We start from the raw sequence: 57,177 nt of genomic DNA, 5'->3' as shown, positions 1-57,177 counted from the left end.
CACGCTGAGCAGATTGCGTTCGCCGGAAATCACGACGTCGTCGCTACTGTCATTCATGGCATCGCTGCCGGCTTCTACCGCCGCTTGCATCAGGCGCGTCATATCATCTTGTAAAGCTTTCAACTCGCCTTGCAAACGGACTCTCACTTCGTCAAAACTCAGGCCGCCATAATTCTGGTTGATGTAATTGGCTGCGCGCACTAGTTGCGTAGGCGAATAATCGACGTCGGTCAGCAGCAGGCGGTTTTGCACATCGCCGGTCGGGCCGACGATAACCAGCAATATGCGTTTTTCAGACAAGCGTAAAAAGTCGATTTGCTGGAATACCGACTCACGCCGCGGCGTTAATACGATGCCTGCGAACTCGGACAGTGAAGACAGGATTTGCGCTGCATTCGAAATAATTTTTTGCGAAGAACCGGTTTGCAGCGTGGTCTGTAATTTGGATTCCAGTCCGCTTTCATCGATCGTTTGCACCGTCAGCAAGGTATCGACAAACACGCGATAGCCGCGTGGTGTTGGGACTCTTCCAGCGGAAGTGTGCGGGCTGGCGACGAACCCCATTTCTTCCAGGTCGGCCATGATGTTGCGTATCGTCGCAGGCGACAGATCAAGGCCGGAAATTTTTGAAAGCTCGCGCGAACCGACAGGTTGGCCGTCCGCTATATAGCGTTCGACCAGAGCTTTCAGTAATGTTTGTGCGCGATTATCGAGTTGCATGATGTTGCTATTGTAATGAGTGGCAATGCGGAACTGCAAGACTTGCAGCCTACACGATGTGCATGCTGTGTCGCTATTTATCTACTCAGGCAATTTGCTGTTGAAAGCCGGTTTGTCAGATTTTCATTCAGTTGATTATGCGCGCTTAAGCCACATATCGAGCTCGTACAGATTGGCGCAACTTGCCGCCGGCACAATATGCTCCGGCAATACCCGCTGAAAACGATTCATCCACACTGCTTGCAAGCCTGCATTTTGCGCACCTTGAATATCCAACAAGGGATCGTCGCCCACATACACCGCTTCATGCGGCGCAATGGCGAGCGCCTCGCACGCAGCAAGAAAGATTTCCGGATGGGGTTTGGCGCTACCGAATTGATGCGCCGCTATTGATGTTTTGAAATGTTCTGAGATCCCGATTGCAGCCAGATCGGCAAAACCGTTTGAAATCGAACCGATCACGTAGCGCTCGCTCAAACTCGCCAGCCCTGGTACCACATCGTCGAATAGCGCAACGTCATTGCGCGCTTCAGAAAATACTTCCATCGCTTGATCGACCAATGCCTTGTTTTCGCTGGTGAGGTGGCAGGCGTGCGTCAATGCAGCGTGGCGCAAGGCCCACACATTGAATTTGTATTCAGGTTTGGTCGGCAATAACTCCATGCGCAGTGCGCGCAATTCCTCGTTGCTGAAGCGCTGCACGACGCCAGGAATATGCTGAGTCAACCAGTCGTACAACACAGCTTCGGCTTTGACCAAGGTTGGCACCAGCGGCCATAAGGTGTCGTCCAGATCGAATAAAACAGCTTTGACAGGGGAAGACTTCATGCGATGACGGATCCGATTCTGTAAATGATTTTGCCAAACTATTAAAAAATTATTCCTGCCTATGCGGCATCGCATAGTGCAAGACAAAGAGGAATTATGGTCTAATCTGCAGCATGTTGCCCACCTCACATCCCTATACTGCCGAGTCTTTTCAAACTGTTGCGATTTTCGCCAAGCAGAAGCCTAGCGAAACAGCGCATTCAGCAGACGACATCGCCCACTCACTGACGCAGATTGCCGACTTTCTAAAAGAAACCGGCCGCCGCATTGTCTTCGGTACTCAAACCTCAGATCGTTTCCATCTTGATCGTTACGAATCCATGGATTTGGTCGAGCTTGGCGAAGTGGCCGACGTCGCGATCGTTGTTGGTGGTGATGGCACCATGCTCGGCATTGCGCGTCAGTTGGCACCGTATAACGTGCCGCTGATCGGTATCAATCAGGGCCGTCTGGGTTTCATTACCGATATCGCCCTCGACGACATGATGCCTTTGCTGCAAGAAATGTTGGGCGGCAAGGTCGCATCTGAAAAACGCAGTTTGCTACAAGGAACCTTGGAACGCGATGGCTCAGTGATGCATCACACACTGGCGTTCAACGATGTCGTGCTGTCGCGCGGCTCGGGTTCCGGCATGGTCGAATTGTGTGTGCATGTCGATGGTCACTATATGTATAACCAGCGTTCCGACGGTTTGATCGTCGCTACGCCGACTGGTTCGACCGCATATTCTTTGTCGGCTGGCGGTCCTTTATTGCACCCGAGCTTGTCCGGCATAGTGCTGGTACCGATTGCGCCGCATGCCTTGTCAAATCGTCCTATCGTGGTATCCGAATCCAGCGAAATCGTGATCGAAGTTGTCGGTGGTCGCGACAGCAACGTCAACTTTGATATGCAATCGGTCGCGCGCCTGCAGGTAGGCGATCGCATCATTGTGAAAAGCTCAGAACATACGATCACCTTCCTGCATCCTGAAGGCTGGAGCTATTACGATACGCTGCGCGAAAAGTTGCACTGGAATGAATATCCGTCGGTGCAGGGAAAATTGAAATAATTGGTGTGATTGGCGAGCTTCTGTTGCAGTCGTAGCTTGCAAATTTTTTAATCGAACTGATACGCTCATTCAAATCTAATGTGTCGCTTGCTGTGGCGGATTTTGTAGCTACTACAGCAAGCTTGAATTACTCGGGAAGAATCACTCCACATGTTGCGCACGCTTTCTATCCGCGATTTCGTGATCGTCGAAGCGATCGAACTTGAGTTCTCATCCGGCTTCTCGGTATTTACCGGCGAAACGGGTGCGGGTAAGTCGATCCTGATCGATGCATTGGCATTGGCTCTGGGCGGTCGCGGCGACGCAAGCGTAGTACGCGAAGGTGCGGCAAAAGCTGACATCACTGCAGAGTTTTCTGCCAGTGCTGAGCTCGATGCGTGGCTAGCCGAAAACGAATTCACTAATGAAGAAGGCGGCGCCTTATTGCGTCGTGTCATCGACAATGTCGGTCGCTCCAAAGCATTCATCAACGGCATCGCCGCCACCGCAACTCAACTGCGTGAGCTGGGCGAAAAACTGGTCGACATTCACGGGCAACATGCACATCAATCTTTGCTCAAGCAAGATGCACAACGCGTATTGCTGGATAACCAGGCTGGTTTGCAGGATGAAGTCAAAGCGGTCGCGACCGCGTATAAAACCTGGCGCGCACTCGCCAAGCAACGCGAAGAATTCGAAACCAATGCCAAGAATGTTTTGCTGGAACGCGAACGTCTGGAGTGGCAAGTTGGCGAACTTGAAAAACTCGCAGTCAAGCCCGGCGAGTGGTCCGACATCAGCAATGAACACAGCCGTTTGTCCCATGCAGCCAGCCTGATTGAAGGTGCGCAAGATGCATTGACGCTGATATCCGAATCCGATTCGGGACCAATGTTGTCGCAATTGTCGTCGTTGAATATCCGCATCGGCAAACTTGTTGATCTGGATGCTGGTTTACAACCGGTGCTGGATGCGCTGGAGCCAGCGCGCATTCAAATGCAGGAAGCAGTTTATGCATTGAATGATTATTTAAGCCGTGTCGAACTCGATCCCGCACGTTTGCGTGAAGTGGAAACGCGTTTGGAAAATATTCATTCTGCCTCGCGCAAATTCCACGTCGCTGCCGACGACTTGCCGCAAGAGTTGGAAACTTTGTCCGCACAATTAAAACAATTGGCCGACGCCAGCGATCTCGATGCCTTGCGCGCGCAAGAAGAGAAATTGAAGTCTGCGTACATGACGGCGGCGCAAAAATTATCCAAGGCCCGCACCAAAGCGGCTAAAGCCTTGAGCGATGCGGTGACTGTCGCTATGCAAGAACTCAGCATGACAGGCGGCAAATTCGCTATCGCGCTGCAAGCATGCGAGCCAGCTTCCTATGGCGTCGAACAAATTGAATTCATGGTTGCTGCGCACGCCGGTACGACGCCACGACCGTTAGCCAAGGTTGCATCGGGTGGTGAATTGGCACGGATCGCGTTGGCGATTTCTGTCATCACATCGAGTGCAACGGCAACGCCGACTTTGATTTTCGATGAAGTCGATAGCGGTATCGGTGGAGGCGTGGCCGAAGTAGTAGGGCGCTTGTTGCGCAAGCTTGGGCAAGACAGACAAGTCTTGTGCGTCACGCATTTGCCGCAAGTCGCCAGTCAGGCCAATCAACATTTTCAAGTCAGCAAGCAAAGCAATCACGGCAAAACTTTATCGTCGATTGATGCGCTCGATGCCGCAGCCCGCGTGGAAGAAATTGCCCGCATGCTGGGCGGAATAGAAATCACCGCGACCACGCGCTCACATGCACGCGAACTCTTGGCAACTTGAGTAAGTCGGCTGTTTTGACCGCAGCGTTTTTGCACGCACTTTTACAGCATTCATCACATACCAATCGCCATGTCATTTAGAACCGAACCGCCTTACGCCCATGGCAGCGTGCCAAAAACAGCTGTCGTACTGATTAATCTCGGTACGCCGAATGCGCCGACTGCGTCGGCAGTGCGCCCATATTTAAGAGAATTTTTATCCGATCCACGTGTAGTGGAAATCCCGCGTGCGATCTGGTGGTTCATTCTGAATCTGATTATTCTGCCGTTTCGCTCCGGCAAATCGGCCAAGAAATATGCGTCAATTTGGACTAACGATGGCTCCCCTCTCAAAGTGCATACCGAGAAACAAGCCAAGCTGCTCAGAGGATATTTGGGCGCGCGCGGTCATGAAGTCAGGGTCGAGTACGCGATGCGTTACGGCAGCCCGTCTGTGCCCGATGTGTTGCGTCAGTTGAAGGCTGACGGTTGCGACCGTATTTTGATATTGCCTGCGTATCCGCAATATTCGGCAACGACGACCGCATCGATTTTCGACGCGGTATTCAAGCATTATGCGCAAGAGCGCAATGTGCCTGAGCTGCGCTTCATCAAGCATTATCACGATCACGAAGCATATATTCGCGCCTTGCAAAAGTCAGTGCTTGCTCACTGGGAAATGTCTGGGCGCCCGGATAAATTGATCATGAGCTTTCACGGCGTGCCTAAGCGCACCTTGCTGCTCGGCGATCCGTATCACTGCGAATGCCACAAGACGGCGCGCTTGCTGGCGAAAGAATTAGGTTTGACCGAGGATCAGTATTTGGTGACCTTCCAGTCGCGCTTCGGCAAAGCAGAATGGCTGCAACCGTACACTGCGCCTACCGTGAAAAAGCTCGCGCAGGAAGGCGTCAAACGGATAGATGTGATTTGCCCTGGCTTTACCAGCGATTGCCTGGAAACGCTGGAAGAAATCGCGATGGAAGTACGTCACGATTTTATGCAAGCCGGCGGGCAGGACTTCAACTACATTGCCTGCCTGAATGAAGACGACGCGTGGATCAAGGCGTTGGCTCAGATTGCGGAATTGCACATGATAGGTTGGCCGACCATTCTGTCGCCTAGCATGCGCGAAGAGCGTGATGCGCAGGCGCGGATTTCGCAGGAAGAAGCGAAACGGTTAGGTGCTTCAAATTAAGAATTGATGGTTTCAGTGCTGAAAATAACTAGTGGCGGGACCTGCGGATAATACTTACGCGCTCATTTTGAGTGAAAAAGCTGGGTCAAAGTGCTGGATTGGAAGGCTAAAATAGCTGCCTGACGAGAATTTCCCCGCCTATCGCATTTGGCAGCGCATCCTGCGTTTACAAGTTGGCATAGCAGATCACGGCAACCGCGATAGCGGTATACGCCACTATTGAGACGGATATAACGGGCAGTTTCACGATGAATTCCTTGGCGGCGATGACTTAACACAGTCATCTCAGGCCTACAGCCTAGTTCGCGCCGGGAAAAATACCATCCCATGAATAAGTGATTTTTGTAACAAGACTCTCGTAACGAGCTTGCAAGGGGGATATCATTCCCCCCTTTTGCGCATTCATATAAATTCCGCAGTAATACCCCTTGAAATAGTAAGGGATAGCCCCATTTGCTGTCTCGCATTGGCAATTTTTGTCATAACTCATTGATTGTTGGAGATTTTTTCATGCAAGACCAGGATAAATACGCAGAGCAAGCAGCGTCTATTGATCAGCCAGCAGCGACCGATTCTGTAGCGCCTGAACAGACTTTGGAAGAGCAGCTCGCCACTTCGCAGCAATTGGTGCAGGAATTGCAGGATTCGTTCTTGCGCGCCAAGGCTGAAGTTGAGAACTTCCGACGTCGTGCTCAGGAAGACGTTACCCGCGCGCACAAGTTTGCGATCGAGGGTTTTGCCGAAGCAATGGTTCCGGTAAAAGACAGTCTGGAAATGGCATTGCAAGTCGAAACGCCATCCATCGAATCCTTGAAAGAAGGCGTCGAGATGACCTTGAAGCAGTTGAGTGCAGCCTTCGAGAAAAACCGTCTGCTGGAGATCAAACCGCAGCAAGGCGACAAGCTGGACCCTATGAAGCATCAGGCGATTTCTATGGTGCCGGCCGATCAAGAGCCCAACACAGTCGTCAATACGCTGCAAAAAGGCTATTTGATTGCGGATCGCTTGTTGCGACCGGCCTTGGTGACCGTTGCGCAAGAAAAATAGCTTGAAAGCGCGCAGTCGCACCGCATATTAGAAACATCAAATTTAGTATTTAACCAATTTCGTAATACAGACATTTAAGGGAAAGACCATCATGGGCAAAATCATCGGTATCGATTTAGGCACGACCAATTCATGCGTATCAATCATGGAAGGCGGCAAGCCTAAAGTCATCGAAAACTCGGAAGGCGCACGTACTACGCCATCCGTGATCGCTTATCAGGAAGACGGCGAAATTCTGGTTGGCGCGCCGGCTAAACGCCAGGCTGTCACCAATCCAAAAAACACGCTGTACGCTGTCAAGCGTTTGATCGGCCGTAAATTCGACGAAAAAGAAGTGCAAAAAGATATCGGCATGATGCCGTATCAAATCGTCAAAGCTGACAACGGCGATGCATGGATTTCAGTGCGCGACAAAAAACTCGCCGCACAGCAAATTTCTGCAGAAATCCTGCGCAAAATGAAAAAAACCGCTGAAGATTACCTCGGCGAAGAAGTGACTGAAGCAGTCATTACCGTTCCTGCGTACTTCAACGATGCACAACGCCAGGCAACCAAAGATGCAGGCCGCATCGCTGGTCTGGACGTCAAACGCATCATCAATGAGCCAACAGCTGCTGCATTGGCGTTCGGCCTCGACAAAGGCGGCAAGGGCGACCGCAAGATTGCTGTGTACGATTTAGGCGGCGGTACTTTCGATATCTCGATCATTGAAATCGCTGACGTTGATGGCGAAATGCAATTTGAAGTGTTGTCGACTAACGGCGATACTTTCCTCGGTGGTGAAGATTTCGATCAACGCATCATCGATTACATCATCGACGAATTCAAAAAGATCAACGGTCTCGATTTGTCGAAAGACGCGATCGCTTTGCAACGTATCAAAGCTTCGGCAGAACGCGCGAAGATCGAACTGTCGTCGTCGCAACAAACTGAAATCAACGAACCATATATCGCGATGGCGAACGGCGCACCTGTGCATTTGAACTTGAAAATCACACGTGCAAAACTGGAATCGCTGGTCGAAGAACTGATCAACAAAACCATTGCACCGCTCAGCATCGCGATTAAAGATGCAGGCGTCAAAGTGACTGACATTGACGACATCATTCTGGTCGGTGGTATGACCCGTATGCCTAAGGTGCAAGAGAAAGTTAAAGAATTCTTCGGTAAAGAACCACGCAAAGACGTCAACCCTGATGAAGCGGTTGCAGTCGGCGCAGCAATTCAAGGTTCGGTCTTGTCCGGCGATCGTAAAGATCTGTTGTTGCTCGACGTTACACCACTGTCACTCGGTATCGAAACCCTGGGCGGCGTGATGACAAAGATGATTCAGAAGAACACCACGATCCCGACCAAGTTCAGCCAAGTGTTCTCGACTGCTGACGACAATCAACCTGCGGTAACCATCAAGGTTTTCCAAGGTGAGCGTGAAATGGCAGTTGGCAACAAGGGCTTGGGCGAATTCAATCTGGAAGGTATTCCACCATCGGCACGCGGCACGCCACAGATTGAAGTTACCTTCGATATCGACGCTAACGGCATCTTGCACGTAGGCGCGAAAGACAAGGCAACCGGCAAAGAAAACAAAATCACCATCAAGGCAAACTCAGGTTTGACCGAAGAAGAAATTCAAAAAATGGTGCAGGATGCCGAAGCCAATGCTGAAGAAGACAAACGCTTGAAAGAAGTCGCAGAAGCGCACAACCAAGGCGATGCACTGGTCCATTCGACCCGCAAATCCTTGGCTGAATACGGCGACAAGCTGGAAGCTGGCGAGAAAGAAAAAATCGAAGCAGCGATTGCTGAGTTGGAAACAGCGTTGAAAGGTAGCGACAAAGCTGCCATCGACGAAAAATCCGCAGCATTGTCGGCAGCGGCGCAAAAACTCGGTGAAAAAATGTACGCCGATATGCAAGCGCAACAAGCTGCCGGTGCGGCTGGCGAAGCTGGTGCCGCAGGTGGTCATGACGCGGGTCATGCAGAAGCCAAAGCGCAGCAAGATGATGTCGTCGACGCTGACTTCAAAGAAGTAAAAGATAAATAATTGATTGGTCGAGCGGCCTGGATGTGAATGGCAAAGCTGCTTGGTACTTCGATTAATTATTCGGGGTGCTTTGATTTGCTGATCGTCTGATGTCGTAAGACTCGCCGGGTCCAAGGTTGAAAAACCTCGGCTCGGCGTTTTGCATAAATAAGTACAGAAAGAAACAGGGTGCCTACAGATGGCGAAACGTGATTTTTACGAAATTCTTGGTTTGGCGAAGAATGCTTCCGATGAAGAAATCAAGAAAGCCTATCGCAAGCTGGCAATGAAACACCATCCGGATCGCAATCCGGATAGCAAAGGTGCAGAAGATAAGTTCAAGGAGGCGAAAGAAGCCTACGAGATGTTGTCTGACCCGCAGAAGCGCGATGCCTATGACCGTTACGGTCATGCCGGCGTAGACCCAAACATGGGTGGCGGCGGTGGAGGTGGTGGTGGTTTTGCTGATGCCTTCGGCGATATCTTCGGTGATATTTTCGGTCAAGCCGGCGCTGGCCGTGGTGGTCGCGGCGGCCCGCAGGTTTATCGCGGTGCAGATCTGCGTTACAACCTCGAAATCACGCTAGAACAAGCTGCCCACGGTTACGACACAACGATCCGCGTGCCGTCATGGGACAGCTGCGAAACGTGCGATGGCACTGGTGCTAAACCAGGTACCGCGCCTATCACCTGTACCACTTGCGCAGGTCATGGCCAAGTCCGTATGCAGCAGGGTTTCTTCAGCGTGTTGCAAACCTGCCCAAAATGTCACGGTAGCGGCAAGATCAATCCTTCGCCATGTACCGCATGTAGCGGCGCAGGCAAGATCAAGCGCAACAAAACGCTAGAAGTCAAAATCCCATCCGGTATCGACGACGGTATGCGGATTCGTTCTTCCGGCAATGGCGAGCCTGGCATGAATGGCGGCCCGCCTGGCGATCTGTATGTAGAAATTCGCATCAAGCAACACGCGATGTTCCAGCGTGAAGGCGACGACCTGCATTGCGAAATTCCAATCTCGTTCGCAAAAGCAGCGTTGGGCGGCGAAATTGAAGTGCCAACCTTGAGCGGCAAAGCATCGTTCACGATTCCTGAAGGTACGCAGTCGGGCAAGACTTTCCGTTTGCGCAGCAAAGGTATCAAAGGCGTGCGCTCAGGTTATGCCGGCGATTTGTTCTGTCACGTTGTGGTGGAAACGCCAGTCACACTGACCGAACGTCAAAAGGAATTGCTGCGCGAGTTTGAAGAGTTGACGATAGAAGGCGGTTCGAAACACAGTCCGCAAACCAAGTCATGGAAAGACAAGGTTAAGGAATTTTTCGAATAAGTTTTCACAGCTTTTTCATGTGTTTCAAAAATGCCGGCCGAGAAATCGCCCGGCATTTTTTTATTGATCCTTGCCCAACAAGCTTCTATGCTGAATCCATAACAATCAATGGAGACACTATGAAACCGTTTAAAGCGATAGGCGGCATGCTAGCCGTATGTTGTGCGCTGTTCTTCTCTCATACCGCTACTGCGGTCGAACTGGCTGGTGTAAAGCTGGAAGACAGCATCAAGCTAGGCAATGAAAACCTGAGGTTGAATGGTGCGGGCATACGTTACAAAGTGGTGTTCAAGGTGTACGTGATTGGGCTGTATCTGACGGACAAGAAAATATCAGCGGCCGAAGTGTTGGCAGCTACCGGCGCGCGACGCGTCACGCTGGTGATGTTGCGCGACGTCGGCAGTGAAGAATTTGGCAAAGCGTTTGCCAGTGGCATTGAGCAAAATACCGATGCCGCCGAGCGCGCTGCGTTGGCTGCATCGATGACGAAGTTCAATGCGATGTTTGCCTCGGTAGCGGAGCTCAAGCAGGGTGATGTGTTGAACGTGGATTGGATTCCCGGCAGCGGCATGGTGGTGCTTCTTAATGGCAAGAAAATCCTGGAGCCAATTGCCGATCCCGCGTTCTATAGCGCAGTCTTGCGTATCTGGTTGGGGGCCAAACCGATAGACGATAAACTCAAACGCCAATTGCTGGCCGAGCAATAAGCTGCATATTGGTGCGCTGAGTCTTTTGTATAGCGCCTGCTCAAGCAAAATCTTTCAGAAAATCGCCGTCTGATTTAGTCGGCGATTTTTTTCGCCCATGAAATTGGGATGAAGCGCATCCGGCCCATCTCTTGTCGATAATTCCAGATAAAATGGCGCCATCGCTGATACGCCGCTTGCGTGTCGTGCTCGAAGCCTGATTGAATGAAATGACAGAAAAAAAGAAAGAAGTACTCGAACTGGAACAGCTGTTCCAGAAAAATCGTGCATGGGCAGCGGACAAAGTAGCGGAAGATCCAGAGTTCTTCGCCAAACTTGCCTCGCAACAATCGCCTGAATATTTGTGGATAGGTTGTTCTGATAGTCGTGTGCCAGCGAACGAGATTGTTGATCTGGCGCCAGGTGAATTATTCGTTCACAGGAATATCGCCAACGTGGTTGCGCACTCGGACTTGAATTGTTTATCGGTGCTGCAGTTCGCAGTCGATATGCTGGGTGTCAAGCATGTGATTGTATGCGGTCACTATGGTTGCTCCGGCGTGCATGCCGCGATGACGCGCAAACGCGTAGGCTTGGCCGATAACTGGTTGCGTCATGTGCAGGACGTGCATCAAAAGTATGGGCGTTATCTCGGCGATACCTTGCCGACGCAAGCGCAACACGATCGTTTGTGCGAACTGAATGTGATCGAACAAGTCGCCAATGTATGCCGCACGACCATCGTGCAAGATGCGTGGGAACGTGGTCAGGATTTGACGATCCACGGTTGGGTTTATGGCTTGAAAGATGGTTTGCTGGGCGATCTGGGCGTGACGATCAATTGCTCTGATGTGGCCGATGAAAAATTGAAAAATAGTTTTGCGCGCTACGAGGCAGAGACCTAAGCGCATTCTGCTTTCTGACTTTATTTAAGATCATTATCCGGTGACAGAACCGGGCTGGAGACGCCATGAAATGGGAAGGTAATCGCGAAAGCGACAACGTTGAAGATAGACGTGGCGGTGGCGGCGGTTTTGGTGGGCGTTCGATAGGTATCGGCACCATCGTTATCGCATTGCTGGGTTCGTACTTCTTCGGCGTCAGTCCAGACACCATCATCAGTTTGTTAAGCGGTGGCGGTGCTCAAATCACGCAACAAGAACCCGCGCAACGACCACCAGCTGATGATCCGATGGCGCGTTTTGTCGCCACGGTATTGGCTGATACAGAAGATACTTGGGGCCCGATTTTCCGTGAACAGGGTGCGACGTATATCAAACCGAAGCTGGTGTTGTTCACCGGCCAAACACCAACCGCTTGCGGCACTGGTGATACGGCATCCGGCCCTTTCTATTGCCCCGGCGATCAAAAGATTTACATCGATCTCGCGTTTTATCAAACCATGCGCGATCGCTTTCGCGTCTCCAGTGATTTTGCGCAAGCTTATGTGATCGCACATGAAGTCGGCCATCACGTGCAGCACATTAGCGGCATCACTGAAAAAGTTGAACAAGTGCGCCGCAGCGGCTCGCAAAAACAAGCGAATGCAGTCTCGGTCAAGTTGGAATTACAGGCTGACTGTTTTGCCGGTGTGTGGGCGTATCACGCTAATCAGGCGCGCAGCATTCTGGAAGACGGCGATGTGGAAAGTGCCTTGAAGGCAGCCAGCGCAATTGGTGATGACACCTTGCAGAAACAATCGCAAGGTCACGTTGTGCCAGACTCATTTACGCATGGCACATCTGCACAACGCGTGCGATGGTTTCAGCGCGGGATTCAAGGCGGTGATTTGAATTCCTGCAATACCTTCGCTGCCAGACAGCTTTGATTCAGATTAATGATTAAGAAATTTGATTATGATTGCGTGCCTGATGAATTGAATAGCGGGTCACGTAGATTTAGCAGGAGAGAATAAATGGAACATACCGAATTGGCAGCACTGCGCGCCGAGATCGACAAGATCGATGCCCACATCGTTGAGCTGTTAGCACAACGCTTTGATATTACGAATCAGGTTGGTGTGTTGAAGGCGCAAAAGAAGTTGAGCGCGATAGATCCTGAACGCGAAGCACGTCAGGCGCAACGTTATACAGAGCTGGCGAATGAATTCGGCGTGAAGCCGCAAGTGGTGCAGAATCTGTTTCGCGGCATCATCGATGAAGTCGTTATCAATCACCGCGCGATTGCCGTACAAACAGCATTCCAATAAAAATGCGGCAACGAGTCTGAATCGTTGCCGCATCAAATCATACTCATCATCTCAACTGTAGTTGCAGTCTTGCGTATCAAGCACTGTAACTACCGCATCAGACTTCTATCGTTTCAGAAGCAATGTTCAGGCGCAGGGAAGGTGCCTTCTTTAACTTCGCGTATATAAGCGCGCACTGCACCTTCAATACTGGTTTGGCCTTCCATGAAATTCTTCACGAAACGGGCTTTCTTGCCAGGGAAAACGCCGATGAAATCGTGCATTACCAATACCTGACCTGAACAATCCGGACCTGCGCCTATGCCTATGGTCGGCATCGTCAATAGATCGGTTACTTCTTTGCCCAAACCGGCCGGTATCGCTTCCAGTATCAACAGAGTCGCACCGGCTGCCTGAAGCGCGAGTGCATCGTCCTTCAGTTGTTGCGCAGCTTCCGCTGTTTTACCTTGCACTTTGTAACCACCAAAGCGATGTACCGATTGTGGAGTCAGGCCGAGATGAGCGCAGACCGGGATTTCACGTTCAACCAAAAAACGCACCGTATCAACCACCCATGCGCCGCCTTCAATCTTGACCATTTGCGCACCGGCTTGTATCAGCTTCACCCCGTTGTTGAAGGCTTGCTCCCGTGTCGCATAGGTGCCGAAAGGCATGTCCGCCAATAACAGCGCAGTCTTGTTGCCGCGCGCGACGCTGGCGGTGTGATAGGCGACGTCATCTATCGTGACCGGCAAAGTCGAGTTATGTCCCTGGCACACCATGCCGAGCGAATCGCCGACCAGCAAGGTTTCCACGCCACACATGTCCATCAACGCTGCGAAGCTGGCATCGTAGGCTGTCAGCATCGTGATTTTTTCGCCGCGTTCGCGCAGTGCAAACAGGGCCGGCACGGTGATGGCCTTGCTGCGGCCGGCTGTTTCATTTTCTTGCAAATAGCTCGCCATACTTATTCTCCACGGCTAAAAAATTCACGCTTGCCGCGCATGCTTGCAATGCGCGTCAGCAAGAGTGCAAAGTCTTCGTCACTATCGATAGGATTCAAATTTTCAGTATTGATGATCAGCAAAGGCGCGGCATCGTAATCGTAGAAAAAGCGGCTATAGCTTTCGCACAAGCGATGCATATATGGCTCGGAAATGCCGGCTTCCATCGAGATGCCGCGCTTGCGGATGCGATCGATCAAGGTCTCTGGTTCGGCTTGCAGGTAAATCACGAGATCAGGCAAGGGTGCTTGCGGACGCAGGTGATCGTACAGTTGCTGATACAAGGCCAACTCGTCGTCGCCTAATGTCAGTCGCGCAAAAATTGGATCTTTATCCAGCAAAAAATCCGACACGATGCGCGCGTCGAATAAATCTGGCTGGGCAAGTGCGCGCAATTGATTCATGCGTTGGAACAGGAAAAACATTTGTGTCGGTAACGCATAGCGGCTGGCATCTCGATAGAATTTTTCCAGGAATGGATTTTCTTCTGGCGATTCCAATAGCGTTTGCGCGCCTAATTGCGCAGCCAGTTTGCTGGCGAGCGTCGTCTTGCCGGCACCAATTGCACCTTCGACGACAACGTATTTGTAATTTGCAAAATCCATAATGATCTATCTAGCTTTGGTTAGCTGCGCGTACGCAAGTGTGTTGAATTTTTCATGCACGGAAGATGAAGTAAACCGCGCCGACCAGACATAAGGCGGCCCATACATAATCAAGTTTGAACGCTTGGTCCATGAAGATGATCGCGAACGGCACGAATACTGCGAGTGTAATCGCTTCCTGGATAATTTTCAGTTGGGCCAAACGGGCTGCTCTGATCGTCAACATAGATTTAATCTTCAGGAGGCTTACTCAAGCAATTTTTTGTATGGCTTGTGACGCAACGCCGGGCACGAATAGATGTGCCGCTCCCTGCCCGGGAATCTGAATAAACGGGTCTATCTGTATTAGCGGAATCAGGACGAAGGCACGCGTGGTCATGCGCGGATGCGGCACTGTCAGTGTCGGCGTCGCAATGACTTGATCGCCGTAAAGCAACACGTCCAGATCCAGCGTACGTGGTGCATTCAGATAAGAGCGCTCACGTCCGCAATCTTGCTCCACTTGCAGCAAAGCCTGCAGTAATTCTTCGGCGGATAAGCTGGTGCTGACGCGAGCGACGGCATTGACGTAATCGTCGCCGTCGGCATCAATTGGTGCTGTGCGGAATAGGGATGATAGGCCGGTGACGCTGGTTGATGGCAGTTTGGCTAATGCAAGCAAAGCATTGCGGACGTTGTCCGCTGCGTCGCCCAGATTCGAACCTATGCCTATGTAGGCAACAATCTGCCTGCCTGTCATTCAGGTTTTCCGGCTGCTGCGGTGCTAGGTTTGCGACGGCGACGTGGGCGTTTTTTCGCTGGGCCTTCATTAGTCGTGACCGCTTTTTTTGTCAGCAATTCTTCGCGCTCAGCACCATCGCCAGCGATGAACGCAGTCCACCATTCGCCGATTTCGCTATCGATTTCACCGGATGCACAACGCAGCAACAGGAAATCGTAGCCAGCACGCAGGCGCAAATGTTCGAGTAATTTATACGGGGTTTTGCCTACGCGTCGGTCGAAGCGCGGTTGCATCGCCCAGATGTCGCGCATGTCGGATGCGATCTTGCGCTGCAATGCGAGCTTGTCGGTTTGCGTATTCAACACATCGTCGGCTGCCAGATGCAGCGCAGGAATTGGATATTCGCCAGCCGCTTGATAGGCATTCCATTTTTCGACAACTTGATGCCACAACAATGAAGCAAACAAGAAGCCTGGTGAAACTGGTTTGCCTTCTCGGACGCGTTCATCAGTACTGGCCAAAGCGAGGCGAACAAATTTTTCGCCCAGCGGTTGTTCCAGCACGACGTCGAGCAAAGGCAACAAGCCGTGATGCAAACCTTCTTTGCGCAATTGCTGCAAGCAGGCGAGTGCGTGACCGCTCATCAACAGCTTCAGCATTTCATCGAAGACGCGTGCGGCAGGAACGTTGTTGATCAACGGCGCCATCACAGCGATCGGTGCGCGTGTATCGGGTGCAATCGTGAAATTAAGTTTTGCTGCGAAACGCACGACGCGTAACAGGCGCACAGGATCTTCGCGATAGCGTTCTTCCGGTACACCGATGATGCGCAATGTTTTGTTGCGAATGTCCGCAATACCGCCGTGATAATCCAGCACGATCTGCGAGGCAGGATCGTAATACATTGCATTGATGCTGAAGTCGCGGCGCAACGCGTCTTCGTGCTGTTCGCCGAAGGTGTTATCGCGCAGCACGCGACCGTGTTCATCTTTCGGTGCGCCATCCGTTGCAGAGCCGCGGAAGGTTGTTACCTCTAGCAAATCCTGGCCGAACATCACGTGCACGATTTGAAAACGCTTGCCGATGATGAAGGCGCGGCGGAACAATCTTTTGACTTGTTCAGGCGTCGCATTGGTCGCGATATCGAAATCCTTGGGTTTGACGCCAAGCAGCAAATCGCGCACCGCACCGCCCACCAGGAAGGCCTTGAATCCTGCATCTTGCAGACTGCTAGTCACGCGGATCGCATTGGATGAAACCAGCTTCGGATCGATGCCGTGTTCTTTCGCAGTCAGGATGACAGGCTTCGTGTGATCGCCTGTTTTCTGTTTGGTGCCGAGAATGCGACGGATGAACTTTTTAATCATTGAATAGGTTGATGATCGGCCAGCCATGCGCTTGAGCGTGCGCAGTCAGCAAGGCGTTTGGGTTGGTGGCAATCGGGTCGGTGACGATGGATAGCAAGGGAATATCGTTTTGCGAATCGCTGTAAAAATAACTGCGTGTGAAATCATTCAAGCTCAAGCCGCGTGCCGCCAGCCAAGCTTTGGTATGTGTGATTTTACCCGCACCAGAGGTCGGTACGCCTAGCAATTTTCCAGTGACTGAGCCATCTTCGCTGAATTCCGGTTCGGCCGCGATCAGATGCTCTACGTCGAGGGCGCGTGCAATCGGCGCGGTGATGAAACGATTGGTGGCGGTGACGATGGCAACCAGGTCACCGGCGTCTTGATGTTTTTTCACCAAATTGCGTGCTGCCGGAAGAATCGCCGGTTCGATGACTTCGCGCATATACGCCAGATGCCATTCGTCAATTTGCTGGCGCGAGAACTGTGCCAGCGTACCGAGTGCAAATTCCAGATATTCGACAGAATCCAGTGTGCCGGCTTTGTATTGCTCGAAAAAAGCATTGTTGCGGGCATTGAAGGCGACGGGTTCAACGGCGCCGGTGCGAGTCAGAAATTCGCCCCATTCGTGATCGGAATCGATGGGCAGCAGAGTGTGGTCTAAATCAAAAAGGGCAAGGTTCATGCGTGGATATTTATAAGCTAAGTTCGAGCTAAATTCGGGCGGGTGAAAGGCGATTCAAAAGCGCAATCATTCGCCGGTTAGTTTGGGTTCTGTATTCTGCGTTCTTTAATTTATTTAGTCATTTCGCTGCAGCAGTTCGCGCAACAAAGGCAAAGTTATCGGGCGTTTAGTTTCCAGTGAATACTCATCCAGCGCATCCAGCATCGCCGATAAAGAGCGCATATCGCGGGCAAAATGATTGAGCAAGTAGGGTAACACGCCGGGCGACAGCGTCAGACCGCGCGCAGTGGCTGCATGCGTCAAGGCGTCAATTTTTTCTTCGTCGCTCAAACCGTGCACTTGATAGATCAAGCCCCAGCCGAAGCGGGTACGTAAATCTTCCCGAACTGCCAAAGTCGCTGGCGCAACGTTGCCGACTGCCAGCAGGCAACCCCCAAGTTCACGGACTTGATTGAAGAGCGCGAAGGCAGCGATTTGCGCGTCTGGTGTCAGCTTATGAACATCGTCGATTAGGTACAGCGTGGTGGAAGGCGGATAAACAAAAGCATCGGCTCTAGCGTCGCCAGCGATGTACAGCGTGTTGTCGGATGCGGCGAGTGCGCGCAGCAGGTGAGTTTTGCCTGCACCAGCATCGCCCCACAGATATACGAAGCGTTCATCCAGCCCGGCTGGATTTCTTTGTTCCAGGCGCTGCAGCAGCTCGAACAGCTCTGCATTGGCGCCAATAACAAACGACGCGAGGGTTTGCGGTTTTTCGGCAGGTAAATCGAGTAACAACTGCCTCATACGTGATTCATCATATTGTTCTTGTTAAAAAATACAGTTTGTTTTGCTGGTTTCTGCAATTCGGCCGCAATTCGCCTGTCCATCCCCGCTTATTTTGCCGGTTTGGCAAAGAAAGTCTCATCAAATGCGGGAGGAGTGGGGGCGATTTGATAAAATACCGTTTTGCCCGAACGCTTGCTCAAACGCTTTTTCGAATTATAGAGCCTGATGATCCTGTTTTTTATTCAGTTTCGAAAGTGTGGATTCTACTGCGATGACTTTTTTCATTGTTGTTCTGATCCCGCCGCTTACTGATATCGGATCAACAAGCTAGCCATCCGGCCACAACCGCCATTTTACTGCCTCTGCTGACTATCACATCATGAGTTCCACTTCCAATATTTCCCTTTCCTACCGCGACGCCGGCGTTGATATCGATGCAGGCGATGCTCTGGTCGAAGCGATCAAGCCTTTTGCCAAACGTACGATGCGCGAAGGCGTCATGGGCGGCCTCGGCGGTTTCGGCGCCATGTTTGAAATCAGCAAGAAGTACAAGGAACCGGTTCTGGTTTCCGGTACTGACGGCGTTGGCACCAAGTTGAAGCTGGCATTTGAATTGAATCGTCACGACACGGTCGGCATCGATCTGGTCGCGATGAGCGTCAACGATATTTTGGTACAGGGCGCAGAGCCATTGTTCTTCCTCGATTACTTCGCTTGCGGCAAGCTGGATGTGGCGATTGCCACCGACGTCATCAAAGGCGTGGCTCAAGGTTGCGAGCGTGCCGGTTGCGCATTGATCGGCGGCGAAACTGCTGAAATGCCAAGCATGTATCCAGCAGGTGAATACGATCTGGCAGGTTTTGCAGTCGGCGCAGTAGAAAAATCAAAAATCATCGACGGCACCAAAATTACTGCTGGCGACGTCGTGCTGGGTCTGGCCTCGTCAGGCGCGCACTCGAACGGTTATTCATTGGTACGCAAGATCATCTCGGTTGCCAAGCCTGACTTGAATGCTGATTTCCACGGTCGAAAACTGGCTGACGTGTTGATGGAACCTACCCGCATTTACGTCAAGCCTTTGCTGGCATTGATGGACGCGATGGAAGTCAAAGGCATGGTGCACATCACCGGCGGCGGTTTGGTGGAAAATATTCCGCGCGTACTGCAACCACATCTGACAGCCGTTTTGGAAAGCAGCGCATGGGACATGCCACCATTGTTTAAATGGTTGCAAGAACATGGCGGTGTGGCTGATGCGGAAATGCATCGCGTCTTCAACTGCGGCATCGGCATGACCGTCATCGTTGCAAAAGAAAATGCTGATGCTGCCATCGCGCAATTGAAAGCAGCTGGCGAAACAGTGATGCGCATTGGTGAAATCCGCGCACGCGAAGAAGGTCAGGCGCAAACAATCGTGCAATAAGTTACAAAGGTAAGCTGCAAAGCTTGCGACATTAAAAAGGGCGGTAGATGCATTTGCATCTACCGCCCTTTTTGTTTGTACGTCGTGTTTTTATCGGGCTTCTAATCAGTTGAATACGAAGCCAGCTTTAGTCTCTAAGTACAGCTCAATGCTGCTTGCTGTTCGCATCATCCTGCGCCAGCGTTTGCAAAGGGCCAGGTGGCGCGGCATCGATGCCGAACAGTGGCGGTGGCGCGATACGCACCGGTTGACTCTTGCTGGAAACGCTGGAGAGCACATTGCTAGGCGCGTCAGGAGCGGCATTCCAGACTGGATCAGTGATGCTTTCAAACACGGCTTTCAATTGCTTGGCCCATGTCGTGCGGATCATCTGGAAGTACTGATTGCCTTCATCGATCGTGACAAAGCGCGTGACGGCGAGCGTATCGTTTTCGTAGATCAGCAGATCGAGTGGCAGGCCGACCGAGATGTTCGAGCGCAAGGTCGAATCCATCGAAATCAATGCGCACTTGGCTGCTTCATCCAAACCTGTAAGTGGAGTGACGACGCGATCAATAATCGGTTTGCCGTATTTGGCTTCGCCGATCTGGAAATAGGTGTTCTCGTCGTGCGACTCAATGAAATTGCCGGCTGAGTACATCTGAAACAAACGGCAACGTTCGCCCTTGATCTGGCCGCCAAAAATCATGCTTACATTGAAGTCGATGCCAAATTGTTGCAGCGAATCGGCATCGCGTTCGCGCACGATACGGATGACTTCGCCGACGACTTGCGCGGCTTCGTACATCGTCGTCGCATTCCAGATGCTTTTACCGCCAGCGGTGACGTGTTCGGCAACGATTTGACGTACAGATTGAGAAATCGACAAATTGCCGGCGGTCATCAAGACCATCATGCGGTCGCCTGCCGTCTCGAAAACCGTCATTTTTCTAAAGGTGCCGATATGATCGACACCGGCATTCGTTCGCGAATCGGAGAGGAAAACCAATCCTGCATCCAGACGCATCGCAACACAATAAGTCATGACAGAGAGATAGAAAGCAAAACGCGGATTTTACAGCAATCACCACGCCCCTGTTGATCTAGGGGAACAAAACAACAGTGTGGTCGTTTACACAAAATATGTTTTTCGATGCTCGAATCTTGATAAAAAATGCTGAAAAGTCCTGTGCTTTTCACAGGACTTTTTCTATTGTGGCAATAAGGTTACGTTGACGCGTACATCCAGCGATTCTTCACCACCGCCGCGTCGTACGCCGCTGACAGGCGCGGCAGAATCGTAATCGCGCGCTACTGCTAGTCGACAGTGCGCATCGCTGGCAAAACCGGCATGCGTTACATCGATGCTGACCCAACCCTTGAAATCATCTTCATCGACCCAGACATCGACCCACGCGTGGCTTTCTGCATGGCCGGTGCTACCGGAATTGATATAGCCCGATACATACCGCGCCGGGATATTGCGGGTGTGGCAGCAAGCGATGAATAAATGCGCATGGTCCTGGCAAACGCCTTGTCCCAATAATAGTGCGTCATTAGCGGTAGTTGTTACGCCTGTCGCACCACTTTGGTACTCGACTGCACCGCAAATGGATTTGGCAAGGTGCAGCAAGTCCTTACTGCCATTGCCGCGCAGATTTTGCGCTGCGAAGGCGCGTATCGTGTCGCTGGGTTCAGTCAGCCGCGTGGTGACGGTATAGACGAGCGGCGAGAGAGTGCCGTTTTCGAGCAATCGTCCTAGAAAAAGCGGCATGACTTCGATTTCACCACTGACCACGATGCGTACTTCATCATGCGTGCCGGTGATGGTCAGCATATGACACAGATTGCCGTACGCATCGGCGAATGCATTGCGCTGGCCAGAGGTCTCGATATTCCATGTCACCATTTGCTGATGGGATTCGATACGTGGTGTCAGGCGCAGTTGCTGGATCGTATAGGCCAAAGGCGACGTATAGCGGTAAAGCGTTTCGTGACGAATGGCGAGTCGCATCTAAGCCCCCACTGGCACCAGGAAATCGCCACTGACGCGATTTCCCAGTTCAAATATGTTTTCAAGAAATTCGGTCAGGTAATCGTGCAAGCCTTCTTCCAGAATATCCTCGATACGAGCAAATTTCAGGTCGGCATGCAGCTTCCCGGCGAAGCGCAGGGTATCGCTGGAGACATCATTGCTGACATAGCGCAAATTGCGCAAAACTTCCGTCAGGCTGGCCAATAGCGAGCGCGGCATGTCGATATTTAACATCAGCAAATCGGCCACGCGCGCTGGCGTGATCGCATCGCGATAAACCTTACGATAGATTTCAAACGCGGAAACCGAGCGCAAGATCGCCGCCCAGTAATAAAAATCGCGTTGATTTTCATTGCCGAGTTTTTCACCCGATTGTGTAGCGGCACTGGCACCGTGAAACTTCACATCCAAAATCCGCGCCGTATTATCAGCGCGTTCGAGGAAGGTGCCGAGCCGGATAAAGTACAAGGCTTCGTCTGACAACATGGTGCCGAAGGTGACGCCACGTGACAGATGCGAGCGATGTTTGACCCATTCAAAAAACTGACTAGGATCTTGCTGGAATTCGCTTTCGCGTAGTTGATTCGGCAATTCCAGCCACGTGGTGTTGTGGGTTTCCCAAACTTCTGTGGTCAAGGTGCCCCGTACTGCACGCGCATTTTCACGTGCGGCGCGCAGATAGGATGAGATCGACGCTGGATGCGAGGTATCGCTCACCATGAAATGCAGCACGTCTTTAGGCGTCAGCTTGGCGTACTTTTCATCAAACGCTTCTTGCAGCTCGGATATGCCGAGCGTGGCGCGCCAGCTTTGCTCGGCAGCGCGAGCAGATTGCGGTAGCAGCGCCGTTTGAACATTGACGTCCAGCATGCGTGCGGTATTTTCGGCGCGTTCCGTGTAACGCGCCATCCAGAACAGGTGATCGGCTGTGCGGCTGAGCATCTTAGTTCTCCAATATCCAGGTGTCTTTGGTGCCGCCGCCTTGCGACGAATTCACCACCAGCGAGCCTTCTTTGAGCGCGACGCGCGTCAGGCCGCCCGGCACCATCGAGATGGTTTTGCCAGACAACACAAAAGGTCGCAAATCAATGTGGCGTGGAGCGATACCTGATTCGACAAAAGTAGGGCAGGCCGACAAAGCGAGCGTCGGTTGTGCAATGTAGCCATCCGGACGCGCGATGATGCGCTGGCGGAAGTCCTCGATCTCGGCCTTGCTCGATGCCGGGCCGACCAGCATGCCGTAACCGCCGGCACCGTGGACTTCCTTGACGACCAGTTGCTCCAGATTGGCGAGCACATAAGACAATTCATCTTTTTTGCGGCACTGGAAAGTCGGGACGTTATTCAGAATAGGTTCTTCCGACAGGTAGAAGCGAATCATGTCGGGGACAAATGGATAAATCGATTTGTCATCGGCGACGCCGGTGCCGATCGCATTGGCCAGCGTGACGCGGCCAGCGCGATATACAGACAGCAAGCCCGGTACGCCCAAAGTCGAGTCGGCACGGAAAGCCAGCGGATCCATATAGTCATCATCGATGCGGCGATAAATCACATCCACGCGTTTCGGGCCGCGCGTGGTGCGCATGTAGACGGCATTATCGTTGACGAACAGATCCTGGCCTTCGACCAATTCCACACCCATTTGCTGGGCCAGGAAAGCATGTTCAAAGTAAGCCGAGTTGTACATGCCCGGGCTCATCACGACTACGGTCGGATCGTTGACGCCGATAGGCGCGACCGAGCGCAAATTGTCGAGCAACATGTCCGGATAATGTTCGACAGGCGCAATTTGATGACGTGCAAACAGCTCCGGGAAGAGCCGCATCATCATTTTACGGTCTTCAAGCATGTAAGAAACGCCAGACGGTACACGTAAATTATCCTCGAGTACGTAAAACTCGCCTTGTCCGGCGCGCACGATATCGACGCCGGCGATGTGGGCGTAAATATCCGAGGCTACGGAAATTCCCTGCATTTCAGGACGATATTGCGCGTTACGGAATATCTGTTCCGGCGGAATGATGCCGGCTTTGACGATGTTCTGATCGTGATAAATGTCGTGGATGAACATGTTCAGCGTGCGTACACGTTGAACCAATCCAGCTTCCATGTGCGCCCATTCCTTCGCAGTAATCATGCGGGGAATGATGTCGAATGGAATCACGCGCTCAGTGCCGGCTTCGTTGCCGTAGACGGCAAAGGTAATGCCGACACGACGGAAAATCAGATCCGCTTCAGCGCGCTTGCGAGCAACCGTGGCCGCTGATTGAGTGGCTAGCCAGGCTTCGAATTCCTGGTAATGGTCGCGCACGTTTTTCGCGCCATCGGTGTACATTTCGTCGAAAAAATTGGGCATCGTCTGGCCTGTCCTTGCGGTCTGTAATCTTTGTCAGGGGAGATGCTGCCTTAACCCTATCAAGAAATATGCCAGCCCGCTAGTCCTAAGTGATCAAGGTAAGCGTAAATCCTTGATCAGCATTTCGGTTCTATGGTCGGGCGGCGGAGTTAACAGGCTGACGATCACGATTGCCAGCATGCCTGCCGGCACGCCAAACACACCGCCAGAAATCGGCGCGATGTGGAACCATTGCGAGGCGGGTGTGCCGCCGAGTGCAGGATGCGTATGTAGCATGTAGAACGCACACACGCCAAAGCCGATCAGCATGCCCGCGATTGCGCCTTCTTGATTAGCCCGCTTCCAGATTGCGCCCAGCGCTAGAGCGGGGAATAAAGCGGAGCCGGCCAGCGAAAAAGCAGCGCCAACCAGCGACAGAATATCGCCGGGTTTGAGCGAGGCGATGTAGGCAGCAATCAGCGCCACCATCAACAATAATAATTTTGAAACGGTCACTCGCTTTTGCGTGGTCGCGGTTGGATCAACCGTTTTGAAATAAACATCGTGCGACAAGGCGTTTGAAATAGTCAGCAGCAAACCATCGGCGGTCGATAGCGCCGCCGCCAAACCACCTGCTGCGATCAGACCGGAGATAACGTAGGGCAGGCCGGCGATTTCAGGCGTGGCCAGTACGACCATATCGACATCGATCATGATCTCTGCCAATTGCACAATGCCATCTCGATTCACGTCGTCGATGGATACCAGCGGATGTATCTTGTCGATGTTGGCCCAGTAGGAAACCCATTCCGGCAACTTTGTAAAATCGCTGCCGACCAGAGAAGTGTAAATGTCGTACTTGACCAGCACCGCCAATGCGGGAATCGTGATGTACAGGGCCATGATAAAAAAGATGGTCCAGAACACAGAGTTGCGCGCTTCCTTGACGGACGGCGTTGTGTAATAGCGCACCAGTACGTGCGGCAAGGCGGCGGTGCCAAGCATCAGACAAAATACCAAGGCCATGAAGTTATTGCGTTTGATATCCGACGCTGCTTCATCCTCGCCGGGGAAAGGTTCAGTGTGCGGCGTTGGCGGTTTTGCGCGCTCACGATTGGCGGCTCTGTCTTCTATCCATTTGCGCTCGGCTTCTTCGGCATCTTTCGGATAGGTTGCGAGTTCGCGTCCGGTTTTCTTGATTTCCAGCAGTGGCGCATTACCTAGCTTGAGCGCTTCCAGATTGTGTTGAATTTCAGCTCTGCCGTTTTCCCATGATTCCGGCAGCATATGCAGCTTGTCATCCAGATCATCTGCGTACAGATTGAAGATGGCACGGACTTCTTTTTCTTTCGGATCATCGATCAGAATTTTTTCACGGTCGCTCAGCTTGGCGATGGCTGAACCGTAAGCGATGGGCGGCACCGGGATGTTCGTATGTTTAATCGACAGCCACACGACCGGGATCATGTAGGCAATGATCAAGATGATGTATTGCGCAACTTGGGTCCATGTCACGGCGCGCATGCCGCCCAGGAAGGAACACACCAAGATGCTGGCCAGTCCGAGAAAAATACCCACTGAAAAATCGACGCCGGTAAAGCGCGACGTGATCAGGCCAACGCCATAAATCTGTGCAACGACATACGTGAAAGACACGATGATGGTGGCACCGACTGCGATGATGCGCACCACGTTGTCGCTGTACTTGCCGGTGTAACGCGCGCTGAGGTAATCAGGAATGGTGTACTGGCCAAACTTGCGCAAGTAAGGCGCGATCAACAATGCGAGCAAGACGAAGCCGCCGGTCCAGCCCATGATGTAGGCCAGTCCATCGAAGCCCCATAAATACAAACCACCAGCCAGGCTGATAAAACTTGCAGCAGAAATCCAGTCGGCAGCAGTTGCCATGCCGTTGAAAAATGCCGGCACGCGGCGACCCGCGACGTAGTACTCCACCATGTTCGAGGTACGACTGATGACGCCGATGATCGCGTACAAAACGATAGTCGAAAACATGAAAACATAGCCGATCCAGATGCGCGGAAAACCTTCGTGTTCGAGGATCGCTAAAGCAAACAGGAACAGCACAAAACCGATCGTGAATAACGCGTAGTAACGCATCAACCTGCGGAAGAAGGATTTATTATTCATGATCGTTATTTTTGTTTTGCTGGCGTAGTGATGCGTGATAACGCTGATCGAGTTGATGCATGCGCACCGCGTAAAACGCGATGATGGCGACATAGATCAAGGTGCTACCTTGAGCCGCCATGAAGAATGAAATCGGCCATCCGAGGAAGGTATAGTTCGACAAAGGTCGCGCAAAAAATATCGCTGCGAAAGTAACCACAAACCATATCAGCAGCAACCACAAAGTCATGCGGCGAGTGCGTTGCCAATATGTTTTGGCGGCGTCAGATTGTTTTATTTTTTTTGACATATCAAATGATGTAGTCAAGCGGGACGGTGTTCGGTTCCAGATGCAAGGTGACACGCACTAAACATCCTGGTGATTTCTGCCCACTGCAATGCGGGTTGTTCAGTATTTCGATCTCGGCTTCATGTTGCTGCACAATTTCGCGCACGATTGCCAAACCCAAACCGCTACCTTCGACATTGCTGCCGAGGATGCGATAAAAGCGTTCGAAGATATGTTCGCGCTCATGCGCAGCGATGCCGGGACCGTTGTCTTCAACTTCGAGAAACGCGAGTTTGTTTGTTTCATCAGCGCGTACGCGTACCGTTGCCTGGCCGCCTGCCGGTGTGTAATTCAGCGCGTTGTCGATCAGATTGTTCAATAACTCTTGCAACATGGTGGCATCGCCTTTAACCAACACCGTATAGTCGGGCTGTTCAAAACCGAGATCAATTTTTTTATTGAACGAGGTCTGTACCCAGTTCTGCAAGGTGTCGCGCGCCAGCTCAGATAATTCCAGCAATTGCATGGGTTTGGTCGCTGGCGTTTGATTTTCTGCGCGGGCTAGTGCGAGCAATTGATTGACCATGCGTGTCGCTGAACTGGAGCTCTTGGCCAGTTGTTCCAGCGACTTGTGAATTTCTGCCTGATCGGTTTGGCGCAAAGCGAGCTCGGATTGCATGCGCATGCCGGCCAGCGGTGTTTTCATTTGATGTGCGGCGTCAGCGATAAAGCGTTTTTGTATCTTGATACTTTGCGATAGGCGTTCCAGCATGTCATTCAGCGAACCAACCAGTGGCAGGATTTCTTCCGGCACATAACCAGAATCGATAGGACTTAAATCATCTGGCCTGCGTTCACGTATGCGTTGCTGCAATTCGGCTAGTGGACGCAAACCGCGTGTCAATGCAAACCAAACCAGGATCAGCGCTACCGGCAGGATGATGAATTCCGGCACGATCACGCCCTTGATGATTTGATTGACGAGCTGCGAACGCTTCTCCAGCGTTTCGCCAACTTGCACTAAGGCCAGACGCGGTTCTATGCTCAGTTGCGGCTCGACCTGCGTTTTGTGCAAATCGACATACATATAGGCGATACGTACTTCGGTATTGCGGACAAAGTCGTAACGGAATTTAGTCGCCCACGGTTGTGGTGGATCTGACTCTTCATTCGGCAAGGGCATTTCAGGATCGCCTTCGACCATGATGCCGCGCGAATCGAGGATTTGATAATAGATATTGTCGACGTCATCGGCATGCAGAATATCTGTGGCCGGACCGGTCAGGCGCGTGATGACTCGGCCGTTTACTTCCTTGACCTGTTGTGCGACAACGGTGACTTTATCTTCCAGCGCGCGATCGAATGGTTCATTTGCGATCGACTTGGCGACCAGGTAAGTGATGGCGATGCTGAGTGGCCATAGTAATAATAGCGGTACCAGCATCCAGTCGAGAATTTCGCCGAACAAGGAACGATGGGTGCGTTCTTCGGCATGCGCAGTTGCTGCCGCCTCTGCATCAATTGCATCCAACGTGATCACATCGACGGTGGGCGGGTGCTGTCGGTGTGTGTCAGGCATCGCGGCGTTAGCGTGATGGTGTGGTTGTGTTTGGTGCTACGGTATTGGCAGGTTCGGCAAACTTTTCGAGGCAGTAGCCGAGGCCACGGACGGTGGCGATGCGCAGGCCGCCGATTTCTATCTTTTTGCGCAAGCGATGGACATAGACTTCAATCGCGTTATTGCTGACTTCTTCGCTCCATTCGCACAGATGATCGACCAACTGTTCTTTGGATACCAGACGACCGCTGCGTTGCAGAAGTACTTCCAGTAAGCCGAGTTCGCGTGCTGATAAATCAAGCATCTGTTCATTGATGTAGGCGATACGACCAACTTGATCGTAGGACAGCGGACCATGTTTGATTACGGTTGGCCCACCACCGGCACCGCGTCGTGTTAGAGCGCGTACACGTGCTTCGAGCTCGGATAATGCAAATGGCTTTGCCATGAAATCATCGGCGCCCAGATCCAATCCCTTGACGCGTTGCTCTATCGAATCGCCGGCTGTCAAAATCAATACTGGCAAACGTGAATTACGTGCACGCAAGCGTTGCAATACTTCGAGGCCGGACATTTTAGGCAGGCCCAGATCGAGTATCAGCAAATCAAAGTCTTGAGTAGACAAGGCGGAATCCGCTTCCAAACCATTCTTGACGCAATCGGTGACATAGCCGGATTGGCGCAAGGATCGCGTCAAGCCATCGGCCAGCACACTGTCGTCTTCGGCAAGCAAAATTCGCATAGGGGGAGGGAGTGAGAAAGTTGGTTTGTAGTCTATTGGGTTTCGTCAGTAGCGGCAAGACAAGTGTTCATGCTTTGCGCTACTGCTAGCTGCCCTCAGTTGTTATTCAGACAGCGCATGCTTTTATGTCCGCAATCATAGCGGCAAATAAGCCTAAGGTAATTTGACTGCTTGCTGCGACAGCGCATCTGCCATCTCATTTTTTTTGCGCGGAATCCAGACGAAGGTGACGTCCTTCATTTGCGCGATTAATTCTTTGGCCCGAGTTCGATGGTTACATAGTATAGGCGCGCCGGCTGTTTTGGTTTGTACGTCGTCAAGCACCACGCGGCTGTCGCCATAAACAATCAGTTTTGTCGCGCCGGCATCGAGAGCCGCTTGCAGGACTGCGAGCAAGGCCAAGTATTCTGCTTCGCTGCTGTCGCCTTGACCCGCCGTGTAGCTAATGCTGCTCACTACGTCGCCATCAGGGTTTTTAAGCAAGCCACCTATGCCCATTTTGCCGGGATTGGGATGCGTCGCGCCGTCAAACCATGCTAGCCATGCGTTTGGATCCGGCATGGATCTCGCAATTTTCTTTGCGCGGGCATCAGCTTTGGCTTGTTTCGCGGCGGTTATTTTTGCCCTTGCATCGTTTGCTGCTTGCCGACGTTTGCCTACCAAATCGTTGAGAGGCTGATCGCCAGCCACGCTTTCCATGACTTGCTGTAAAGCGCTTTCTTCTAAAATGGCTAATTGCTTTGCCAGTCTGCGGCCATGCACACGCTCTTTGTTATAAGCGACTTCAATTAAATCGGCGTACGTCGGCATAGAGGAAAGTGGCGTTAAGAGATGGCTGGCCCGCATATTAGCTGGATTTTACGTGGATTGTTGGGCTAGGTTAGTGTGCACACAATTGTCGATGTTCAGGTAAGTGTGAATTCGAACTTCAACCAAATCAAAGACATACAAATCATCTGCCAAGCTAAGTTGGAACAAATAGTTCAGCTAAACCTGAATTCATAAGGGTTTTGTTCATTTAAAGCTGAATTCGTCGAGACTCGTCGAAATCCATTGCAATTCCAATAAAAGCGCTCAGCTAATAAAGGACATGTGATCCCGAATTCTTAACCGATCAGAAAGTTACGGAAACGACAATCGGATGCTCGAATTTCTGCTTTGGTTCGGAAACGGAAGTCCGCTATTGGCCGATAGCGGATTAATTGCCTTTATCCCATTTCAGACGCTACACGCTGATGCCAAAAATCTTACCGCTTGCCAGACTTGAAATTGGCATCAGCGCTGCAGCTGTGCGGGTGGGATCTGCGCTTAGGTTACGGTGAACAGCGAGCAGGTGCGAAGTCGACCTGCAGACTGTTACCTAAATCGTTCGATTGAAAGCTTAAAGCGCAGCAGTGGATGGTAAATATATTGTCTTTCGATAGAGTAATTATTACCAAAAAAGTGTATAATGATGCAACTGGCTTTTAGCTCTCGTTGGAGAGCCAGTTCTTCGTATGAAGATTTGGAAAGTATTGTTACGGTGCCCGTGACAGCATCGTCCAAACATGACCTTACTTGCAAGACTGTAGTAGGCAAGACCGCGGAAGCCCCTGTGCAGCAAAGCAAAAATACTTTCGTCTTAGACGCTAAATTTAATGCTAACCAAGGAGCAAACGTGAAAACAAACCCTACAAAACCGTCGTTGATCAAAGCAGCATCATCAGTAGCAGCATCGCTTTATCTTGCAACAAGTTTGAGTTTGGCTCCGTAACAGTATTTGACTTAATTAGTAATCAAGTTTTATTTAAAGCCTCGCCTCCTCACGGTCGCGGGGTTTTTTTGTATGCGTAGACATACTGCCCTTGTTCTTAACGACGCACGGTCCAGCTTTTGACCGGACACAGCAGCCGGATTGGCTACCCGCCATATGCTTACGGCCGCTGGGACGCTGTAACCCGGTACCTGATTAAAATTTGTGGCTGCCGTTGTTATTATTTAGTTTGGCTAGTTGAAAATAGTTCCTTTGTGGAAATGCATACTTCACAATAGACCCCTTTCTGTTTATGCGGAGTGGGGATATGGCGCGGCACCGAGTAGGCAATACCTATCTGTCAGATGATGAAAAATCAGAACATGACGATACGATGTGGGCAGGTAAGGTTTTTATTGTGGGCGCGCTCATAGGCGGTTGTGTAGTACATGAACTAATCAAGCCATTGGCGTTTGCGAAATGGGGCATATTTATTTCAGTTATTGTCGGTGCTCTTGTTCTGGGAAGTATTTTCAGCACCTTTCGCAATGCAATAGCGTTCTGCTTAAGGTCACTATTGTATGTAGCTGTTATCGGGTTACTTGGTTTTCTCATCTGGAAGATTCTTTAACCAACGTTATAAAAAAAGCCACTCAAAATTGAGTGGCTTTTTTTATGGGTTGTTGAAGAAGGTAGGACTCCACGCGCTAAAAAAGTCGATGGAGCGCATCGAAACTGACCGTTACATTAGTTCCGATGCGCGCCGGGATTTGCATGGCGTGATGAAAGAGCAGTAGAGCAGGGCAAGCGCATCGCGGATCTGGAAGCAGATCGTCGGCGTGGTCGCTAATTTTAGAGCGGACGCTTGCTTCGCGTTACCTGGCGGGAGCCAGTATGCCTTCAATAATCTTTCCATTAGTTTTGGCAGGTAGGCATTCCTGATTCATTTTTTCGTATGAGCCTTTAGGTGGATTACCACCACTTTTGGCTATTGCATCAGCGTAAGCCGCTCCTGCGTTCTGGCATGCGTTAAAAGACCCCATAGATTTGTAAACCAAGACGCAGCCAATGACTGTAAGTAAGACAATAAGGCTGCCAAGAAAAGTTTTCATTTTTCACACATTGCAAAAGTATTGAAGGGTCGACGGTATAGTCGATAATTGTTAGATACTTGCGGCTGCTATTTGTAAAACGCCACCTATTACAATCAGCGCTATTCCCAGCCGAGAAAGATACATCTCGTTCCGGAGTTTTAAGCGTAGATCTTCTGTTGGAGTCGGTATCGTGAATGAAATGTCTTTTTCTTTGCCGCTTATAAATTCTTTGTGATTGTCATATGCCGCTTTTGCAATGAAATACCAAACCAAAAACGAGCCTACTGTTGTGCCGACTACGCCTGCGATATTCAGTTGATTTGCGAGTGTCATTATTAGGATTTAGCTAGTTATGGAGCGGCGTATTGTAGTCTGTTTGTGTATCTATCTTGGAGTCATATCAGACCGGGTTTTTCGTCCGTACTTATCGCTTGCGACGATTGTAATCCCCTGATTACTTGGCTTTGCTTGCTTAATTTGAATGCATTTCGGTAGTTTATCGGCGAAGTCTTGTTTGTGTTGAATTGCGTCGAATACTGACCCGGTTTTTGCATCGAATTCTGACCCACCCAATTAATGCAATTTTGAGGTTAGGTAGATGCTAATCGGGTCTTTTTCTCCTTTTGGTCGACTTGTGTTGAACTGTTCTTAAAGCGGTAACTATCGTTCCCCGTTTCAATAATATGACAGTGATGAGTAAGGCGATCAAGCATAGCGGTCGTCATTTTCGGATCGCCAAACACTGAACCCCATTCCGAAAATCCAAGATTAGTAGTGATGATCAGGCTCGTACGTTCATATAACTTACTAATCAAGTGAAACAAAAGTGAACCTCCAACCTGGCTAAAAGGTAGGTAGCCGAGTTCGTCCAAGATCACCAAATCGGTATAGAGGAGGCGCATCGCGAGCTGGCCAGCTCGTCCTTGTTGCTTTTCCAGTTCCAGCATGTTCACCAGTTCCACCGTCGAAAAATAACGTACGCGGCAATGATGATGCTCAATTGCGTGGGTTCCAATTGCCGTCGCTAGATGAGTTTTCCCAGTCCCTGGTCCACCGACAAGAACAATATTGTGAGCAGACTGCAAGAATTCGCACCGATGCAATTGCTTGACCAAAGCTTCGTTCACTTCACTGCAATTGAAATCGAAGCCGTTTAGGTCCCGATAAGCAGGAAACTTAGCTGTTTTCATTTGGTAAGCGAGAGACCGGACTTCGCGCTCTGCCATTTCGGCCTTGAGCAATCCAGATAGAACGGGCATTGCAGCTTGAAATGCTGGTGAGTCCTGTCCTGCCAGATCTTCCAAAGCGTGTGCCATCCCTCTTAATTTCAAGGATCTGAACATTTCCAACATGGCTTCATGCTGCATAGTTACCTCCTTGTTTCCGCAGGCGGTCGTAACGACCGATATCAGCTTGCGGCTCTACTTTGAGACTTAGTGCCTGTGGGGCATCGATTTTTGGCGCTGGCGTGCCATCCAGAAGGCGGCTAAGGATGTTCAGGATTGTTTGCTTAGAGGGCGCACCTGATTTCAAAGCCGACTCCACTGCAGAGAGAACAGTTTGTTCGTCGTGGAATAGAACCAATGCTAAAACTTCAACCATCTCTCGATCGCCACCTTGCCGTTTCATAAGGATGGCTTGGAGTTCTTTAAATGCAACCGGTAGTTCTGCGAATGGAGCACCATTGCGTAAGGCGCCCGGCTTCCTTTGTAGAACCGCTAAGTAGTGCCGCCAATTGAAGATAGTTTTGCCAGCTCCATTGTCGCGGTTGAATACCCGGGCATGTTCTGCGATGAGCCGGCCTTCCGCTACAAAGGCCAATCTTGACGCGTAGACGCGTAAGCTGATGGGCCGGTTGGCAAACGATGCTGGCACGCTGTAGCGATTTCTCTCAAAGGTAACTAAGCATGTAGGCGATACGCGTTTGGTATGCTCGACGAAGCCATCGAATCCCTGGCCGACCGGTAATAGATGTGGCCGTTCTATCTCCCAAGCTTCGCAGACCGTCATTTCTGCTTCCGGATGCCGGATTTGTGTTGATTTGCTCGCAGAATTGACCCTCTCTAACTGATCCACCTTCCACTGCCTGGCGAAGGCTGCGACCCGGTCATAGGACCCTTCATATCCCAACGAACACAAGTCGATGTGCATCTGTTTCAAAGTACGTCGTTGCTTGCGTGACTTCGTCGCCTCAGTTTTTAACCATGCTGAAAGCTTGAACGCGTATTTGTCGAGAGAAGTCGGGGAACGTCGATCAGCATAGGCTGGCTCGACAGTTTCAGCGCGTAGATAGCGCCTGACGGTATTTCGAGAGATACCCAGTCGTTTGGATATCTCTCTCAAGGACACGTGGTCACGAAGGTGCCAGCGTCGAATAAATCCAAGTAATGCCACGTCGATCACTCCAATCTCCCACTCACTTTGTAAGTAGGATTGTGTTCAAACGTGGGTCAGTTTTGGATGCAAATCAACAGCTACATACTTTTTTGTGAATCCGATTATATGGGGGCTCGCAATGTCCGCTATTGGCCGATAGCAGACTGTCTAATCTCGTATTTGCTAAGGTAATTAATGAACTGCCAAAACGTAAGAAGCTTGGCGGTGATGAAAAGTGCACCCACCGCATCTTCCAAGCTTGCTACAACCTCTGTACCTATGCGGAACTTGCTCTTTCGCTAACGATCAATATATATAGCGTTATTCAATAGGCGCCGCCAACCTATTGCCGGCAGGACTTTTTTAACAAAAATATTCATTATCTGAAACTGTTTATGTAATTTATAACCGTTTAAAAAACACAAATTCAAGTCGTGCACGAATTGAAAGCAAAATGAAGATAGCTATATTGGATGATGACCCAATCGAATCTAAATTCATTCATCGAATTCTCACTGCTGCCGGTCACGAGTGCACCACTTTTTTGAACAGTAATGCGTTGTTCGCCGCATTGCACCACCAAATTTTTGGGCTGTTAATACTCGATTGGCATCTACCTGATATGGCGGGAAAAGACGTCGTTGAATGCGTTAGGAACAATTTCGGCGAAGAGATTGCTGTGATGTTCCTATCAAAAAGCATGTGTGAAGAAAATATTGTGATCGGTCTGATGGCTGGCGCCGATGACTATATGATCAAACCAATACGGGTAGCTGAATTAATTGCGCGAATACACGCCCTGTCCAAACGAATGCGCCTTACGGGAGGGCGGGTCGATACCGTGATACCACTTCCAAATGTTATGCGAGTAGGTTTATATCAATTCGATTTGGTCAAGAAAATCGCTATATTACGCAGCGAGCCTGTTGAATTGAAACCGAAAGAGTTCGATGTGGCAGTTTTGCTTTTTCAAAATATTGGAAAACTTGTTTCAAGAGAAAGATTTATGCAGGAAGTCTGGGGGCGCGAACTCATGATGGCCTCACGTACGCTCGACACTCATATATCGCGAGTTAGAGTTATGCTTCAAATCAAGTCCGATAATAATGTACGACTTAGCACGGTCTATACCGTAGGTTATAGACTTGACGCAATCTAAGGCTCATTACACGAAGTTGAGTGAAGTCCGCTTTCGGCCGATAAATGACCGTAGGTTTCCTACCTAAAAACGAAAAGCCAAACAGCGTCACGATGATGTGCCAGAAGACAAATAATTCTTTGTACATCGAGTATGGATTATTTTAGAAGTGTCGCTCAATGATCTTCGGCGCTTATAGCTTCTAAGAGGGTTTCAGCATCGACCGGCCTAACGAAGTACGCGGCAAAACCGGCTTTCTGCGAGCGTTCTTTATCAATTTTTTGGCCAAAACCGCTTACTGCATACATCCTGCATGTTGATGGGTTATCTAAAACATTTCGCAAGTGGACGGCAAGATCATAGCCGTTCATGACTGGCATACCGATGTCGGTGATAACTACTTCGGGTTGATAAGATTTTGCGATAGCAAGCGCAGTAATCGGATCGTAGGCAACTTTGGTTGTATAACCATTCATGATCAACAAATCATTTAGCGTGTCAGCAGCGTCTTTGTTATCGTCAACGATCATAACGCGGTAAGAATGAGAAGATAAATTGTGCCTACTCGAAACAATATTTGCTTGAGAAACGTCTTCTAGCAAAGGCAATCGAACCAAAAATTCACTTCCTTTTCCCTCACCATCACTAAAAGCTTGCACTGTTCCGCCATGGGATAAAACCAGACTGTTCACCAGTGATAAACCAATGCCTAAACCACCTTTTGCACGTTCTGTTCTTCCTGGAACTTGATAAAACAAATCGAAGATTTTTGATAATGCTGTATTTGAAATACCAATTCCGTTGTCAGATACAGATATACAAACCTGATTATCTTCCTTCCAGCACCTCAACGTTATATGTCCTCCGTTTGGAGTGTAGTGAACTGCATTGGTCAACAAATTCGAGATCACTTGCGACAGTCTGATCGGGTCTCCGTACCACTCAAGTCCTAGCGCTTGATCATCAATATGAAGCGTGTGATGCTTCTGTTCAGCCAGTACGCTGACCATTTCTACTGCCTTCTTGATAACCTCACGGACTACAACAGTACTTTTGCGCAAATCCACTTTGCCGCGTGTGATACGTGAGACATCAAGCAAATCATCTACGAGTCGAAGTAAATGCTTAACCTGCCGCTGAAGTATGCCGTACTCTTTGGTCGAGCCTACGTCACCGCGCAACTTCATCAAATCTAGTGCAGTAACGATTGGGGATAGCGGATTACGCAGCTCATGACCCAGAATTGCTAGAAACTCGTCTTTTGCACGATCTGAGTCTTCCAATTTCCGCAGTAATGTCTCGCGCTCGACCTGGCTGTGTTTCTGTGCTTCTCTAGACTGAACGAGCTCTGTGATATCCACCGCCACAGCCATCATGCCGACGATGTCACCGGAGGCGCCCCTTAGCGCCTGCAAGTTGAACTTAAGAACAATATCTTCCTGCTTTCCGTCTTTCACCAGCTTCACTTGATACTCGTCAGAGGCGAATGCTTCGCCTGTCTCATAGACCTTCTGCAAAATGCCGGGCAGGGGTGTGCCTCTTAGCTCCGGAAATACTTCTAAATAGCTCTTACCTTCTAACTCGTTTCTTCCAACGATATGTTTATACATATCGTTCGCTAACTCAAAAGTAAACTCGGGACCAATTAGAAGGGCAGTAGCGACAGGAGCCTGCAGAAGTAAATTATTCCGTTCGCTCAGCACTTGCTCCCGAATGATCTTATCGGTGACATCTCGAGTGAAACAGCGCGTGTAGATTAACTTTCCATTTTCAAAGCGGCCGTTCGAATGGATAAGCACATGTTTGACGCGACCATCTTTGCATTTCAAGCGTGCAGGATAGTCGAGGATGGTGTCACCTGCGGTTAGTCGGCACAAAATGTCATCTATTGTTGAGGCGTCCGCATGAAACTCCGTAATATTGCGTCCGATATACTCCTCGGGCGTGTAACCCAAAAGATCAAGTTCAGCTTTATTGGCCCACAGTATCGTTCCATCAAAACCAACTTGATGCAGGCCGACAGCGGCATTTTCCACGAAATCGATGAACTCGCGGTCTCGGGCTACCAGCGCAGCTTCGGCCTGCTTCCGCTTGCGTATCTCATCATCAAGCATCGCACCTATATTTTGCTCTGTATCCATAAACTGCTCTATCTCGGTAAGTACAAAGGTATTGTCCTACGATGGTGTCCCACGAACTAAACTGCCGTGACTAATGACTCGATGACTGCAAGTATTTAATGTCACTGACCGTTTGTTCCATCTGGAAACAGATGACCCTGCTCAAATCCGTTAGGTTCAAGGAATTGATTGGTAATGGCGTTGTCTTAGAATAACTTTGTTACCCTAGGACCGCCAATTATAAATACTCCCGAACTTCGAAAATGAAATGGTTGTATTGGAATGTCCGGTTAGACCCAAGCAGCCGCTTATTCGGCTGTTATTGTAAACTCTCGAACGGAATAATTTCAGCTCCTACTGCATTCTTCGGTAATCGGCGCGCACAACGAGATGCTGCCAGTAACCGCGGTGTCCGTCATGTCCAAACATAACGCAACCGACGACATTCTCTCCATCGGTAGCAACGAAATTAAGACTCGGATTCTCTCTAAGTAGCGCACTGTATTTTCTAGGGAATCTGCGTCTCGAAAAGTTACACCAGGAATTTGTCTCATCAGACTAATGACTAAATCGTAGTCATTAATGGTCATTGGTCGTATGAAAACATGAATACCTAACGTGTTACCGATAGAAAGAATCTGAAGTACGACGAGAATTTATGCAGCCAATTCGAGTTCAAAACACGCATCATTTGCACAAGCATGTGTCCGGATCCGTAGTTGTGTGGGTTTATGAACAAACACCGGTTGATCATCTGCCAGAAGCATAATCATCGCCGGTATGTCCCTACCGTTGAGTGCTGCTTGAAAGCGAGCTATCAAATCGCGACAAAGTTTTTCGTCTGGTGACTCGAGACTATTGTCCACCCTCAACCGACGGCGTGCTCTCGCTAGATATTGACGCGTATTTTCTGTCTTCTTGCCAAGCATAGTGGCAATCTCAGCATGTTCGCAATCCAACACTTCATGCAGGATCAGCACCAACCGTTCGACCGGTGAAAGACATGAAAATATGTGATCGAGAGCCTCGCCAAGTTCAGCGCTTCGCATCAGATTATCGTAGGGTTCTGGCGGTGGCACATGAAATGTCAACTCCGTGGCGCACTGCATTGCATTGTTTCTCGAGCCCGTTTACGCAGTTGATCAATTGACCGATTTTGCACAATCTTGGTTAGCCAAGCTACAGGCGTCGTGAAGACGTTCGGTTCATGAGCGTGCCATTTAAAAAAACAATCCTGTACGACATCCTCAGCTTCAGCCTCATTGCCGACAATTCGGAGGCTAATCGCCTTGAGTCGAGGGCGTAGCTCTTCAAACAAAACACTAGTTTTAGGAATATTTGGTCGCATGATGACTTCTTCTATTAGGACATTATTTTGCATGACGCTTGAAGACAGTCGAATGTGACACCAACGATGTATTTATTTTTTGTCGTCACGTAAGACCACTTCAAGTCGTCAAGCATTTGCTTCGCCATTAAAAGATTAACTCTACATCGAAAGGATTCATATGAATAATTCAGGACACCAAATAGGGCATCCACTTGCAGAGCACATCACATTGTTACGTGCCGCCTACGCGGCTTTTAACGCAAGAGACATTGAAGCTGCGCTCGCCTTAATGACGAGAGACGTTGCGTGGCCGCGCGCGTTCAAGGGAGGTTTTGTCTGTGGACCTGAGGAAGTCTGTGCTTACTGGACGGAGCAATGGAGCGAAATTAATCCTAAGGTAGAACCCGTTGATTTTTATTCAGACAACAATGGGCACATATTAGTTAAGGTGCATCAAGTCGTGCGCAATATGGAAGGGACGGTTGTGGCAAGCGAACACGTTGGCCATCGCTTCACCATTGTCGATGGACTAATTCACAAAATGGAAGTTCGCGCACTGCCGCCGAGGTAAGCTCAAGTTGACTCAATTATAAAAAATCTATGGTATGGCAGCTGCTGGCGGGTGGTAGACAAAAAAATAATGTCATTAAGGCTGACCTCGTCAGTAGCATTGAGTAGCTTTTAACCTGCCGAAACTTGATCTGACGTACTATCAGTGATGTGTTGAAGGCGTGCGAGCCATTTAAGGAATCATAAGTTAACTAGAACAGTGTTGAGTCCACATCAAGTAAAGCACACTAAAAATTTCACTTCCCATTGTTAGGAAATCAAATTTCATCAACAAATACAATGTGCTGTTCTGGGGATAAAAATTTAACGAGTCCGCATCAAAATGCACATATTTCCCAACGATGAGGCACGCATGATCGCTCCAAACAAGGACACCGTTGGCTGTAGGGAATGCCTAAAAACAGATAAGCCAATCTTTGATTTTGAATTTGCCTTTCAGCCCATTGTTAATGTTGTCACTCAGACGATTTACGCTCATGAAGCATTGGTGAGAGGTCCTTTTGGAGAATCCGCCTACTCCGTCCTTTCACAAGTCACTGAATCGAATCGCTATACATTTGATCAAGCTTGTCGAGTCAAAGCCGTCGAGACTGCAGCAGGGCTTGAAATGAAGAGCCTCTTGTCGATCAATTTTTTGCCTAACGCCGTGTATCGCCCAGAAGCTTGTATTCGAACCACACTAGCAGCAGCGCGAAAGTATGGATTCCCAATCGAAAACATCATATTTGAAGTTACTGAAGGCGAAAAAGTTGAAGATCGTCCTCATTTAGTCAATATTTTTAATGAATATCGTCGGCTTGGCTTTCGTACTGCAATCGATGACTTCGGGGCCGGGTATGCGGGATTGAATCTACTAGCCGAATATCAGCCGCACATCATTAAAATAGACATGGATCTTGTGCGAAATGTTGATGCTAGCAAATCTCGACAAACGATTGTCGAGGGCATCGTCCAAATGTGTCGCAAACTTGATATCGTTCTAATAGCAGAGGGGATTGAAACAAAGCCAGAGCGGGATTTTTTGCGCGCGGTGGGGATTGAGTTAATGCAAGGCTACCTTTTTTGCAAACCGGCATTTAAGTCCCTTGGCATTGTAGAAGCAGAAGCTTGGATTTAACCTTCGTATGACGATGAAGTATCGTCGTATTGAACTGCGTCGAACCTAATTCACCTACACCCTATTCGCATTACAAATTATTAAGATAATTACTAATATTGAAGGCAAAAAAACAGCTGCTTCGAACCGAAACTGGGTTAGTGGGGCTTCAAAGCTGTAAAAGGGATTTAGCAACGTGGTCACCCTATGTACTAAAGTATCCGGGGCGAACGGTTTGGTCAGTACTTGCATCCCTTGCTCAAGATGCCCGTGGTTTAACACCGCGTTCTCAGCGTAACCGGTAATGAACAGTACGGGAGTTCTTGGCCGCTGCGTTCTAATAGCGTCGGCAACTGCCTTCCATTCATTCCATTTGGAAGGCCAACATCCGTAATCACTAGATCAATTACGGGAAACGCGCTAAAAGCCTTCATGGCGGAAGCACCGTCTCGAGACTCTACTGTGTGGTAATCGCGCTCTTTTAGAATTTCTACAACGACCATACAAACGAGAGGTTCGTCGTCTACTACCAAGATTGTCTTGGGAATGATGTAATCCCACAAGATTCCCCTCTGGTTGTGACAGTGAATCCCAATAAGAAACTTGTCTGACCTTAGAGCATCAATCGACCTTTTTCTGGCCGGGTGGCGGCGCTTTCGGTTTTTCTTTGTAGTCTGCCAGTAATTTCGCGCAATCGATTGCCTCAGTCCGCCCTGGATTAATTAAAGGAATAACTGCTGCCAGCGGCGTCAAAGCTCCCAATGCAATCGCACCGCCTGCTTTGGCCGCAAGTGCACCTTTGTGCAGACCAATATCCGGATTTTTGAAAGTGCCTTTTACATACAAGGGAGAACGCAAAGAGATGATACGCAGTCCTTTTGTCTTCGGACGCACATCAAGATTCATTGCTTCAGTTGACAAGTTGATCGTTCCATCGATAGCGACAACCGCGTCATCTGTATCCATCACAAAATATTCGGTTTGCATGAGCCCGGATTTAACTTCAAAGTCACTTGCAAGACAATTCAACTGCACCTGCTTGTCACCAAATAATTTCGCAAACACCGCGTTAGGAACATTCAAACCTGCTGCTTCCAAAATGAATTTACTAACAGAACCTTGGGTGACGGCGCCCTTCACCTCACCGTTAGCCGAGGCCAACATCGCGGCTATTGAGTTACCGGTACCGGATAAAGATGCATCTGCATTCACTTCACCCAGGCTGGCTTGCATAGTTTCCAGCGTCGGGAAAAGCTGCTTGATCTTTAAATGCCGTGCGGCCGTTTTGATTTCTGCCTGAATGACATTCGATTGCCCGTTGAGCTTAATGTTAGAGGTAAGGTCGCCACCTGCCACACCGAAGTTCAGCGGCGTCAGCGTCAAAACCTTGTCCTTCATGTGTATCTCGGTCACCAGATCGTCAATCGGCAATGCTGCATCGCGAATAATTCTACGGCCGGTAAATTTGACGTCTGCATCCATCGCGCCCCATTTTTCTGTCGTGAACTGCTCGGTCGGCAAAGCTTTGGCATCAGGCTGCACGGCTTTGGCATCGCGATTTTTCTTTTCGGCGTTGCTATCAGCTTTGACAACCGCACCTAGGTCTTCGAGCCGCAACTGGTTGGAAACCATCGCGCCGCGCAATAGCGGGCGAGGTTTTTGCACGAGGTATTCGAGCGTGCCGGCGAGATCGCTTTCGCCCACCTTACCGGTGAATTTTTCATATTTCCAGGTGCTGCTATCGCCGTTCAGATTCCCGATCAGATGTCCTTTTGTGGCATATGGCGGTGTATCTGGCAGCAGCACGCCGGTCAACGGATACAAGTTAGCCATGCTTGGACCGGCCAATGTCAAATTGAGATCGATTGCGGTAACCGCAGTTGGTTGGGTAATGTTGCCCTCGACGCCGATTGTGTTTTTACCGATATGGACGTTGGCTTGCACCGGGAAAATAGCGCCCTTGTCTCTCAATGACAAAATGCCGCCGGTTCTGCCGCCGCCGGTGATGGGCGCGTTATTGTAGGTACCGCCCGCTGTAAATTGAAGGCCATAACCTTTTGGATTATTATCGTCGAGCGTCTGCGCGGTGGCTTTCAAATCCAGTTTGATGTTTGGATCGAGGTAACGCAAATCGGCTTGCTTTAGTACCAATTTGCCAAACTCAAACGTCCAGGCTGACGGCTCGTCATCATCCTTCTTGAAGGACCAGTTGTTTTTGCCATCCGTGGTTCGCTCCAGGCCCAAATCCAGACCGTCGACATCGAGCTCATGCAATACGGCTTTTTTGATCAGCAAAGGAAAGGGATTGATAGAGAACGTCACCTGCTTGAGCGTAACCATTTGCGGCCCGGTTTTCGCCCAGTCCGGATTGCTCATCACAATGTCGCTGGCAGAAGGACGCGGCCACGGAATCCACGCGTGCCAACTATCTTCGCCCTCGGCGCGCTTCCAGTCCATGCTCAAATCGCCGCGAATTTCGAACACGCGTCCTGTTGCATCGCTTACACGCTGATTGATGGTTGGTTTTAGTCGATTCCAGTCAAAAGTCAGAATCACGATAACAACAATCGCGGCTATCAACAGCAACGCCAAGAGGCTCGACAATAGTATTTTTTTTGACCGTGATATAGCCATGTGAGTCCGACCTTAAAGTTAGCGCTGCAAACGCGAGAAGATCATGAACAATGTCCCAAATTCAGGGAAGGACGTTTCTGAAAGTGTGTTGCAATAGCGAAAGTGGATTGGGCAGCAAAAAAATGACATCAAGTCGAGACAATTTAATTCGAAAGAACGGCTAATGCAATGTTGAGCTGGCCAATTCAGGCTTATCCAAATAGTCTGCTACCGCATCAACTCGTGTTCCTACAGTTGAAACGGCAGCTCACAATTCATCTGTAGTGCAATCAAAACATATGCACCAATATTGAAATTCGTGGGATTCATTTATATTGATCTTCGTACGATCAACAGCTTTTTTGGGCTGTGTGTCGTCAGCCATTTTTTACTCCTTGCAACAATGATTCTTTAGTAGAGTACGACGGCATTGGAATGCATACGGTGCGATAACTCGCATTGAAATCATCATGTTTATACCTCCTATCGCTCAACAATAAAATAAGTTTATTTGGATTAAAGATAGTAAGTGGAGAGAGCAAAAATAAAACTTTTAGTCCCATCAATATGGTGATTGATAAAAGTGAACTGACCCACTAAATTCTTAACAAAGAGGGGCTAAGTATGGTGCGAATTGAGTGGCGAGATAAGTGGATCAATACCCTAGTGGATGCTGGCTATAGTTCAATACGGCGAAAGATACTTATCAGGCGATGTACGGACGGGATGGTCCAGACCTGACGAAAAACGCCGCGCATGAAGCCAAGGCAATGCTGGAAAAATAATACCGGTGGATGAGCTCTACATAAAACTAGCTTCCACAGTAGTTGAGCATTTACCTTGCGTTAATTAAGCTAAATTTAACAATGACTCACTTTATTCGCTCCCATCCCTTTTGGGAAGCATGCGGATTTATCGATTTAAAAATCAATATTCCCGATGTAATATGTTTAGCTTAAGCGCGTTTTGTGTTCAACCTATTTAAGCGTAGACATGTCCGAGGCAATCCCCCCATCTTCGTTGAATGATCTTCAATTTGTGGAGCTTCAGCGTTTTCGGCTGTTGGTCGAAGCAATTTCAGATTACGCCATTTACATGCTTGGAATAGATGGCACTGTCATCAGTTGGAATGAAGGTGCTCGGCGATTTAAAGGCTATGAACCGTACGAAATTATTGGAAAAAATTTCTCCCGGTTTTATGCGCTAGAGGATCAATCCGCTGGACTACCACAGCGCGCATTGCACCAAGCAGAGACGACAGGAAAGTTCGAAGGCGAAGGTTGGCGTTATCGTAAAGATGGAACACGATTTTGGGCAACAGTCGTCATTGATTCGATACGCGATCGCGAAGGCAAACTCTTGGGCTTTGCGAAAATCACGCGTGATATCACTGAACGAAAAGAAGCTGCCGAAGCCTTGCGCTTAAGCGAACAGCAATTCAGATTCCTAGTTCAAGGTGTGACCGACTACGCGATCTATATGCTGGATCAAAACGGCATTATCAGCAATTGGAACGCGGGTGCAGCACGGATTAAGGGGTATGAGCGATCTGAGGTAGTAGGCACCCATTTTTCGCGGTTCTATACTGCTGAGGATCAAAAAGATGGGAGGCCTGCATATGCGCTAGCTTCTGCATTAGCTACCGGCCACTTTGAGCAAGAAGGGTTTCGCGTCAGAAAAGATGGAACCCAGTTCATGGCCCACGTCGTGATTGATCCCATTTATGACGACTTAGGTAACTTCATCGGATTTGCCAAAGTAACGCGCGACATTTCAGAAAAAGTCGAAGCCGCCGCTGCTTTAAGAAAGACCGAAATAGCTCTCCAGCAATCTCGAAAGCTTGAAACGATCGGTAAATTAACCGGCGGCATCGCGCATGATTTCAACAATCTTTTGCAAGTTATCTCAGGCAATCTTCATCTTCTTAGTAAAGAGCTTGGGGATAACGATGGCGCGCAAAATCGAATCGCACGAGCTTTAACCGGGGTTAGTCGTGGCGCCAAGCTATCCAATCAGTTGCTCGCCTTTGGCAGGCGTCAACCACTTGAACCCAAGGTTGTTAATCTAGGGAAGTTTCTTAACAACTTTCAAGACATGGTTGCGCGAACGATTGGGGAGTCTATCGAGACGGAAGTAATGGCGTCTGCAGGTCTTTGGAATGCGATGGTCGATCTGGTTCAAATTGAAAATGCCGTACTCAATTTAGCGATCAATGCGCGCGATGCAATGGATGGCGTGGGCAAATTGACTATTGAAGTTGGTAATGCCTTTCTCGATGACGACTATGCGCGCAATCATTCCGATGTTGTCGCTGGCCAGTATGTAATGCTTGCTGTTACTGATACAGGCTCGGGCATGACTCCAGAAATTGCTGCGCAGGCGTTTGAACCATTCTTCTCTACCAAGCCAGAAGGCAAAGGTACCGGACTTGGATTGTCGATGGTGTACGGATTTGTGAAGCAATCTGGCGGACATATCAAAATTTATAGCGAGGTGGGTGAAGGCACCGCGATCAAGCTTTACTTGCCCCGCACATTTGAAGTTGAAGATTTCATTGAGGTCGAACAAGAACACGTAGTAATCGGTGGCTCTGAAACCATCCTTGTTGCAGAAGATGATGAGCAGGTTCGTGGCATTGTCGTTGATATGCTTAAGGAGCTTGGATATCAAGTACTTAAAGCACCGGACGCACAAAGCGCCTTCTCTATCATTGAAAGCGGCATCAAAATCGACATGCTTTTCACAGACGTAGTGATGCCAGGCTCAATGCGTAGTCCGGACCTGGCTCGTAAAGCGCGTGAACGCCAGCCCAATATCGCGGTGTTATTTACCTCGGGTTATACCCAAAATGCAATTGTTCATGGTGGGCGGCTGGATCCGGGCGTTGAACTCTTGAATAAGCCATATACACGCGAAGCTTTGGCCCGCAAAGTACGCGATGTTCTGGCAAACCAAAAACACAAAACGATTGCCGCTTTGAAGGAATCCCCACCGGCTTCTGGTCCTCTATTTGCAAACGCGACATCTCATCCTTCACTCACTATTCTTCTTGTAGAGGACGATGAGTTTATTCGACAAAATACGGTTGAGCTACTTCAGCACATGGGCCATCAGGTTTTCCAAGCAGGAGAGGGAAAGGCTGCGCTCGATATAATTGGTAAAGAATTCGTAGACGTCCTCATTACCGATATCAATCTTCCCAATATGTCGGGCACTGCAATTGCGAGCGCCGCACGGCATATACGACCGAATATTCAGGTTATCTACGCAAGCGGTGATATCAACTTCCCTGCTCCGCCAAGCTCGGTTTTGTTACGCAAGCCTTACGATGAGGCAGCGATCGCTGCAGCTCTTGGACGCCTATACTAAGGATTAGCACTATTTGGTCGACGCAAAGTCGATCACTCAGCAGCAGTAGTGTTTTGAGCCGATTTTTCATACTCTGTTTATTGGCTCGCAGAGTTGACCCTCTCCAACTGATCCACCTTTTACATCCAAAACTGCCGATCGTTTGGGATTGTTTTCGGTCATTTAACTTTGTCTGCAGGGTTACAATTGCTGTAAGAATCTTGGTGGTGGAGAAATCTTCTGTTTGCACAGAGTCTCGTCAAACTCAGCTCGCTTTCTCTATACGCGTTGAGGTTTCTTTGTCTTTGTTCGACATTACGCGTCGCAACACCGAGAGAATAAACAAGGCAAATAAGGTACTTAAAATCGCGGTCGATTCACGTCCCATCCCCGCCGCTACACCTATAGCTGCCGTCAGCCAGACGCTGGCTGCAGTCGTCAATCCCTTGATTTCCTGTTCCTGACTTAGTTTAATAATCGCACCGGCACCCAAGAAGCCAACACCGGTAATTACACCTTGCAAGACACGGCTCAAATCTGCCGGAGTGATACCCGCTTCCAATGGCACTAAAACAAAAAGCGCAGCGCCGAGTGCGACGAGCATGTGGGTGCGAAAGCCTGCTGAATTGCCATGGCTTTCGCGTTCATAGCCGAGCAAGCCGCCCAGCACTACGGCCACCAGCAAACGTACACAGACTCGCGTAACTTGTGAGGGGTCGCTAATATCGGAGAATTCTTCGCGCACAGTTTGTGCGACTTCCATCCACCATGGATTCATCGATTTATTCCTGTCTTTTTTGATGTTCTTATTCTGTATTTTTCTTTACGCGACCTTGATGTTAGATCGAGCATTATCTTGAGTAACTTTACTGAATGATAAAAGTTTTGAGGCAAAAATAAAACCCGCGCTATTGCTAGGCGGGTTTATCCATACGGCGAAAATTACTTCTTTTTTTCGATGGGATCAGTAGTCGAATGATTATTAGCCTGGCCTGAGAGCGGCATGTCTGTCGACTCCTGCTGTTTGGTTAATTCTTTAGGGTTAGTTTGTGCAGGACCGTTGGCATTTCCGCTATCGGAAGTACTGGCTGGCGCGGCAGGTAATGCTGAATCCGATGGCGGCAGCGCGCTTTCTGGTGAGGCAACCGAGCCGCCCATGGTTGGCGCAGGCGGTGTCTCTGCCTTTTTACAGCCGATCAACAGTGTCGCGAGAAAAGCGGAAACAAGAATGGAGCGGGTAAAAAGCATACGACCTCCTAGGTGAGTTGGCCAAGTCATTGTAGTGATTGAATGAGCGGATAGTAAGGGACTTATTTCACTTAAGGAACGAGATAAATTAAGAAGACGCCGATTTGAAAAAATTACACGGATGATGCACGCTCATTTTGCAAATGTGGCTAGCAAACAATGCGAAAACGATTCCGGCGCGTATCTTTGATAAACAAAATTAAGCGAATGTCGTGCTGAAAATTATTTGAAAATGATGGCAATGACCAACTTGTAACTATCGTGGTGGCCTACCTCAATGTTCGATTCACGCTATCCTGTCTGTCTTGTAGTCGTTCTTGCTATCGCTTGTGCGCATGGTCGCCGGGACGCAATTGCAACCATTCATCGCTTACAGATTGTTGTTCATGAAATCTCTGAAAAATACACCACTTTCCGTTTTAGATTTATCACCGATTCTGGTCGGCGGCACACCAGCTGATGCCTTCCATCGCTCACTTGATCTGGCGCAACGCGCAGAAAAACTTGGCTACAACCGTTACTGGCTAGCCGAACATCACAGCATGCCTGGTATTGCGAGTGCGGCGACCTCAGTGGTGATTGGCTATGTTGCTGGCGGCACATCTAAAATCCGCGTTGGCTCTGGCGGCATCATGTTGCCGAATCACGCTCCACTTGTGATCGCCGAACAATTTGGCACACTAACTTCACTGTATCCGGGCCGTATCGATCTGGGTCTGGGTCGTGCACCGGGATCGAATCAGGCCACTGCGCGCGCATTGCGTCGCGATATCGGTGAAGATGGAAATGAATTCCCACGTCAGTTGAACGAGTTGCGCGCCTTCTTGCAGCCTAGTGGTGGCGAGGCGCAAGTCCAGGCTATTCCTGGCGAAGGTTTGGATATTCCCATCTGGTTATTGGGATCGAGTAGTTATAGCGCGCAACTCGCGGGTCATCTCGGTTTGCCGTTTGCGTTTGCCGGACAGTTTTCGCCGGACTACATGTTGACTGCGTTGAACTTGTATCGCGAAACTTTCCGTCCATCGGCCACATTGGATGCGCCGTATGCAATGGTAGGCGTGAATATTTTTGCGGCCGACAGCGATGAAGAAGCGCAGCGTCTGGCGACTTCGCAACAGCAAATGCATTTGGGCTTGATACGTGGCAAGCCGGGTAAATTGCCGCCACCGATAGAGAACATGGATGATTCATGGCTGCCACATGAGCGCGTCTCGGTTGAGTCGATGTTGCGCGCTTCCATTATTGGAAATGCAGCGACAGTCAAAGAAAAACTCAATGGATTTTTAGAGACCACGCAAGCCAATGAGATCATCATCAACACGATGGTGTTCGATCATGCGGCGCGTGCGCGTTCTTATGAAATCGTGGCTGATGTCTGGCAGTCATAACGTATCGTCGTTCACATAAAAAACTTAAAGCGTTCCGATCATGCTGGATAACTCGCTCTACAACACTGAAGAAATTATTCGTCTGCTGAAAGTAGAGCAGATCGCGCCGAATCAATTCGTCGGTCAAAGTCATTTTATGGGCAGTCCAAATATTTTTGGCGGCCAGACTCTAGGCCAATCGTTGTACGCCGCTGGCCTCACTGTGCCGGATCGACGGCCGCATTCCATGCACGCGATGTTTCTGCTGCCGGGTAATCATCAATTGCCGGTGGAATATGAAGTGGAACGCGTGCGCGATGGAGGTACCTTCAGCACGCGACGTGTAGTTGGTACGCAAGAAGGACGACGCATCTTTGTCATGTCGGCATCGTTCCAGGTTGAAGAAGAAGGTCTGTCGCATCAAAAACCTGCGCCGCCCATGAGTGATCCTGATGCTCTGCCGTCCAGCCTTAAGGTATGGCAAGAGCGCGGCATTGCTACGGGTCGTGAGTTCCAGCCTGTGCCTGTGGATTTCCGTACTAATCGTGATGACAATTTGTTCGGTGGTCAGGTTGATTCAGCTACGCGCAAAGTGTGGGTGCGTGCGCCGCTGAAGCTGGATGACGATCCATTGATGCATGATGCGTTTTTCGCCTACGTATCGGATTACGGATTCTTGTGGACTGCCTTGCAACCGCACGGGATACGGATGGATGATCCGCGTTTGCAGATTGCCAGCCTTGATCATTCGATCTGGTTTCACAGACCTTTGCGCATGGATGACTGGTTACTGTTCTCGATGGAAAGCCCGAATGCATCCGGCGGTCGCGGACTGTGCTTTGCGCACATCTATAACCGCGACGGTGTGTTGATAGCGAGTGCGACGCAAGAAGGTTTGATACGTTTGCGGGAAACTAAAAAGTGACAAAACCGTATCGCCGTTTTGCCTTGATCAACTTGGTCGGATTAGTGCTGACAGGTTTGTTGTTCACATGGATCTCGCGTAATGGCACGCTGGATTTTGCGGTAGCGAATCTGTTTTTCGATAACGCCACGCAGCAATTTCCTTTACGCATTTCACACGCTTTGGATTTCTGGGGACACACCGTCCTCAAGGCAATTACGGTGTGGGCGTGGGTGCTTTGTATAGGTTTGGCGATAGTCAGCAATTGGATCGCGATACTCAAACCGTGGCGTCGTCTGCTGACCGTGTTTGTCGTGATGGCCGGTGTTGCCGCCTTTGTGGTGCAGACGCTGAAAGGCGCGAGCGTGCATTCCTGCCCGTGGGATATCATTACTTTCGGTGGACAGGCACTCTGGTTTCCCTTGTTCGAAACCGTCAATCACGTGACTGGTCCGGGTCGTTGCTGGCCGGGTGGGCACGCGTCCGGCGGCTTCGCGATCATCGCGGGCTACTTTGCGTTGAGAGAGAGTAATCACCAACTTGCGCGCTGGGTGCTGGCAATCGGCATGGCGTTTGGCATCGTGATGAGTCTGGTGCAAATGGCGCGCGGCGCGCATTTTCTGTCGCACAACTTGTGGAGTTTGTGGCTGGTGTGGGTCACGTGTTTTGTGATCGACGTCGTCTTGCATGCGGTGCAACGCGGGAAAAATCCGGCGCTATAAAGTTAGCGCATGTGTGCAATTGCCAACGCTCAAGATGGGATTTCTTCGGCACGGGCTTTGGCCGCAGCCGCTTCTTCATCCTGCCGTAAATGACGTCTGTCTAGCCACCAAGCCAATACCGGCAATACCAAGAATCCGCCCGGTGCGACAAACAGCACCATGTAAGGACTCAGTTCCACCAGCCTGTGTAAATGCACCTTGATGCGTTTGCGGTCCAGCTCGCTCCAGCGATAACCGTTACGTTGTTTCATCAACAACGGTAGCAGCCCACGCATCTGCGTCATCTCATCCCACAAGCGCACACGCTCACGGTTTTGTAGCGACCATACGCCGTATGCGGATTTCTTCACCAAACGAAAAGGCAGGACAACGACAGAGATGATGTGGTGACGCAAGGGGAAAGTCCGGGAATGTGAAGCAAACCCCGATTTTACGCGAAGCCACCTTGCCAGTCAGAAAACCTGTACACAGCCAATGGTTCTTTTCAAGCAGTCAAAATACGTTACTTCAAGTCGATTACCATTTCAAAACCTCCGAATATCATTCGCTTTGCATCAAAAGGCATCTTGTCTGGAGACATATCGGCGACACGTGGATCTTTCATCACTTTGTCGTTAACTTCATCGCGGTGCTCGCGCGAACGATAGACGATCCATGAAAAAATAACCGTTTCATCATCCTTCAAATCTACACTTTGGGGAAAGGATGTGAGCTTGCCAGGCTTGACGTCATCCGCCACGCATTCGCGATATTCAAGCGCGCCATATTCCTTCCAGATCACACCAAACTTGTGAGCGAACTCTTTGTATTCCTCAAGATTGCTTTTCGGTACAGGGACAACAAAACCGTCTACGTAAGCCATGTGGTTCTCCTTGGGTGGTTAGCGGTTTGGGTTCGACTTCTGGGCGGCGAGGCAGTTCGCTAACACGCTGACTTGAGAACATTTTTATTAATAGTTGAAGGCTATTACTTTCTTCAATTTAATCAAATTGCTCAATTAAATGAGAATGATTATTCTTTGCTTCAAGGCTTCAGACATAGCTATTAAGAAAAGGACACATCATGGTCACCGCAGCAAAAACCACCAGTCAAATCACCATGCATATGGGCGTGGCGTTCGGCATCATGTATGTCTTCACCGGCTCAGTCGCGCTAGGTGGCGTGGCCGCGGTGCTTGAACCTATCGTCAATGTGACCTTGTTGCCTTTGCATGACAAAATGTGGGAGCGTATTCGCGCAAAAGTTGAAGCGCGTAAAGCGAATGCAAAAGCTGTTGCTGCAAACAACAAAGCAAATCCTGTTGACGTTAAACCGTTGCAAACGGCTTGAGAATTTTACACAGCCCAACGTTATTGGAAATTGCATAAGCTGGATAAAAAAGCCGCTGATTGTTCAGCGGCTTTTTGATATGTAGCTATCGTCCGATCCGAATTTTTATTCAAAGTAAGTCCGCACGCGTTTTCACAAGCTATCGGATAATGCGACATTCTTTCTTTGCGCCGCCAAGGCGCAAATCATCCTTTAATGCCTTGCGGAGTTTGTTCATGAAAATCGCGATTCTTGATGACTATCAGGATTGTGTACGCCAGCTTGATTGCTTCGCTATGTTGGCTGATCACGAGGTCAAGGTCTTCACCAATGGCGCGCGCGGTGTAGGTCAGTTGGCGATACGTCTTGCCGATTTCGATGCGCTGGTATTGATACGCGAACGCACGGCACTGTCGCGTCTGCTGCTGGAAAAATTATCCAAGTTAAAACTGATCGCGCAAACCGGCAAGGTCAGCGGCCATATTGATCTGGCTGCCGCCGCCGCACGCAATATCGTGATCACCGAAGGTATCGGCGATGCAACTGCACCGGCAGAATTGACGTGGGCGCTGATCATGGCAGCAACACGCAAGTTGCCGCAATACGTCAGCAATTTAAAAGACGGCTTGTGGCAAATTGCATCCACCTCGCCAACACGGAACACGCTCGGTACAGTATTAAAAGGGCGCACGCTGGGTATCTTCGGCTACGGCCGCATCGGTCGTATGGTGGCGGCTTACGGCAAGGCGTTCGGCATGCACGTGCTGGTGTGGGGTCGTGATGCAAGTCGGGCAGCGGCAGTGCAAGACGGTTATCAGGCGGCAGCATCGAAGGAAGAATTTTTCAGTATGGCTGACGTCATTTCTTTGCATTTGCGCTTGAACGATGCAACGCGCGGCATCGTGACTGCAGAAGATCTGGGGCAGATGAAACCGTCCGCACTCTTCGTCAATACCAGTCGCGCTGAACTGGTAGCGACAGATACATTGCAGACTGCTTTGCAGCAGGGTCGTCCCGGTTTTGCAGCGTTGGATGTGTATGAGAGCGAACCATTAGCACCGACTTCGCCATTGCTGAAAATGGAAAACGTCTTGGCTTCACCGCATCTCGGCTATGTAGAAAAAGATAGCTACGAGATTTACTTCCGCAGCGCATTTCAAAACATCCTCGATTACGCCAACGGCACGCCGAAGAACGTATTGCAAATATCGTCCTGAATTGAGGCACGTATTGAATACGGAATGTGCGCTTGAAAAGTCGACTATGAAAATTCTCAGCATCAACGTAGCGACCATCGGTAATTTATTCGTGACGGAAGACGGCGAAGCACCACGTCGTGTGCCCACCGCATTTGACAAGAAACCAGTCGCCGCATCAGTGCGAGTAACAAGACTGGGTTTGCTCGGCGATGAGCAAGCCGATCTCGCCGCAAATGGCGGCATCAACAAAGCGGTCTATGCCTATCCGTTTGAACACTATGCGTTTTGGTCAGCACAACGTCTGGCTGTATTGAAACGTGATGTGCCTTTATCGCCCGGTGCGATGGGCGAAAATTTGACGATCAGTGGCTTGTTGGAAGATGAAGTGTGGGTTGGTGATCAACTGCACATTGGCGGCGCCATTTTTCAAGTGACAGAACCGCGCGTGCCCTGCTTCAAGTTCAATGTGCGCATGGGCTTTAGTCACGCCAGCAAGGCGATGCTGCAGAGCGGCGCTACGGGATTTTTCTTGCGGGTTTTAAAAGAAGGAAACATCAGTGCCGGTGACGCCATCACGCTGATCGCCGGCTCGCGTCAACAAACCATCCAGGCTATTAACGAACAGTATCGGAACGGTCCCCAGCAGGATCTTTTCTAGTTTTCGGCAAGATAGTCGCAGTCGTACTCGCCAGATGCGCACTTCCCCACAACTTCGCCCATCCCGGTGGCCATGGCAAAGGCGGACCGGCATATTCAGGCAGGCCGCGTCGAACCGGAATCACCGGCAGCGCATCGGGGATGCGGCCATCTTGTTTATCCCAACCTAGCGAGAAGGTGTAATCCGGCAGCAGTGCATCACACACCATGTCGAACCACGCCGCGTGATCTTCATCGCGACCAAGTGCTTGCGCCATACCGGCTGGATCGAACTGCGCCAATGTGCTGGCTAATTCTTCTGCAGTTTCGCCCGGCGTATCGCCCCAACCCATCACCGGATTGCAGTTGTATTCAGCACCGGAGCCGTACCAGCCTTCGCGCCATGGCCTTTCCATCCAGTTGCGCGGGCCGGTGAACAAATGCCAGCGCCAGTGCAGGCCGGATGGTTTCGGCCAGCTATATAAATACAATCGTTGATAACCAGCTCTATGCAATTCGCGCACCATTGCCATCAAGCGCGCATGCGGCATCGGATCGGGTGGCGTGCGGCGGAACAAAATCGGTTCACCATCTGCGTGCTGCACTTCGTCGGTCGATAAATTCAAATCCAGCGTACGCATTTCATTACCGAAGCGTGCAGAAATCCATCCCGTCATCAGATTGACAGCCGTGATCACACCATAACCACGATGGCGATGGAAAATGACGGTTCCGGGGGCGATGGGTTTCATAGCTAAAACGATACGATTTATAAATGGAGTAGACCGGCGATAGTGTAACGGCTTTACGCTGCACAGTCAGCGGGCAGTTTTGTCTAAAGCGCTTTGAAATGACGCAGGAATGTTAAATGGAAAGTAACAAATTATGCAGAGAGGATCAACGTGACAAGCGCACTGCCCATTCAGCATTCTTGCGCCGGTCTGCAAAGGTTAAAGCCCCGGTGTGCGTGAGTATCCCGTGTAATAGCGAGCCGTTCAGCAGTGCCGACGCAGCAATGAAAGTTACAAAAGTACAAGGAAGTTTTGCTGGTCTGTAATTTGCTTATTGCCTATGTGCATTAATTAGGTGATCAAGTCGAGTATCAAGTCTCGCTCGAGTGCTGCTGTGGAGTGGCATCGAAAAATTACAGACCAGGGAGCTTCAAATGAGTGACCATTCCGCACTGCAAATCGACACCTTCCTCCCGTACATGCGCGACGTCAGTCGCTGCGAAGAATCCTTGCGTGAACTGAATCTGATGTGGCGCATGATCGAAGCGTCCGCCAAGATGAACTGCCCGCTGGAAGCGAAGGCAATTTTGCCGACCATGGCCGCGACCCGCGCTGGTTTCAATCGTCTGGAGCAGGAGCTCGTTTCTAGTCTGGTGCGTGAAAAAGTTTCCAATGTGCTGGAAGAGATTGGCACCAAGGCGCAGTACGTAATCGATATCGTCGTGCGCAATTTGTTTGAACGCACGGCGGATGTTGGCTTCCTCGCCACTGATCGTGAACTCTGCACCTTTGTCGCTGGCCTGCACGAGAACCGCGACATGATCCGCGCGCGCTTGCGCGCTTACCGCAACAAATACACAGTCTATGACGAAATCATTTTGCTGGATGACGCTGGCAACGTTCTCGTACAAATCGATGAAGCAACTCCGCTGGAAGGCAGCACCGATCCGTTGCTTAAGCAAACCCTCGCATCCGAAACCTATGTAGAAACTTTTCGCAAAACGGATCTACGTCCAGGCAAGGAAGAGGCACTGATTTATTCACGCCGCATGCATCATCCGGAAACTGGTGCAGTAGTTGGCGTGTTGTGTTTGTGCTTCCATTTTGAAGAAGAGATGGCGAGTATTTTCCGTTCGCATCGTGATCCGGCTGAACGCTCCAACATGTTGCTGCTCGATGGCAGCAATCGCGTGATCGCCAGTGCCGATCCGCGCTGGATTCCGGTTGGCGCAGTGGTGCCTGTGAATCGCGATGCTGATCCGCGTTTAGTGGTGTACGGCGGTCGCGAATATCTTGCGCGGACATTTTCTGCAGACGGTTATCAAGGCTATATGGGGCCGCCGGGTTGGCAAGGCCAAGTCATGATCCCGGTCGAGCTGGGCTTTACTGGCATGGCCACTAATGCATTGACGTCACTGGATAAAAACGTCGCCGATGGTTTGTTGTCGCATGCCGAATCATTTTGCCCGCCGTTATTTGAAATCATGAGCGCGGCAGAAACCATACGTCGCGTAGTCTGGAACGGACAAGTCATGACCGCTGGTCAAAATGGCGAGCTGCTCAAACTCAAAACCATCCTCGAACAGATCAGCGAAACCGGCGCGCGTAGCAATGAATTGTTTTCGCAATCCATCCGTGATTTGTATGAAACGGTGTTGTCGTCCAGCTTGCGCGATTCAGAATTTGTCTCGCATTTGATGGTTGATTTACTGGATCGCAATCTGTATGAGCGGTCCGACGATTGCCGTTGGTGGGCATTGACGCCGGAGTTGCAAGTTGCACTTGCTGCGCCGGTTAAATCGCCAGAAACCGTCGCGCGTTTGACCGAGATACTTGACTACATCAACTCGCTCTACACCGTGTACACGCGCATTTTTGTGTACGACGCGACAGGCACGATTATTTCGAGCAGCGACCTCAAACAAGATGGTGCGATCGTGGTCGGCACATTGATCGACGACGCTACCTTTGAACAGGTCTGCGGCTTGGCGAATGATCAGCAGTACTACGTCACACCGTTTGAAAACACGCCTTTGTATGGCGATCGCCCAACTTATGTCTATCACGCAGCGATTCGTCACCCTGAGAATCCAGCGCAAGTTGTGGGCGGCATCGGCATTGTGTTTGATTCAGAGCCTGAATTTTCTGCAATGCTGCAAGGCGCACTCGGCGACAAGGAAGAAGTCAGCGCGCTGTTCGTTGATCGCAGCGGCCGAATTATTTCCAGCACCGATGCGACACGTCCAGTCGGTGACATTCTCGACATTGATCCTGAATTGTTGAAGATGGAAAACGGCGGCACCGCATCGCGCATCGTGATTCATGACGGTCATTACGCGATTCTCGGTTGCACGATGTCGCACGGCTATCGCGAGTTCAAAACCTCCGACGGTTATCGTGAAGATGTGTTGGCTGTGATCTACAGCAGCTTTGGAGAAGAGCGGCAACAGGTCAGCACTGGCAACAGCGCGGCAACCGCGCTGGAAATCGATCCAACTGCACCGGCCGGTCGCGAGTTCGCCACCTTCTTCATCGATGGTTCGTTGTTTGCACTCGCCGCAGAATACGCACAAGAAGCTTTGCCGGCCTCGGAGATTTCACCGATGTCCATGGGTAATCGCGCTGAACGAGTCGGCATCTTGGCCTTGCGTCATGAGAATGAAGCCAAGCACTTTGTCTGGGTATTCGACCTCGGCCATTTGATGCGCGGCTACAGATCAGAGATAGACAGCAGCAGCCAGGTCATCATCGTCAAACGCGGTACGCAAAGCATAGGTTTGCTGGTCAGCGAGTTGCATGGCGTGCCAGATTTCCAACCTTCACAAATCATACCGACGCCGTTGGCCGCGCCAAGTACGGGCATGTTGGTGACAGAAGTGATCAAGGCTAACCAGGGGCGTCTGCTGATCCAGTCTATCAATGTTGATCACCTGTTTGCGGTGCTTAACAATGAAGAAATTCCAATTGATCCAGAAATGAAAATCGCTGCCTGATCTGAAGGGTGACGATAGCACCACGATTTGAGTGTTTCTATTGTCAAAAGCTATGCACTATTTGCGTACTTATCGCGCGATAAGTACGCAGCTCTTTTCATTGCGACCTCGCTCGCGTTATGATGCGATATCCAAACTTGGACTATTTCTTGTTTCTTATTCAAAATGACTTTGCGCATCAT

The 57,177-nt window shown here is 50.1% G+C and carries 57 protein-coding genes and 2 pseudogenes (2 of these 59 cut by a window edge); 25 read left to right on the top strand and 34 right to left on the bottom strand.

Annotated elements, in window-relative coordinates; all coding sequences use genetic code 11:
- Both hrcA and Q7T66_RS01435 read right to left on the bottom strand, forming a co-directional pair.
- On the bottom strand, nt 1-720 hold the 5' portion of the coding sequence (gene hrcA / locus Q7T66_RS01440) for a heat-inducible transcriptional repressor HrcA (RefSeq protein ID WP_304931468.1). The gene continues 309 nt to the left of window position 1, outside the view; the window shows 720 of its 1,029 coding nt (coding positions 1-720); its start codon is at nt 718-720; its stop codon lies off the left edge, out of view.
- 135 nt (nt 721-855) lie between these two features.
- Entirely contained in the window at nt 856-1,548 is a 693-nt protein-coding gene (locus tag Q7T66_RS01435; protein WP_304931467.1) for an HAD family hydrolase, read from the bottom strand.
- A gap of 113 nt (nt 1,549-1,661) precedes the next feature.
- Here Q7T66_RS01435 and Q7T66_RS01430 point away from each other — a divergent pair, with 113 nt between their 5' ends.
- From Q7T66_RS01430 to Q7T66_RS01385, 10 genes are all read left to right on the top strand, one after another.
- Nucleotides 1,662-2,600 (top strand): NAD kinase, encoded by a 939-nt coding sequence (locus tag Q7T66_RS01430; RefSeq protein ID WP_304931466.1) that lies wholly within the window; start codon nt 1,662-1,664, stop codon nt 2,598-2,600.
- A gap of 150 nt (nt 2,601-2,750) precedes the next feature.
- Entirely contained in the window at nt 2,751-4,400 is a 1,650-nt protein-coding gene (recN, locus tag Q7T66_RS01425) for a DNA repair protein RecN (protein ID WP_304931465.1), read from the top strand.
- A gap of 69 nt (nt 4,401-4,469) precedes the next feature.
- The gene (gene hemH / locus Q7T66_RS01420; protein WP_304931464.1) at nt 4,470-5,576 is read left to right on the top strand and encodes a ferrochelatase; all 1,107 of its coding nucleotides are present in this window, start codon (nt 4,470-4,472) and stop codon (nt 5,574-5,576) included.
- A gap of 510 nt (nt 5,577-6,086) precedes the next feature.
- Complete coding sequence (gene grpE / locus Q7T66_RS01415) at nt 6,087-6,623, top strand: nucleotide exchange factor GrpE (RefSeq protein WP_304931463.1); 537 nt, start codon at nt 6,087-6,089, stop codon at nt 6,621-6,623.
- 91 nt (nt 6,624-6,714) lie between these two features.
- Nucleotides 6,715-8,667 (top strand): molecular chaperone DnaK, encoded by a 1,953-nt coding sequence (dnaK, locus tag Q7T66_RS01410; RefSeq protein WP_304931462.1) that lies wholly within the window; start codon nt 6,715-6,717, stop codon nt 8,665-8,667.
- Nucleotides 8,668-8,845: 178 nt separating this feature from the next.
- Nucleotides 8,846-9,973, top strand: a complete 1,128-nt coding sequence (gene dnaJ / locus Q7T66_RS01405; protein WP_304931461.1) for a molecular chaperone DnaJ — start codon at nt 8,846-8,848, stop codon at nt 9,971-9,973.
- 119 nt (nt 9,974-10,092) lie between these two features.
- Nucleotides 10,093-10,680 (top strand): chalcone isomerase family protein, encoded by a 588-nt coding sequence (locus tag Q7T66_RS01400; protein WP_304931460.1) that lies wholly within the window; start codon nt 10,093-10,095, stop codon nt 10,678-10,680.
- Nucleotides 10,681-10,889: 209 nt separating this feature from the next.
- A complete protein-coding gene (can, locus tag Q7T66_RS01395; protein ID WP_304931459.1) occupies nt 10,890-11,564 on the top strand; it encodes a carbonate dehydratase in 675 nt (224 codons plus the stop codon).
- A 65-nt stretch (nt 11,565-11,629) separates the two neighbouring features.
- Nucleotides 11,630-12,487 (top strand): neutral zinc metallopeptidase, encoded by an 858-nt coding sequence (locus Q7T66_RS01390; protein ID WP_304931458.1) that lies wholly within the window; start codon nt 11,630-11,632, stop codon nt 12,485-12,487.
- An 87-nt stretch (nt 12,488-12,574) separates the two neighbouring features.
- Complete coding sequence (locus tag Q7T66_RS01385; protein WP_304931457.1) at nt 12,575-12,868, top strand: chorismate mutase; 294 nt, start codon at nt 12,575-12,577, stop codon at nt 12,866-12,868.
- A 113-nt stretch (nt 12,869-12,981) separates the two neighbouring features.
- Here Q7T66_RS01385 and panB read toward each other — a convergent pair whose 3' ends face one another.
- The 7 genes and pseudogenes from panB to hda all read right to left on the bottom strand — a co-directional run bounded on the left by panB (nt 12,982) and on the right by hda (nt 17,994).
- Nucleotides 12,982-13,812, bottom strand: a complete 831-nt coding sequence (panB, locus tag Q7T66_RS01380; protein ID WP_304931456.1) for a 3-methyl-2-oxobutanoate hydroxymethyltransferase — start codon at nt 13,810-13,812, stop codon at nt 12,982-12,984.
- Between the two features lie 2 nt (nt 13,813-13,814).
- A complete protein-coding gene (locus Q7T66_RS01375) occupies nt 13,815-14,456 on the bottom strand; it encodes a deoxynucleoside kinase (protein ID WP_304931455.1) in 642 nt (213 codons plus the stop codon).
- Between the two features lie 52 nt (nt 14,457-14,508).
- A pseudogene (locus Q7T66_RS01370) lies at nt 14,509-14,658 on the bottom strand (DMT family protein); the annotation flags it as partial.
- A gap of 48 nt (nt 14,659-14,706) precedes the next feature.
- Entirely contained in the window at nt 14,707-15,195 is a 489-nt protein-coding gene (folK, locus tag Q7T66_RS01365; protein ID WP_304931454.1) for a 2-amino-4-hydroxy-6-hydroxymethyldihydropteridine diphosphokinase, read from the bottom strand.
- A complete protein-coding gene (gene pcnB, locus Q7T66_RS01360) occupies nt 15,192-16,544 on the bottom strand; it encodes a polynucleotide adenylyltransferase PcnB (RefSeq protein WP_304931453.1) in 1,353 nt (450 codons plus the stop codon). The genes folK and pcnB overlap by 4 nt, the downstream gene beginning before the upstream one ends.
- Nucleotides 16,537-17,208, bottom strand: coding sequence for an HAD family phosphatase (locus tag Q7T66_RS01355; RefSeq protein ID WP_304931452.1), 672 nt, complete (start codon nt 17,206-17,208; stop codon nt 16,537-16,539). The genes pcnB and Q7T66_RS01355 overlap by 8 nt, the downstream gene beginning before the upstream one ends.
- Before the next feature lie 114 nt (nt 17,209-17,322).
- Complete coding sequence (hda, locus tag Q7T66_RS01350) at nt 17,323-17,994, bottom strand: DnaA regulatory inactivator Hda (RefSeq protein ID WP_304931451.1); 672 nt, start codon at nt 17,992-17,994, stop codon at nt 17,323-17,325.
- 361 nt (nt 17,995-18,355) lie between these two features.
- Between hda and purM the strand changes: the two genes are divergently transcribed.
- Nucleotides 18,356-19,399, top strand: coding sequence for a phosphoribosylformylglycinamidine cyclo-ligase (gene purM, locus Q7T66_RS01345; RefSeq protein ID WP_304931450.1), 1,044 nt, complete (start codon nt 18,356-18,358; stop codon nt 19,397-19,399).
- A 145-nt stretch (nt 19,400-19,544) separates the two neighbouring features.
- Here purM and Q7T66_RS01340 read toward each other — a convergent pair whose 3' ends face one another.
- The 9 genes from Q7T66_RS01340 to Q7T66_RS01300 form a co-directional block, all read right to left on the bottom strand.
- A complete protein-coding gene (locus Q7T66_RS01340; protein ID WP_304931449.1) occupies nt 19,545-20,423 on the bottom strand; it encodes a proteasome-type protease in 879 nt (292 codons plus the stop codon).
- 165 nt (nt 20,424-20,588) lie between these two features.
- A complete protein-coding gene (locus tag Q7T66_RS01335; RefSeq protein ID WP_304931447.1) occupies nt 20,589-21,392 on the bottom strand; it encodes a transglutaminase family protein in 804 nt (267 codons plus the stop codon).
- Nucleotides 21,393-22,355 carry an alpha-E domain-containing protein gene (locus Q7T66_RS01330; protein ID WP_304931446.1) on the bottom strand — a complete coding sequence of 321 codons (963 nt, stop codon included), beginning with the start codon at nt 22,353-22,355 and terminating at the stop codon, nt 21,393-21,395.
- 1 nt (nt 22,356) lies between these two features.
- Entirely contained in the window at nt 22,357-23,772 is a 1,416-nt protein-coding gene (locus Q7T66_RS01325) for a circularly permuted type 2 ATP-grasp protein (protein WP_304931445.1), read from the bottom strand.
- 93 nt (nt 23,773-23,865) lie between these two features.
- Nucleotides 23,866-25,902: a sodium:solute symporter family protein gene (locus Q7T66_RS01320; RefSeq protein WP_370691587.1), complete on the bottom strand. Its 2,037-nt coding sequence runs from the start codon at nt 25,900-25,902 to the stop codon at nt 23,866-23,868.
- A complete protein-coding gene (locus Q7T66_RS01315) occupies nt 25,895-26,191 on the bottom strand; it encodes a DUF4212 domain-containing protein (protein WP_304931444.1) in 297 nt (98 codons plus the stop codon). The genes Q7T66_RS01320 and Q7T66_RS01315 overlap by 8 nt, the downstream gene beginning before the upstream one ends.
- 1 nt (nt 26,192) lies before the next feature.
- Nucleotides 26,193-27,749, bottom strand: coding sequence for a sensor histidine kinase (locus Q7T66_RS01310; protein WP_304931443.1), 1,557 nt, complete (start codon nt 27,747-27,749; stop codon nt 26,193-26,195).
- A 7-nt stretch (nt 27,750-27,756) separates the two neighbouring features.
- Entirely contained in the window at nt 27,757-28,470 is a 714-nt protein-coding gene (locus Q7T66_RS01305) for a response regulator transcription factor (protein WP_304931442.1), read from the bottom strand.
- A gap of 153 nt (nt 28,471-28,623) precedes the next feature.
- On the bottom strand, nt 28,624-29,280 hold the full coding sequence (locus tag Q7T66_RS01300) for a ribonuclease HI family protein (protein WP_304931441.1): 657 nt from the start codon (nt 29,278-29,280) through the stop codon (nt 28,624-28,626).
- 640 nt (nt 29,281-29,920) lie between these two features.
- On the opposite strand from Q7T66_RS01300, the gene Q7T66_RS01295 reads away from it, so the two are divergent.
- Nucleotides 29,921-30,223, top strand: coding sequence for a hypothetical protein (locus Q7T66_RS01295; protein ID WP_304931440.1), 303 nt, complete (start codon nt 29,921-29,923; stop codon nt 30,221-30,223).
- A gap of 307 nt (nt 30,224-30,530) precedes the next feature.
- Nucleotides 30,531-30,833, top strand: a complete 303-nt coding sequence (locus tag Q7T66_RS01290; protein ID WP_304931439.1) for a hypothetical protein — start codon at nt 30,531-30,533, stop codon at nt 30,831-30,833.
- 244 nt (nt 30,834-31,077) lie between these two features.
- On the opposite strand, the gene Q7T66_RS01285 is transcribed toward Q7T66_RS01290, so the two are convergent.
- From Q7T66_RS01285 to Q7T66_RS01270, 4 genes are all read right to left on the bottom strand, one after another.
- Entirely contained in the window at nt 31,078-31,314 is a 237-nt protein-coding gene (locus Q7T66_RS01285; protein WP_304931438.1) for a hypothetical protein, read from the bottom strand.
- Between the two features lie 51 nt (nt 31,315-31,365).
- Nucleotides 31,366-31,629, bottom strand: a complete 264-nt coding sequence (locus tag Q7T66_RS01280; RefSeq protein ID WP_304931437.1) for a hypothetical protein — start codon at nt 31,627-31,629, stop codon at nt 31,366-31,368.
- 257 nt (nt 31,630-31,886) lie between these two features.
- Nucleotides 31,887-32,663, bottom strand: coding sequence for an IS21-like element helper ATPase IstB (gene istB / locus Q7T66_RS01275; RefSeq protein WP_304931436.1), 777 nt, complete (start codon nt 32,661-32,663; stop codon nt 31,887-31,889).
- On the bottom strand, nt 32,653-33,690 hold the full coding sequence (locus Q7T66_RS01270) for an HTH domain-containing protein (protein ID WP_304931703.1): 1,038 nt from the start codon (nt 33,688-33,690) through the stop codon (nt 32,653-32,655). Before Q7T66_RS01270 ends, istB begins: the two co-directional genes overlap by 11 nt.
- Nucleotides 33,691-34,126: 436 nt before the next feature.
- Between Q7T66_RS01270 and Q7T66_RS01265 the strand changes: the two genes are divergently transcribed.
- Nucleotides 34,127-34,831 carry a response regulator transcription factor gene (locus Q7T66_RS01265; RefSeq protein ID WP_304931435.1) on the top strand — a complete coding sequence of 235 codons (705 nt, stop codon included), beginning with the start codon at nt 34,127-34,129 and terminating at the stop codon, nt 34,829-34,831.
- 155 nt (nt 34,832-34,986) lie between these two features.
- On the opposite strand, the gene Q7T66_RS01260 is transcribed toward Q7T66_RS01265, so the two are convergent.
- From Q7T66_RS01260 to Q7T66_RS18015, 4 genes and pseudogenes are all read right to left on the bottom strand, one after another.
- Nucleotides 34,987-36,951, bottom strand: coding sequence for an ATP-binding protein (locus tag Q7T66_RS01260; protein ID WP_304931434.1), 1,965 nt, complete (start codon nt 36,949-36,951; stop codon nt 34,987-34,989).
- Between the two features lie 333 nt (nt 36,952-37,284).
- A pseudogene (locus Q7T66_RS18020) lies at nt 37,285-37,392 on the bottom strand (GNAT family N-acetyltransferase); the annotation flags it as partial.
- A gap of 194 nt (nt 37,393-37,586) precedes the next feature.
- Nucleotides 37,587-37,979, bottom strand: a complete 393-nt coding sequence (locus Q7T66_RS01255; protein ID WP_304931433.1) for a sigma factor-like helix-turn-helix DNA-binding protein — start codon at nt 37,977-37,979, stop codon at nt 37,587-37,589.
- Nucleotides 37,980-38,017: 38 nt separating this feature from the next.
- Nucleotides 38,018-38,278, bottom strand: coding sequence for a sigma factor (locus tag Q7T66_RS18015; RefSeq protein WP_370691594.1), 261 nt, complete (start codon nt 38,276-38,278; stop codon nt 38,018-38,020).
- Nucleotides 38,279-38,438: 160 nt separating this feature from the next.
- Here Q7T66_RS18015 and Q7T66_RS01250 point away from each other — a divergent pair, with 160 nt between their 5' ends.
- Together Q7T66_RS01250 and Q7T66_RS01245 are read left to right on the top strand one after the other, a co-directional pair.
- Nucleotides 38,439-38,831, top strand: coding sequence for a nuclear transport factor 2 family protein (locus Q7T66_RS01250; protein WP_304931432.1), 393 nt, complete (start codon nt 38,439-38,441; stop codon nt 38,829-38,831).
- Between the two features lie 351 nt (nt 38,832-39,182).
- Entirely contained in the window at nt 39,183-39,947 is a 765-nt protein-coding gene (locus Q7T66_RS01245) for an EAL domain-containing protein (protein ID WP_304931430.1), read from the top strand.
- A gap of 254 nt (nt 39,948-40,201) precedes the next feature.
- On the opposite strand, the gene Q7T66_RS01240 is transcribed toward Q7T66_RS01245, so the two are convergent.
- The 3 genes from Q7T66_RS01240 to Q7T66_RS18010 form a co-directional block, all read right to left on the bottom strand.
- Entirely contained in the window at nt 40,202-40,429 is a 228-nt protein-coding gene (locus Q7T66_RS01240) for a hypothetical protein (RefSeq protein WP_370691593.1), read from the bottom strand.
- 118 nt (nt 40,430-40,547) lie between these two features.
- Nucleotides 40,548-42,560 carry an AsmA family protein gene (locus Q7T66_RS01235; RefSeq protein ID WP_304931428.1) on the bottom strand — a complete coding sequence of 671 codons (2,013 nt, stop codon included), beginning with the start codon at nt 42,558-42,560 and terminating at the stop codon, nt 40,548-40,550.
- A gap of 247 nt (nt 42,561-42,807) precedes the next feature.
- Nucleotides 42,808-42,924: a DUF3606 domain-containing protein gene (locus tag Q7T66_RS18010; protein ID WP_370691586.1), complete on the bottom strand. Its 117-nt coding sequence runs from the start codon at nt 42,922-42,924 to the stop codon at nt 42,808-42,810.
- Between the two features lie 608 nt (nt 42,925-43,532).
- Here Q7T66_RS18010 and Q7T66_RS01230 point away from each other — a divergent pair.
- Nucleotides 43,533-45,908: a PAS domain S-box protein gene (locus Q7T66_RS01230; protein ID WP_304931427.1), complete on the top strand. Its 2,376-nt coding sequence runs from the start codon at nt 43,533-43,535 to the stop codon at nt 45,906-45,908.
- A gap of 244 nt (nt 45,909-46,152) precedes the next feature.
- Here the strand turns inward: Q7T66_RS01230 and Q7T66_RS01225 are convergent, their stop codons facing one another.
- Nucleotides 46,153-46,665: an MgtC/SapB family protein gene (locus Q7T66_RS01225; RefSeq protein WP_304931426.1), complete on the bottom strand. Its 513-nt coding sequence runs from the start codon at nt 46,663-46,665 to the stop codon at nt 46,153-46,155.
- A 164-nt stretch (nt 46,666-46,829) separates the two neighbouring features.
- Nucleotides 46,830-47,135 (bottom strand): hypothetical protein, encoded by a 306-nt coding sequence (locus Q7T66_RS01220; RefSeq protein WP_304931425.1) that lies wholly within the window; start codon nt 47,133-47,135, stop codon nt 46,830-46,832.
- 386 nt (nt 47,136-47,521) lie between these two features.
- Here Q7T66_RS01220 and Q7T66_RS01215 point away from each other — a divergent pair, with 386 nt between their 5' ends.
- From Q7T66_RS01215 to Q7T66_RS01205, 3 genes are read left to right on the top strand one after another with little or no spacing between them, the layout of a single operon-like run.
- Complete coding sequence (locus tag Q7T66_RS01215) at nt 47,522-48,523, top strand: LLM class flavin-dependent oxidoreductase (protein WP_304931424.1); 1,002 nt, start codon at nt 47,522-47,524, stop codon at nt 48,521-48,523.
- A 40-nt stretch (nt 48,524-48,563) separates the two neighbouring features.
- Entirely contained in the window at nt 48,564-49,427 is an 864-nt protein-coding gene (locus Q7T66_RS01210; RefSeq protein WP_304931423.1) for an acyl-CoA thioesterase II, read from the top strand.
- Entirely contained in the window at nt 49,424-50,128 is a 705-nt protein-coding gene (locus Q7T66_RS01205) for a phosphatase PAP2 family protein (protein ID WP_304931422.1), read from the top strand. The genes Q7T66_RS01210 and Q7T66_RS01205 overlap by 4 nt, the downstream gene beginning before the upstream one ends.
- A 29-nt stretch (nt 50,129-50,157) precedes the next feature.
- On the opposite strand, the gene Q7T66_RS01200 is transcribed toward Q7T66_RS01205, so the two are convergent.
- Together Q7T66_RS01200 and Q7T66_RS01195 are read right to left on the bottom strand one after the other, a co-directional pair.
- Nucleotides 50,158-50,523 (bottom strand): hypothetical protein, encoded by a 366-nt coding sequence (locus Q7T66_RS01200; RefSeq protein ID WP_304931421.1) that lies wholly within the window; start codon nt 50,521-50,523, stop codon nt 50,158-50,160.
- Nucleotides 50,524-50,630: 107 nt separating this feature from the next.
- Nucleotides 50,631-50,990: a DUF1428 domain-containing protein gene (locus tag Q7T66_RS01195; RefSeq protein ID WP_304931420.1), complete on the bottom strand. Its 360-nt coding sequence runs from the start codon at nt 50,988-50,990 to the stop codon at nt 50,631-50,633.
- 200 nt (nt 50,991-51,190) lie between these two features.
- Between Q7T66_RS01195 and Q7T66_RS01190 the strand changes: the two genes are divergently transcribed.
- The 3 genes from Q7T66_RS01190 to Q7T66_RS01180 all read left to right on the top strand — a co-directional run bounded on the left by Q7T66_RS01190 (nt 51,191) and on the right by Q7T66_RS01180 (nt 53,293).
- Complete coding sequence (locus tag Q7T66_RS01190) at nt 51,191-51,457, top strand: DUF2061 domain-containing protein (protein WP_304931419.1); 267 nt, start codon at nt 51,191-51,193, stop codon at nt 51,455-51,457.
- A 215-nt stretch (nt 51,458-51,672) separates the two neighbouring features.
- The gene (locus Q7T66_RS01185; protein ID WP_304931418.1) at nt 51,673-52,653 is read left to right on the top strand and encodes a D-2-hydroxyacid dehydrogenase family protein; all 981 of its coding nucleotides are present in this window, start codon (nt 51,673-51,675) and stop codon (nt 52,651-52,653) included.
- 46 nt (nt 52,654-52,699) lie between these two features.
- On the top strand, nt 52,700-53,293 hold the full coding sequence (locus Q7T66_RS01180) for an MOSC domain-containing protein (RefSeq protein ID WP_304931417.1): 594 nt from the start codon (nt 52,700-52,702) through the stop codon (nt 53,291-53,293).
- Here the strand turns inward: Q7T66_RS01180 and Q7T66_RS01175 are convergent.
- Nucleotides 53,250-54,023, bottom strand: a complete 774-nt coding sequence (locus Q7T66_RS01175; RefSeq protein ID WP_304931416.1) for an L-asparaginase — start codon at nt 54,021-54,023, stop codon at nt 53,250-53,252. The two genes, Q7T66_RS01180 and Q7T66_RS01175, sit on opposite strands and share 44 nt — an antisense overlap.
- A gap of 413 nt (nt 54,024-54,436) precedes the next feature.
- On the opposite strand from Q7T66_RS01175, the gene Q7T66_RS01170 reads away from it, so the two are divergent.
- Nucleotides 54,437-56,995 (top strand): chemotaxis protein CheW, encoded by a 2,559-nt coding sequence (locus tag Q7T66_RS01170; protein ID WP_304931415.1) that lies wholly within the window; start codon nt 54,437-54,439, stop codon nt 56,993-56,995.
- Nucleotides 56,996-57,160: 165 nt separating this feature from the next.
- Nucleotides 57,161-57,177 carry the 5' portion of an asparaginase domain-containing protein gene (locus Q7T66_RS01165; protein ID WP_304931414.1) on the top strand. 469 nt of this gene lie beyond the right edge of the window, so 17 of the gene's 486 nt are visible here — the first part of the coding sequence; its start codon is at nt 57,161-57,163; the stop codon falls past the right edge of the window.

The organism is Herminiimonas sp., assembly GCF_030655415.1.
Note: the sequence above shows the minus strand (reverse complement) of the source record. Positions and strands in the feature narration are given on the sequence as shown.

Coding starts and splice junctions, on each gene's coding strand:
- Q7T66_RS01310 (WP_304931443.1), bottom strand. CDS start 27,749: ATGCCTGACACACACCGACAGCACCCGCCCACCGTCGATGTGATCACG.
- Q7T66_RS01300 (WP_304931441.1), bottom strand. CDS start 29,280: ATGCCGACGTACGCCGATTTAATTGAAGTCGCTTATAACAAAGAGCGT.
- Q7T66_RS01285 (WP_304931438.1), bottom strand. CDS start 31,314: ATGAAAACTTTTCTTGGCAGCCTTATTGTCTTACTTACAGTCATTGGC.
- Q7T66_RS01315 (WP_304931444.1), bottom strand. CDS start 26,191: ATGTCAAAAAAAATAAAACAATCTGACGCCGCCAAAACATATTGGCAA.
- Q7T66_RS01390 (WP_304931458.1), top strand. CDS start 11,630: ATGAAATGGGAAGGTAATCGCGAAAGCGACAACGTTGAAGATAGACGT.
- Q7T66_RS18010 (WP_370691586.1), bottom strand. CDS start 42,924: ATGGCTGACGACACACAGCCCAAAAAAGCTGTTGATCGTACGAAGATC.
- Q7T66_RS01355 (WP_304931452.1), bottom strand. CDS start 17,208: ATGAACCTTGCCCTTTTTGATTTAGACCACACTCTGCTGCCCATCGAT.
- Q7T66_RS01190 (WP_304931419.1), top strand. CDS start 51,191: ATGGTCACCGCAGCAAAAACCACCAGTCAAATCACCATGCATATGGGC.
- Q7T66_RS01175 (WP_304931416.1), bottom strand. CDS start 54,023: ATGAAACCCATCGCCCCCGGAACCGTCATTTTCCATCGCCATCGTGGT.
- folK (WP_304931454.1), bottom strand. CDS start 15,195: ATGACAGGCAGGCAGATTGTTGCCTACATAGGCATAGGTTCGAATCTG.
- Q7T66_RS01320 (WP_370691587.1), bottom strand. CDS start 25,902: ATGAATAATAAATCCTTCTTCCGCAGGTTGATGCGTTACTACGCGTTA.
- Q7T66_RS01185 (WP_304931418.1), top strand. CDS start 51,673: ATGAAAATCGCGATTCTTGATGACTATCAGGATTGTGTACGCCAGCTT.
- Q7T66_RS01305 (WP_304931442.1), bottom strand. CDS start 28,470: ATGCGAATTTTGCTTGCCGAAGACGACAGTGTGCTGGCCGATGGCTTG.
- Q7T66_RS01215 (WP_304931424.1), top strand. CDS start 47,522: ATGAAATCTCTGAAAAATACACCACTTTCCGTTTTAGATTTATCACCG.
- hemH (WP_304931464.1), top strand. CDS start 4,470: ATGTCATTTAGAACCGAACCGCCTTACGCCCATGGCAGCGTGCCAAAA.
- Q7T66_RS01260 (WP_304931434.1), bottom strand. CDS start 36,951: ATGGATACAGAGCAAAATATAGGTGCGATGCTTGATGATGAGATACGC.
- Q7T66_RS01210 (WP_304931423.1), top strand. CDS start 48,564: ATGCTGGATAACTCGCTCTACAACACTGAAGAAATTATTCGTCTGCTG.
- Q7T66_RS01225 (WP_304931426.1), bottom strand. CDS start 46,665: ATGAATCCATGGTGGATGGAAGTCGCACAAACTGTGCGCGAAGAATTC.
- Q7T66_RS01170 (WP_304931415.1), top strand. CDS start 54,437: ATGAGTGACCATTCCGCACTGCAAATCGACACCTTCCTCCCGTACATG.
- Q7T66_RS01330 (WP_304931446.1), bottom strand. CDS start 22,355: ATGCTCAGCCGCACAGCCGATCACCTGTTCTGGATGGCGCGTTACACG.
- recN (WP_304931465.1), top strand. CDS start 2,751: ATGTTGCGCACGCTTTCTATCCGCGATTTCGTGATCGTCGAAGCGATC.
- Q7T66_RS01255 (WP_304931433.1), bottom strand. CDS start 37,979: ATGCGAAGCGCTGAACTTGGCGAGGCTCTCGATCACATATTTTCATGT.
- Q7T66_RS01375 (WP_304931455.1), bottom strand. CDS start 14,456: ATGGATTTTGCAAATTACAAATACGTTGTCGTCGAAGGTGCAATTGGT.
- Q7T66_RS01340 (WP_304931449.1), bottom strand. CDS start 20,423: ATGACTTATTGTGTTGCGATGCGTCTGGATGCAGGATTGGTTTTCCTC.
- purM (WP_304931450.1), top strand. CDS start 18,356: ATGAGTTCCACTTCCAATATTTCCCTTTCCTACCGCGACGCCGGCGTT.
- Q7T66_RS01265 (WP_304931435.1), top strand. CDS start 34,127: ATGAAGATAGCTATATTGGATGATGACCCAATCGAATCTAAATTCATT.
- Q7T66_RS01240 (WP_370691593.1), bottom strand. CDS start 40,429: ATGGTCGTTGTAGAAATTCTAAAAGAGCGCGATTACCACACAGTAGAG.
- Q7T66_RS01250 (WP_304931432.1), top strand. CDS start 38,439: ATGAATAATTCAGGACACCAAATAGGGCATCCACTTGCAGAGCACATC.
- istB (WP_304931436.1), bottom strand. CDS start 32,663: ATGCAGCATGAAGCCATGTTGGAAATGTTCAGATCCTTGAAATTAAGA.
- Q7T66_RS01430 (WP_304931466.1), top strand. CDS start 1,662: ATGTTGCCCACCTCACATCCCTATACTGCCGAGTCTTTTCAAACTGTT.
- can (WP_304931459.1), top strand. CDS start 10,890: ATGACAGAAAAAAAGAAAGAAGTACTCGAACTGGAACAGCTGTTCCAG.
- Q7T66_RS01290 (WP_304931439.1), top strand. CDS start 30,531: ATGGCGCGGCACCGAGTAGGCAATACCTATCTGTCAGATGATGAAAAA.
- panB (WP_304931456.1), bottom strand. CDS start 13,812: ATGGCGAGCTATTTGCAAGAAAATGAAACAGCCGGCCGCAGCAAGGCC.
- Q7T66_RS01220 (WP_304931425.1), bottom strand. CDS start 47,135: ATGCTTTTTACCCGCTCCATTCTTGTTTCCGCTTTTCTCGCGACACTG.
- Q7T66_RS01435 (WP_304931467.1), bottom strand. CDS start 1,548: ATGAAGTCTTCCCCTGTCAAAGCTGTTTTATTCGATCTGGACGACACC.
- pcnB (WP_304931453.1), bottom strand. CDS start 16,544: ATGATTAAAAAGTTCATCCGTCGCATTCTCGGCACCAAACAGAAAACA.
- Q7T66_RS01295 (WP_304931440.1), top strand. CDS start 29,921: ATGATGCAACTGGCTTTTAGCTCTCGTTGGAGAGCCAGTTCTTCGTAT.
- Q7T66_RS01230 (WP_304931427.1), top strand. CDS start 43,533: ATGTCCGAGGCAATCCCCCCATCTTCGTTGAATGATCTTCAATTTGTG.
- grpE (WP_304931463.1), top strand. CDS start 6,087: ATGCAAGACCAGGATAAATACGCAGAGCAAGCAGCGTCTATTGATCAG.
- dnaK (WP_304931462.1), top strand. CDS start 6,715: ATGGGCAAAATCATCGGTATCGATTTAGGCACGACCAATTCATGCGTA.
- Q7T66_RS01400 (WP_304931460.1), top strand. CDS start 10,093: ATGAAACCGTTTAAAGCGATAGGCGGCATGCTAGCCGTATGTTGTGCG.
- Q7T66_RS01325 (WP_304931445.1), bottom strand. CDS start 23,772: ATGCCCAATTTTTTCGACGAAATGTACACCGATGGCGCGAAAAACGTG.
- Q7T66_RS01280 (WP_304931437.1), bottom strand. CDS start 31,629: ATGACACTCGCAAATCAACTGAATATCGCAGGCGTAGTCGGCACAACA.
- Q7T66_RS01335 (WP_304931447.1), bottom strand. CDS start 21,392: ATGCGACTCGCCATTCGTCACGAAACGCTTTACCGCTATACGTCGCCT.
- Q7T66_RS01245 (WP_304931430.1), top strand. CDS start 39,183: ATGATCGCTCCAAACAAGGACACCGTTGGCTGTAGGGAATGCCTAAAA.
- Q7T66_RS18015 (WP_370691594.1), bottom strand. CDS start 38,278: ATGCGACCAAATATTCCTAAAACTAGTGTTTTGTTTGAAGAGCTACGC.
- dnaJ (WP_304931461.1), top strand. CDS start 8,846: ATGGCGAAACGTGATTTTTACGAAATTCTTGGTTTGGCGAAGAATGCT.
- Q7T66_RS01180 (WP_304931417.1), top strand. CDS start 52,700: ATGAAAATTCTCAGCATCAACGTAGCGACCATCGGTAATTTATTCGTG.
- Q7T66_RS01195 (WP_304931420.1), bottom strand. CDS start 50,990: ATGGCTTACGTAGACGGTTTTGTTGTCCCTGTACCGAAAAGCAATCTT.
- Q7T66_RS01235 (WP_304931428.1), bottom strand. CDS start 42,560: ATGGCTATATCACGGTCAAAAAAAATACTATTGTCGAGCCTCTTGGCG.
- hda (WP_304931451.1), bottom strand. CDS start 17,994: ATGAGGCAGTTGTTACTCGATTTACCTGCCGAAAAACCGCAAACCCTC.
- Q7T66_RS01385 (WP_304931457.1), top strand. CDS start 12,575: ATGGAACATACCGAATTGGCAGCACTGCGCGCCGAGATCGACAAGATC.